Origin of the sequence: Streptomyces pactum, from assembly GCF_002005225.1 — a bacterium.
Taxonomy (GTDB): domain Bacteria; phylum Actinomycetota; class Actinomycetes; order Streptomycetales; family Streptomycetaceae; genus Streptomyces; species Streptomyces pactum_A.
This window is the reverse complement of record NZ_CP019724.1, coordinates 798862-854348: the sequence shown is the minus strand read 5'-3', so window position 1 is coordinate 854348 and position 55487 is coordinate 798862. Positions and strand designations below refer to the sequence as shown.

At 71.7% G+C, this 55487-nt stretch carries 54 protein-coding genes and 3 pseudogenes (2 of these 57 only partly in view); 33 read left to right on the top strand and 24 right to left on the bottom strand.

The window, feature by feature from the left end:
* Positions 1–426, bottom strand: the 5' portion of a protein-coding gene (locus tag B1H29_RS03845; protein ID WP_055421104.1) for a peptide deformylase. It extends 258 nt beyond the left edge of the window; the window shows 426 of its 684 coding nt (coding positions 1–426); its start codon is at positions 424–426; its stop codon lies off the left edge, out of view.
* A gap of 145 nt (positions 427–571) precedes the next feature.
* Here B1H29_RS03845 and B1H29_RS03840 point away from each other — a divergent pair, with 145 nt between their 5' ends.
* Positions 572–1993, top strand: coding sequence for a PepSY-associated TM helix domain-containing protein (locus B1H29_RS03840; RefSeq protein WP_055421105.1), 1422 nt, complete (start codon positions 572–574; stop codon positions 1991–1993).
* A 65-nt stretch (positions 1994–2058) separates the two neighbouring features.
* Here the strand turns inward: B1H29_RS03840 and B1H29_RS03835 are convergent, their stop codons facing one another.
* Positions 2059–2406, bottom strand: a complete 348-nt coding sequence (locus B1H29_RS03835) for a tetratricopeptide repeat protein (protein ID WP_055421106.1) — start codon at positions 2404–2406, stop codon at positions 2059–2061.
* Between the two features lie 153 nt (positions 2407–2559).
* On the opposite strand from B1H29_RS03835, the gene B1H29_RS03830 reads away from it, so the two are divergent.
* Positions 2560–3525 (top strand): pirin family protein, encoded by a 966-nt coding sequence (locus tag B1H29_RS03830; protein ID WP_055421107.1) that lies wholly within the window; start codon positions 2560–2562, stop codon positions 3523–3525.
* An 88-nt stretch (positions 3526–3613) separates the two neighbouring features.
* Complete coding sequence (locus tag B1H29_RS03825; protein ID WP_159027763.1) at positions 3614–3853, top strand: hypothetical protein; 240 nt, start codon at positions 3614–3616, stop codon at positions 3851–3853.
* A gap of 70 nt (positions 3854–3923) precedes the next feature.
* Here the strand turns inward: B1H29_RS03825 and B1H29_RS03820 are convergent, their stop codons facing one another.
* Positions 3924–5372 carry an alanine/glycine:cation symporter family protein gene (locus B1H29_RS03820; RefSeq protein WP_055421109.1) on the bottom strand — a complete coding sequence of 483 codons (1449 nt, stop codon included), beginning with the start codon at positions 5370–5372 and terminating at the stop codon, positions 3924–3926.
* A 177-nt stretch (positions 5373–5549) separates the two neighbouring features.
* The gene (locus B1H29_RS40135; RefSeq protein WP_409350934.1) at positions 5550–6029 is read right to left on the bottom strand and encodes an ROK family protein; all 480 of its coding nucleotides are present in this window, start codon (positions 6027–6029) and stop codon (positions 5550–5552) included.
* Positions 6030–6669: 640 nt separating this feature from the next.
* Between B1H29_RS40135 and B1H29_RS03810 the strand changes: the two genes are divergently transcribed.
* The 7 genes from B1H29_RS03810 to B1H29_RS03780 all read left to right on the top strand — a co-directional run bounded on the left by B1H29_RS03810 (position 6670) and on the right by B1H29_RS03780 (position 15209).
* Entirely contained in the window at positions 6670–7983 is a 1314-nt protein-coding gene (locus B1H29_RS03810; RefSeq protein WP_055421110.1) for an ABC transporter substrate-binding protein, read from the top strand.
* 130 nt (positions 7984–8113) lie between these two features.
* Positions 8114–9079 carry a carbohydrate ABC transporter permease gene (locus tag B1H29_RS03805; protein WP_055421111.1) on the top strand — a complete coding sequence of 322 codons (966 nt, stop codon included), beginning with the start codon at positions 8114–8116 and terminating at the stop codon, positions 9077–9079.
* Positions 9076–9951: a carbohydrate ABC transporter permease gene (locus B1H29_RS03800; RefSeq protein WP_079160001.1), complete on the top strand. Its 876-nt coding sequence runs from the start codon at positions 9076–9078 to the stop codon at positions 9949–9951. Before B1H29_RS03805 ends, B1H29_RS03800 begins: the two co-directional genes overlap by 4 nt.
* A gap of 47 nt (positions 9952–9998) precedes the next feature.
* Entirely contained in the window at positions 9999–12548 is a 2550-nt protein-coding gene (locus tag B1H29_RS03795; RefSeq protein ID WP_055421112.1) for a glycoside hydrolase family 2 protein, read from the top strand.
* A 40-nt stretch (positions 12549–12588) separates the two neighbouring features.
* On the top strand, positions 12589–13599 hold the full coding sequence (locus tag B1H29_RS03790) for a LacI family DNA-binding transcriptional regulator (protein ID WP_267891994.1): 1011 nt from the start codon (positions 12589–12591) through the stop codon (positions 13597–13599).
* 267 nt (positions 13600–13866) lie between these two features.
* Positions 13867–14535 carry a hypothetical protein gene (locus B1H29_RS03785; RefSeq protein WP_055421114.1) on the top strand — a complete coding sequence of 223 codons (669 nt, stop codon included), beginning with the start codon at positions 13867–13869 and terminating at the stop codon, positions 14533–14535.
* The gene (locus tag B1H29_RS03780; RefSeq protein ID WP_079160000.1) at positions 14532–15209 is read left to right on the top strand and encodes an alpha/beta fold hydrolase; all 678 of its coding nucleotides are present in this window, start codon (positions 14532–14534) and stop codon (positions 15207–15209) included. Before B1H29_RS03785 ends, B1H29_RS03780 begins: the two co-directional genes overlap by 4 nt.
* 47 nt (positions 15210–15256) lie before the next feature.
* On the opposite strand, the gene B1H29_RS03775 is transcribed toward B1H29_RS03780, so the two are convergent.
* The 3 genes from B1H29_RS03775 to B1H29_RS03765 form a co-directional block, all read right to left on the bottom strand.
* Entirely contained in the window at positions 15257–16282 is a 1026-nt protein-coding gene (locus tag B1H29_RS03775; protein ID WP_234393163.1) for a glycosyl hydrolase, read from the bottom strand.
* A 320-nt stretch (positions 16283–16602) separates the two neighbouring features.
* Positions 16603–17538, bottom strand: coding sequence for an MBL fold metallo-hydrolase (locus B1H29_RS03770; RefSeq protein ID WP_234393164.1), 936 nt, complete (start codon positions 17536–17538; stop codon positions 16603–16605).
* A gap of 11 nt (positions 17539–17549) precedes the next feature.
* Complete coding sequence (locus B1H29_RS03765) at positions 17550–18875, bottom strand: MFS transporter (protein WP_055421116.1); 1326 nt, start codon at positions 18873–18875, stop codon at positions 17550–17552.
* Positions 18876–19021: 146 nt separating this feature from the next.
* On the opposite strand from B1H29_RS03765, the gene B1H29_RS03760 reads away from it, so the two are divergent.
* The 3 genes from B1H29_RS03760 to B1H29_RS03750 all read left to right on the top strand — a co-directional run bounded on the left by B1H29_RS03760 (position 19022) and on the right by B1H29_RS03750 (position 21330).
* Positions 19022–19216 carry a hypothetical protein gene (locus B1H29_RS03760; protein ID WP_055421117.1) on the top strand — a complete coding sequence of 65 codons (195 nt, stop codon included), beginning with the start codon at positions 19022–19024 and terminating at the stop codon, positions 19214–19216.
* A complete protein-coding gene (locus B1H29_RS03755) occupies positions 19216–20607 on the top strand; it encodes an Asp-tRNA(Asn)/Glu-tRNA(Gln) amidotransferase GatCAB subunit A (protein ID WP_055421118.1) in 1392 nt (463 codons plus the stop codon). The genes B1H29_RS03760 and B1H29_RS03755 overlap by 1 nt, the downstream gene beginning before the upstream one ends.
* A 144-nt stretch (positions 20608–20751) precedes the next feature.
* Complete coding sequence (locus B1H29_RS03750; protein WP_055421119.1) at positions 20752–21330, top strand: TetR/AcrR family transcriptional regulator; 579 nt, start codon at positions 20752–20754, stop codon at positions 21328–21330.
* Positions 21331–21582: 252 nt separating this feature from the next.
* Here the strand turns inward: B1H29_RS03750 and B1H29_RS03745 are convergent, their stop codons facing one another.
* Positions 21583–23013: an endo-1,4-beta-xylanase gene (locus tag B1H29_RS03745; RefSeq protein ID WP_055421120.1), complete on the bottom strand. Its 1431-nt coding sequence runs from the start codon at positions 23011–23013 to the stop codon at positions 21583–21585.
* An 841-nt stretch (positions 23014–23854) separates the two neighbouring features.
* On the opposite strand from B1H29_RS03745, the gene B1H29_RS03740 reads away from it, so the two are divergent.
* A complete protein-coding gene (locus tag B1H29_RS03740) occupies positions 23855–25279 on the top strand; it encodes a non-reducing end alpha-L-arabinofuranosidase family hydrolase (protein ID WP_055421121.1) in 1425 nt (474 codons plus the stop codon).
* A gap of 262 nt (positions 25280–25541) precedes the next feature.
* Here the strand turns inward: B1H29_RS03740 and B1H29_RS03735 are convergent.
* From B1H29_RS03735 to B1H29_RS03710, 6 genes and pseudogenes are all read right to left on the bottom strand, one after another.
* Positions 25542–25790 (bottom strand): annotated as a pseudogene (locus tag B1H29_RS03735) (Atu4866 domain-containing protein); the annotation flags it as partial.
* Between the two features lie 30 nt (positions 25791–25820).
* Positions 25821–26648 (bottom strand): pentapeptide repeat-containing protein, encoded by an 828-nt coding sequence (locus tag B1H29_RS03730; protein WP_055421122.1) that lies wholly within the window; start codon positions 26646–26648, stop codon positions 25821–25823.
* Positions 26649–26882: 234 nt separating this feature from the next.
* A complete protein-coding gene (locus B1H29_RS03725; protein WP_055421123.1) occupies positions 26883–27278 on the bottom strand; it encodes a hypothetical protein in 396 nt (131 codons plus the stop codon).
* Positions 27279–27424: 146 nt separating this feature from the next.
* Positions 27425–28006 carry a class I SAM-dependent methyltransferase gene (locus B1H29_RS03720; RefSeq protein ID WP_055421124.1) on the bottom strand — a complete coding sequence of 194 codons (582 nt, stop codon included), beginning with the start codon at positions 28004–28006 and terminating at the stop codon, positions 27425–27427.
* A gap of 229 nt (positions 28007–28235) precedes the next feature.
* The gene (locus B1H29_RS03715) at positions 28236–28901 is read right to left on the bottom strand and encodes a fascin domain-containing protein (protein WP_055421125.1); all 666 of its coding nucleotides are present in this window, start codon (positions 28899–28901) and stop codon (positions 28236–28238) included.
* A 373-nt stretch (positions 28902–29274) separates the two neighbouring features.
* The gene (locus B1H29_RS03710) at positions 29275–29700 is read right to left on the bottom strand and encodes a hypothetical protein (protein ID WP_055421126.1); all 426 of its coding nucleotides are present in this window, start codon (positions 29698–29700) and stop codon (positions 29275–29277) included.
* A gap of 190 nt (positions 29701–29890) precedes the next feature.
* On the opposite strand from B1H29_RS03710, the gene B1H29_RS03705 reads away from it, so the two are divergent.
* Together B1H29_RS03705 and B1H29_RS03695 are read left to right on the top strand one after the other, a co-directional pair.
* Entirely contained in the window at positions 29891–30445 is a 555-nt protein-coding gene (locus B1H29_RS03705; RefSeq protein WP_079159999.1) for a DUF2269 domain-containing protein, read from the top strand.
* 328 nt (positions 30446–30773) lie between these two features.
* Positions 30774–31226 carry a VOC family protein gene (locus tag B1H29_RS03695; RefSeq protein ID WP_055421128.1) on the top strand — a complete coding sequence of 151 codons (453 nt, stop codon included), beginning with the start codon at positions 30774–30776 and terminating at the stop codon, positions 31224–31226.
* Between the two features lie 40 nt (positions 31227–31266).
* Here B1H29_RS03695 and B1H29_RS39075 read toward each other — a convergent pair.
* A pseudogene (locus tag B1H29_RS39075) lies at positions 31267–31392 on the bottom strand (thioesterase family protein); the annotation flags it as partial.
* A gap of 88 nt (positions 31393–31480) precedes the next feature.
* On the opposite strand from B1H29_RS39075, the gene B1H29_RS03685 reads away from it, so the two are divergent.
* The 4 genes from B1H29_RS03685 to B1H29_RS03670 all read left to right on the top strand — a co-directional run bounded on the left by B1H29_RS03685 (position 31481) and on the right by B1H29_RS03670 (position 33924).
* Positions 31481–32785, top strand: a complete 1305-nt coding sequence (locus B1H29_RS03685; protein ID WP_055421129.1) for an NAD(P)/FAD-dependent oxidoreductase — start codon at positions 31481–31483, stop codon at positions 32783–32785.
* Positions 32786–32833: 48 nt separating this feature from the next.
* Entirely contained in the window at positions 32834–33067 is a 234-nt protein-coding gene (locus B1H29_RS03680) for a DUF2945 domain-containing protein (RefSeq protein WP_055421130.1), read from the top strand.
* 6 nt (positions 33068–33073) lie between these two features.
* Entirely contained in the window at positions 33074–33406 is a 333-nt protein-coding gene (locus tag B1H29_RS03675; RefSeq protein WP_055421131.1) for a DUF3140 domain-containing protein, read from the top strand.
* Between the two features lie 62 nt (positions 33407–33468).
* Positions 33469–33924 carry a hypothetical protein gene (locus B1H29_RS03670; protein ID WP_055421132.1) on the top strand — a complete coding sequence of 152 codons (456 nt, stop codon included), beginning with the start codon at positions 33469–33471 and terminating at the stop codon, positions 33922–33924.
* 72 nt (positions 33925–33996) lie between these two features.
* Here the strand turns inward: B1H29_RS03670 and B1H29_RS03665 are convergent, their stop codons facing one another.
* Together B1H29_RS03665 and B1H29_RS03660 are read right to left on the bottom strand one after the other, a co-directional pair.
* Positions 33997–35373 (bottom strand): cryptochrome/photolyase family protein, encoded by a 1377-nt coding sequence (locus B1H29_RS03665; protein WP_055421133.1) that lies wholly within the window; start codon positions 35371–35373, stop codon positions 33997–33999.
* 362 nt (positions 35374–35735) lie between these two features.
* Positions 35736–37313 (bottom strand): SDR family oxidoreductase, encoded by a 1578-nt coding sequence (locus tag B1H29_RS03660; protein WP_055421134.1) that lies wholly within the window; start codon positions 37311–37313, stop codon positions 35736–35738.
* Between the two features lie 107 nt (positions 37314–37420).
* Here B1H29_RS03660 and B1H29_RS03655 point away from each other — a divergent pair, with 107 nt between their 5' ends.
* Positions 37421–37927, top strand: coding sequence for a MarR family winged helix-turn-helix transcriptional regulator (locus B1H29_RS03655; RefSeq protein ID WP_055421135.1), 507 nt, complete (start codon positions 37421–37423; stop codon positions 37925–37927).
* A gap of 147 nt (positions 37928–38074) precedes the next feature.
* On the top strand, positions 38075–40201 hold the full coding sequence (locus tag B1H29_RS03650; RefSeq protein ID WP_055421136.1) for an MMPL family transporter: 2127 nt from the start codon (positions 38075–38077) through the stop codon (positions 40199–40201).
* Between the two features lie 41 nt (positions 40202–40242).
* Here B1H29_RS03650 and B1H29_RS03645 read toward each other — a convergent pair whose 3' ends face one another.
* Positions 40243–40680 carry a PPOX class F420-dependent oxidoreductase gene (locus B1H29_RS03645; RefSeq protein ID WP_055421137.1) on the bottom strand — a complete coding sequence of 146 codons (438 nt, stop codon included), beginning with the start codon at positions 40678–40680 and terminating at the stop codon, positions 40243–40245.
* A pseudogene (locus B1H29_RS03640) lies at positions 40667–41479 on the bottom strand (MerR family transcriptional regulator). Before B1H29_RS03640 ends, B1H29_RS03645 begins: the two are co-directional and overlap by 14 nt.
* Before the next feature lie 136 nt (positions 41480–41615).
* Between B1H29_RS03640 and B1H29_RS03635 the strand changes: the two are divergent.
* From B1H29_RS03635 to B1H29_RS03625, 3 genes are all read left to right on the top strand, one after another.
* Complete coding sequence (locus tag B1H29_RS03635) at positions 41616–42308, top strand: RNA polymerase sigma factor (RefSeq protein WP_348273491.1); 693 nt, start codon at positions 41616–41618, stop codon at positions 42306–42308.
* Positions 42309–42378: 70 nt separating this feature from the next.
* On the top strand, positions 42379–42945 hold the full coding sequence (locus B1H29_RS03630) for a DUF2243 domain-containing protein (RefSeq protein ID WP_055421139.1): 567 nt from the start codon (positions 42379–42381) through the stop codon (positions 42943–42945).
* Positions 42945–43826: a cytochrome c oxidase assembly protein gene (locus tag B1H29_RS03625; RefSeq protein WP_079159997.1), complete on the top strand. Its 882-nt coding sequence runs from the start codon at positions 42945–42947 to the stop codon at positions 43824–43826. The genes B1H29_RS03630 and B1H29_RS03625 overlap by 1 nt, the downstream gene beginning before the upstream one ends.
* On the opposite strand, the gene B1H29_RS03620 is transcribed toward B1H29_RS03625, so the two are convergent.
* On the bottom strand, positions 43803–44039 hold the full coding sequence (locus B1H29_RS03620) for a hypothetical protein (protein WP_079159996.1): 237 nt from the start codon (positions 44037–44039) through the stop codon (positions 43803–43805). The genes B1H29_RS03625 and B1H29_RS03620 overlap by 24 nt on opposite strands.
* Before the next feature lie 215 nt (positions 44040–44254).
* Between B1H29_RS03620 and B1H29_RS03615 the strand changes: the two genes are divergently transcribed.
* The 7 genes from B1H29_RS03615 (at position 44255) to B1H29_RS03585 (ending at position 50254) form a co-directional block, all read left to right on the top strand.
* Entirely contained in the window at positions 44255–45256 is a 1002-nt protein-coding gene (locus tag B1H29_RS03615; RefSeq protein ID WP_055421141.1) for a mechanosensitive ion channel family protein, read from the top strand.
* Between the two features lie 169 nt (positions 45257–45425).
* The gene (locus B1H29_RS03610; protein ID WP_055421142.1) at positions 45426–46061 is read left to right on the top strand and encodes a class I SAM-dependent methyltransferase; all 636 of its coding nucleotides are present in this window, start codon (positions 45426–45428) and stop codon (positions 46059–46061) included.
* Between the two features lie 299 nt (positions 46062–46360).
* Positions 46361–46546 (top strand): hypothetical protein, encoded by a 186-nt coding sequence (locus tag B1H29_RS03605; RefSeq protein WP_055421143.1) that lies wholly within the window; start codon positions 46361–46363, stop codon positions 46544–46546.
* 21 nt (positions 46547–46567) lie between these two features.
* Positions 46568–47275, top strand: coding sequence for a hypothetical protein (locus B1H29_RS03600; protein ID WP_055421144.1), 708 nt, complete (start codon positions 46568–46570; stop codon positions 47273–47275).
* Positions 47272–48246 carry a DUF6895 family protein gene (locus B1H29_RS03595; RefSeq protein WP_055421145.1) on the top strand — a complete coding sequence of 325 codons (975 nt, stop codon included), beginning with the start codon at positions 47272–47274 and terminating at the stop codon, positions 48244–48246. The genes B1H29_RS03600 and B1H29_RS03595 overlap by 4 nt, the downstream gene beginning before the upstream one ends.
* Positions 48243–49163 (top strand): DUF6895 family protein, encoded by a 921-nt coding sequence (locus B1H29_RS03590; protein WP_055421146.1) that lies wholly within the window; start codon positions 48243–48245, stop codon positions 49161–49163. Before B1H29_RS03595 ends, B1H29_RS03590 begins: the two co-directional genes overlap by 4 nt.
* On the top strand, positions 49160–50254 hold the full coding sequence (locus tag B1H29_RS03585) for a serine hydrolase domain-containing protein (protein ID WP_055421147.1): 1095 nt from the start codon (positions 49160–49162) through the stop codon (positions 50252–50254). The genes B1H29_RS03590 and B1H29_RS03585 overlap by 4 nt, the downstream gene beginning before the upstream one ends.
* A gap of 67 nt (positions 50255–50321) precedes the next feature.
* Here B1H29_RS03585 and B1H29_RS03580 read toward each other — a convergent pair whose 3' ends face one another.
* Together B1H29_RS03580 and B1H29_RS03575 are read right to left on the bottom strand one after the other, a co-directional pair.
* Positions 50322–51698, bottom strand: coding sequence for an alpha-lytic protease prodomain-containing protein (locus tag B1H29_RS03580; RefSeq protein WP_055421148.1), 1377 nt, complete (start codon positions 51696–51698; stop codon positions 50322–50324).
* Positions 51699–51889: 191 nt separating this feature from the next.
* Positions 51890–53551, bottom strand: coding sequence for an alkaline phosphatase D family protein (locus tag B1H29_RS03575; protein WP_055421149.1), 1662 nt, complete (start codon positions 53549–53551; stop codon positions 51890–51892).
* Between the two features lie 433 nt (positions 53552–53984).
* Between B1H29_RS03575 and B1H29_RS03570 the strand changes: the two genes are divergently transcribed.
* Positions 53985–54290 carry a hypothetical protein gene (locus B1H29_RS03570; RefSeq protein WP_055421151.1) on the top strand — a complete coding sequence of 102 codons (306 nt, stop codon included), beginning with the start codon at positions 53985–53987 and terminating at the stop codon, positions 54288–54290.
* Positions 54291–54334: 44 nt separating this feature from the next.
* Here B1H29_RS03570 and B1H29_RS03565 read toward each other — a convergent pair whose 3' ends face one another.
* Both B1H29_RS03565 and B1H29_RS03560 read right to left on the bottom strand, forming a co-directional pair.
* Complete coding sequence (locus B1H29_RS03565; protein WP_055421152.1) at positions 54335–55135, bottom strand: class I SAM-dependent DNA methyltransferase; 801 nt, start codon at positions 55133–55135, stop codon at positions 54335–54337.
* 55 nt (positions 55136–55190) lie between these two features.
* On the bottom strand, positions 55191–55487 hold the final stretch of the coding sequence (locus B1H29_RS03560; RefSeq protein WP_055421153.1) for a transporter. Its footprint extends 660 nt past the window's final position; 297 of the gene's 957 nt are visible here — the last part of the coding sequence; its start codon lies beyond the right edge, outside the window; it ends in the stop codon at positions 55191–55193.

Genomic DNA, 55487 nt, shown 5'->3' with positions numbered 1-55487 from the left:
CACCTCGGTGTGCCGGGCCACCACCGCCTGCCACCCCGGCACACTCAGACAGCCCTCGAAAAACGCGGCGCGCCCGGCGCCCACGGCCTCGTACGACGGGTTGACCAGCACCCGGAACGGCTGCGGCACCCGCCCGCGCGCCACCCGCACCTCGTCCGGCACCGGCGCCGGGTCCTCTATCACCGCGATCCGGAGTCCCACCCCCACCTGCGGCGCGGCCAGGCCGACACCCGGCGCCGCCTGCATGGTGACGCGCAGCGCCTCGACGAACCGCCCCAGCAGCGATGGCTCCAACTGCCCGTCGAACGGCTCGGCGACGCGCCGCAGCACCGGATCGCCGGCCTCGACGATCGGCAACGGTCCGTCGGCGGCGAGGAGTTCCTCGACCCGCTCGGCAAGGGGGGCGCGATCGATCGGAGTTCCCATCGCACCAGGATGTCACGGCGTACGGCATCCACCGGGCGGCCCCGACGGTGTGAGGCAGACCACGTTCAGGGCCGGGAACCCGGCTCGCTCGCGCCCCGACCACTGGGACCACCCCGTCCCCACGACGTTCCCGGAGCGCCCGCAGATGACCACCACGTCCCCGACCTCCACGGACGACGCCCCGAAACCGCCGACCCCGCCGCCTTCGCCCGGCAGATGGTCCACACTGCGCCCGCCGGTCCTGCGCCTGCACTTCTACGCCGGGCTGTTCGTGGCGCCCTTCCTGCTGATCGCGGCGGCCACCGGCTTCCTCTACGCCGCCTCGTTCCAGGCCGAGAAGCTGCTCTACGCACAGGAACTGACCGTTCCCGACGTGGGTGACCGCAAGCTGCCGGTCTCCGAGCAGGTCGCCGCCGCCCGGCAGGCCCATCCCCAGGGCACGCTGTCGGCCGTACGTCCCTCACCCGAGGCCGACGCCACCACCAGGGTGCTGCTGTCCGGCGTCGAGGGCGTCGACCCGGACCACACGCTCGCGGTCTTCGTCGACCCGTACACCGCGAAGGTGCGCGGCGCCCTCGAACAGTACGGCTCGACCGGCGCGTTGCCGCTGCGCACCTGGATCGACGAGTTCCACCGTGACCTGCACCTGGGCGAACCCGGCCGCCTGTACAGCGAGTTCGCCGCCAGTTGGCTGTGGGTGGTCGCGGGCGGCGGCCTGGTGCTCTGGTTCTCCCGCCGTCGGGCCCGCCGCACGGTGCGCGGCACCGGCGGCCGGCGCCGCACCCTGGGCCTGCACGGCACGGTCGGCGCATGGGCCGCGGCCGGATTCGTCTTCCTCTCGGCGACCGGCCTCACCTGGTCGACGTACGCCGGGGCGAACATCGAGGACCTGCGGGTCGCGCTCGGCCAGACGACACCGTCCGTGTCGGCGTCGGCGGCCGGGGGCGGCGAGCACGCCGGCCACGGCGCGGCGTCGGGCGCCGGCGCGGACGCCGCGCACGGGGTCGGTCTGGACGGGGTTCTGGCCGCCGCGCGCACCGAGGGCCTGGGCGACCCCGTGGAGATCGTCCCGCCCCCGGACGCGTCCTCGGCCTATGTCGTCAAGCAGGTGCAGCGAAGCTGGCCCGAGAAGCAGGACTCGGTCGCCGTGGACCCGGCGACGGGCGAGGTGACCGACGTACTCCGCTTCGCCGACTACCCGGTGCTCGCCAAGCTCAGCCGCTGGGGCATCGACCTGCACACCGGCAGCCTGTTCGGCCTGCCCAACCAGATCGCCCTGATGGTGCTGGCCGCCTCCCTGATCCTGCTCATCGTCCTGGGCTACCGCATGTGGTGGCAGCGTGGCCGGGGCTCCGCGTTCGGCCGTCCGGTCCCGCGTGGAGCGTGGCAGCGGGTGCCGCCGTCGCTCCTCGTCCCGCTGCTCGCGGCGGTCGCCGTCCTCGGCTACTTCGTGCCGCTGCTCGGCATCCCGCTGGTCGCGTTCTTCGCGGCCGACGTCGTACTCGGCGAGATCGCCTACCGGCGGGGGCGGCGGACGTACGCGGACGGCGCTACGGCGAAGCGGTGAAGCGCCGCGGCCGGGCGGGGCGGTGAGTACGGTGCCGTACTCACCGCCCCGCGTGACGTCGCCGCTCAGCGGCCGGCGAAGTCGCCCGCCAGTGCGGCGGCGATCCGCAACTGCGCGTCGGCCTCCGCCTGCCGCCCCTGCCGTTCGAGGGTGCGTCCGAGCATCAGCCGGGCGTACTGCTCGGCGGGATCGTGCTCGACGACGATCCGCAGCTCGGCCTCCGCGCGCCGCAGTTGGGCCGAGTGGTAGTAGGCGCGCGCGAGCAGCAGCCGCGGCCCGGTCTGGTCGGGCACCTCCCCGACCAGACCGCCCAGGACGCGTGCCGCGGCGGCGTAGTCCTTGGCCTCGAAGAACATCCGCGCGCGCTCCCAGCGCTCCGCCGGCGTTCCGTGGTCGTAGTACGTCGTGTCCACTCGTGACCTCCTTCGAGTGCTGCAACCACGCAACATGGTTGAACATTCCACCATCGGTGGGGGCGGGCGCCGGGAGGGCCGTGTCCGCCCAGCCACGGTGACGGCCGGCGGACGGTCTGACGCAAGAGCCCGTGCGGGGCTAGGTTGGGCGGCATGAGCAATCTTGATCGTGAGGCGGTTCCCAGCCTGTGCGGCGGCCGCGGCTTCGTGGTGGCGGAGCCCGTGCGGGAACTCCTCAGCCCTCGCCACGTCAGGCTCGGCGAGTCCACCGAGGTCCGCCGCCTGCTGCCCAACCTGGGCAGGCGCATGGTCGGCGCCTGGTGCTTCGTCGACCACTACGGCCCCGACGACATCGCCGACGAGCCCGGCATGCAGGTGCCGCCGCACCCGCACATGGGCCTGCAGACGGTGAGCTGGCTGCACGAGGGCGAGGTGCTGCACCGCGACTCCACCGGCAGCCTGCAGACCATCCGCCCGCGTCAACTGGGCCTGATGACCTCCGGCCGCGCGATCAGCCACTCCGAGGAGAGCCCGCGGTCGCACGCCCGGTACCTGCACGGCGCGCAACTGTGGGTCGCTCTGCCGGACGTCCACCGCCACACCGAGCCGCACTTCGAGTTCCACGCCGACCTGCCGCTCGTCACGGCCCCCGGCTTGAGCGCCACCCTGCTCCTCGGCACCCTCGACGGCACCACCTCACCGGGAACGACGTACACCCCTCTCGTCGGCGCCGACCTGACCCTCACCGGCGGCACGGACGTACGCCTCCCACTGGAGCGGGACTTCGAGTACGCCGTCCTGTCCATGGCCGGCGAGGCGCACGTCGACGGCGTGCCGCTGGTCCCGGGCTCGATGCTCTACCTCGGCTGCGGCCGCGACGAACTGCCGCTGCGCGCCGACTCGGACGCGGGGCTGATGCTGCTGGGCGGCGAGCCGTTCGAGGAGGAGCTGATCATGTTCTGGAACTGGATCGGGCGCTCCCAGGAGGAGATCGAGCAGGCGCGTCGGGACTGGATGGAAGGCTCCCGGTTCGGGGAGGTGAAGGGCTACGACGGTGCTCCGCTGTCCGCACCGGAACTGCCGCCGGTGCCGTTGAAGCCGCGAGGGAGGCTCCGCTGACCTGCGGAAACGCGTCAGTGTGCTCGTTGAGCTGAGCGGCCTGCGCATCGTTGGTCTCCTACAGGTGGGCAGGTGTCCGCCGCATCTGGTGGCCACGGCGGGAACTCATGTTCACCGGCCCCCACCGCGAGAGGCCACTGAGGGACGTCACTGCCTTCTCCTGCTCCGAACAGCCGCTGAGTCCGGCCACCCCGCCGACGAGGCGGACGTCGCGGTCGCCGTCTATGGCTTCGGCACCGACACGACGCCCGTCCGCGGCACCTACCTGATGTGCGCGCACCGCATGATGGCCGACGGGGTGGCCGAACTCGGCCGCCCGGCCCTGTGACGCCCGAGGGCGGCGCCCCTTGCAGGATGCCGCCCTGTGACGTGTACGGTCGCGCCGGGGCGCGTTCGTGTCAGGGGGAGCCGACCGGCGTCCGCTCCTTCGGAGTGAACTCCTCGTCCGACGCGCCCCAGCATTCCACCTCGCCGCGCAGGCCCGGCACCTGGTCCTTTCGGAAGACCGGGTCGAGGCCCTGGCTGCGCTGGGCCATGTAGTCGTCGAGGAGGCGGAAGGCGACCGCGCCGAGGGGGACGATCGCGATCAGGTTGACCAGGACCATCGCGCCCATCGTCACGTCCGCGAGGCTCCAGACCAGCGGGACGGAGCCGATCGCCCCGAGGACGGCGCAGGCGATGACCACGGCGCGGTACGAGTTCATCACGCTCTTGCTGCGGGTGATGAACTGGATGTTGGACTCGCCGTAGTAGTAGTTACCGATCATGGAGCTGAAGGCGACCATGAAGATCACCAGGGTCAGCAGGTGACCGGCCCAGTCGCCGAGTGTGCTGGTGAAGGCGGACTGCGTGACGTCCGCGCCGCCGCGCTCACCGAGGGTCGGGTTCGCGGAAAGGATCACGAAGGCGGTCATGGTGCAGATGACCAGGGTGTCGAAGTAGACGCCCAGGGTCTGGACCAGGCCCTGCTTGACCGGGTGGGTGGTCTCCGCGGACGCGGCGGCGTTCGGGGCGGAACCCATGCCCGCCTCGTTGGAGAACATGCCGCGCCGCACGCCCTGCAGGATCGCCGTACCCACGGCGCCACCCGCGACCTCGCGGAAGCCGAGGGCCCCGCCGATGATGTCGCCGAGCATGCCCGGCACGCTGCCGAGGTTGAGGAGCACGATGACGAGGCCGACCAGCAGATAGAGCCCGGCCATCACCGGGATGATGACCTTGGTGACGGCCGTCAGGCGCTTCACCCCGAAGAACACCGCCAGTGCGAGCAGCACGGCGAGCGCAACGCCCAGGACGGGGTTGAACCAGGAGGCGTCCGAGCCGAAGGAGCCCTTCGTCGCCACCGTGATGGTGTTGGACTGCACCGCGGTCAGCACGAACCCGAACGTCAGCGTGATCAGCACGGCGAAGACCACGCCGAGCCAGCGCATTCCGAGCGCCTTCTGCATGTAGTAGGCCGGGCCGCCTCGGTACGTACCGGGCTCGGTGTCGCGCACCTTGTAAAGCTGGGCCAGGACCGACTCGACGAACGCCGAGGCACCGCCGATCAGGGCCATCATCCACATCCAGAAGACGGCTCCGGGGCCGCCCATGGTGATCGCGGTGGCCACACCGGCGATGTTGCCGGTGCCGATGCGCGCGGCGGCGGAGATGGTGAAGGCGCCGAAGGGGCTGACGCCGGACTGCGGCTTGTCCTTGAAGACCCGGAACATCTCCGGGATCAGGCGGATCTGCACGCCCTTGGAGCGCAATGTGAACCAGACGCCGACGACGGCGACCAGCGGAATCAGCAGATATGTCCAGAAGACGTCGTTGAGATCGACGACCCAGGCTTCCAACGTGCTCATGCGAGTGCTTCCCGGTTCCTCGTAAGTCGGGGAGTCGGCCCGGTTTCCGCATGCGCGTACAGGTCGTGTACGGAACGGACGGTCGGGCCGGGGGACGCGGAGGCAAAGGCTCCGCAAACCCCAGGACTCTAGGCTGACGTCGCCGCCCCTGCCTATGGCTCCTGGAAGTGCTCTACCTCACATGACTCCGACACTGGCGAGAAACCACCGGCCGAAGCCGTCGTCAGAGCTGGTCGCCGATACCCGCTCCGCAGCCGGCCCCCGACGCGGCACCCCCCCGTACTTCCGGTGCCCGGCGGCGAGGGAAGCCTCGGACCGAGGCCCGCACCGTCTGGCGCCGTGGGCAGGGGAGGGCCACGACACGGCAGCGTGCCGGGTGATGGCCATACCGCTGGCGACCCCTTCCGGGCAACCACTCGCACCGCACGGGCAGGGTTCGCCGTCGAAGTCGACGCTGATGTGCCCGAGGTGACCGGCGTTGCCGGTGAGGCCGTGGCGCACCTGGTTGTCGAGGATCAGAACCGGAGCCCACGCCCGTGGACACGACCAGGCACAGTGCGTCCCCGTGGCCCCGTGGCCCCGTGGCCCCGTGGCCCCGTGGCCCCGTGGCCCCGTGCGGCGCCGTGCGGCGCCGTGGCGGTGCTCGGCTGCGGCCATCGCCACCGCGTTGCCCGCCGGCCCGGCGGGCCTGTGCGCCGGCGCCGGATGCGCACGGACGGATTCGACGAGCGGGAAGTCGCGCCGGGCGGGGATGTCGACGGGGCTGACAGATCCGGGACGGGGTGGCAGCCAGGGCGTTCACCACCGATACACGGCGTGGAGGAGTGTGTCCGCGGATTCCCGCGCCGGGTGGTGCGGCGCAGGTGGTGGACGAGAGCGCCGGCCGAAGTGACGAGCGCACCCGCGATCTTGGTTCCCCCGATGTAGAGGGCTGCTATCAGGACATCTTCCGAGGCCGGGACGGCGAGTTGCTGACTACTCATGGTGATGGCCTCCCGAAGGGTGATGTGTACAGCCGGGGCAGGACACCGTCACATCGGAGCACGCTCATGACAACGATGTCCACAGGGATGCGCAACTCCTCCGGATGAGATCTCCAGGGTGGCTCAGATTTAGTCATGGTTTAGTAAATGCGCAGCTCAGTGGCCTGTAAATCAGCAAAATCGATCTAGACCGGTCTATGGACATGGTCGCGAAGTTACGTCTACGTTGAGCGCTCATCAGGCCGGGGTCCTGGTGTTCGATGCGGCGTCCCCCGGAGCCTGAACTCGACAGTTCGCGACGAGAGGCGGCGGGGATGCGGAGAAGTTGGGTGACTCTTGTGGCTGCGATCATGGTGGCGGCCACAGCCTGTAGCGGTCAGGGGGGCGACGAGCGTGGCGGAATCGCCGCTCCGCCGAGTGATCCGGCCAAGGTGTCGGGCGAGATCACGGTGCTGACCAACAGGACGGACCAGATATCCGACGGCACGCTGGAGAAGTACGCCGCGGAGTTCCGCAAGGTGTACCCGGGTGTGAAGGTCAAGTTCGAGGGCCTGACCGACTACGAGGGCGAGACCAAGATCCGGATGAACACCGACAAGTACGGTGACGTCCTGCTGATCCCCAACTCCCTGTCCGTCGAGCAGTACCCCACCTTCTTCGCCCCACTGGGCAAGGCCGACGAACTGTCGGCGAAGTTCGACTACACCGACCACGCCACCGTGGACGGCCAGGTATACGGGCTGGCCAACATCGGTGTGGCCAACGGATTCGTCTACAACAAGGCGGTCTGGACGAAGGCCGGCATCACCGACTGGCCCGCCACGCCGGAGGAGTTCGTCGCGGACCTGGAGACGATCAAGGCGAAGACCGGCGCCGTCCCGTACTACACGAACTACAAGGACGGCTGGCCACTGACCAACTGGACGAACGCCATCGGTTCTCCCGAGTGCGACCCCGGTGCCTACGATGCGCTCGCGACGACCGGCAAGCCCTGGACCGAGGGGTCGGACCTGTACACGATCGACAAGCTGCTCTACACGATCGTCGAGAAGGAACTGATCGAACCCGACCCCACCACGACCAACTGGGAAGACTCCAAGGCGCAGATCGGGACCGGCAAGGTCGCCTCGATGTGGCTCGGTTCCTGGGCGATCTCCCAGATGCGCGCCGCGGCGGAGGCGGCAGGCGAGAACCCCGACGACATCGGGTTCATGCCGTTCCCCGCGCAGAAGGACGGGAAGTTCTGCTCCGTCCTGCGTCCCGACTACCAGTACGCGGTCAACGTCCACTCCGACAAGAAGACCGCCGCCCGCGCGTGGATCGACTGGTACATCACCAAGTCCGGCCAGGCCGCGGCCGAAGGATCCATCTCCTCCGTGAAGGGCGCCCCGCTGCCCGACACGCTGAAGGCGTTCACCGACAACGATGTCACCACGATTCCGCAGCACCAGAAGAACCGTGCCGAGGTCAACGAGATCGATAAGGCGTCGGAGATCGGCATCACCGTGCAGGACTACCGGCAGAAGCTCGTCGACGTCGCTCGCGGCGCGGCCGACGGGGACATGGACAGCTACTTCGACGAGTTGAACGGCAAGTGGTCCGAGGCGCAGCAGACCCTCGGCGGCTGATCGCACCACGGCACGGCGACGACGCTGGAGAACTCGCCCGGGGCATACCGGGACTCCACGTGCCCCCTCGCGCGCCGTGCCGTCGCCGCTCAGTACGCCTGACCGGGAACCGACCACGAGGAACCACGAGATGACCGCTGTCCACAAGACCCGCGCCGCGGCGCACGCCGTCGGCCGGCGAAGTGCTCCGCCTCCCGAGTCCGACGTCGGCCGGCCACGCACCGGCAGGCGCCGCCGTACCGCCGTGCTGACCCCCTGGCTCTTCCTGGCCGCGCCCCTGACGCTGCTGGTGATGTTCACCTACCTCCCGGTGGCCGACATGATCGGTTACAGCTTCACCGACTGGGACGGCGTCAGCCCCACACGCTCCTACGTGGGCGCGGAGAACTACACCGACCTGGTCACGCGGTCCGCCCGGTTCGAGGTCTTCCTCGTGAGCGGCTTCTACCTGGCGGCCTCCGTCGCGCAGATCGCTCTCGCCCTGTACTTCGCGACGGTCCTCAGCTTCGACACCCGGTTCCGCAACCTGTTCAAGGGCCTGCTGTTCTTCCCCTACCTGATCAACGGGGTGGCCGTCGGATTCGTGTTCCTGTACTTCTTCCAGCCCGACGGCACCCTCGACACACTGCTGCGCCTGATCGGCGTGGACGGCAAGCACCTGTGGCTGGGTGACCCGGACCTGGCCAACCCCTCACTCGCCGGAGTGTCGGTGTGGCGCTTCATGGGGCTGAACATGGTCCTGTTCCTCGGCGCCATCCAGTCGATCCCGCCGCACCTGTACGAGGCGGCGCAGTTGGACGGAGCGAACCGCTGGCAGCAGTTCCGGCACGTCATCGCGCCCAGCATCAAGCCCGTCATCAGCCTGAGCTTCATTCTCGCCGTGTCCGGCTCCCTGGCCGTGTTCGAGATCCCCTACATCATGACCGGCGGCGCCAACGGCACAGAGACGTTCGTCATCCAGACGGTCAAGCTCGCCTTCCAGTTCGACAAAGTCGGCCTGGCCTCGGCCTCGGCCGTCGTCCTGCTGGTCCTCATCCTGCTGATCACCTGGGTCCAGCGCCGGCTGATCCCCGAGGAGAGGGTGGAACTCTCGTGACCACCGGCACCACCATCCCCGCCCGGCGTCCGCGCCGCGACCGCGGCGCCTCGTCCCGCACCGCCGCCACCGCGAAGTACCTGTCCCTGCTGCTGGCGTCGGCCGTGGTCCTCGTGCCCCTCGGCGTCGTTGTGCTGACCTCGCTGAAAACGCGGTCGGAGATCGTGAACGACGGCCCGCTGTCGCTGCCCGGCGACTGGTTCAACTTCGCCAACTACGCCACCGCCTTCGAACAGGGCGCGATGCTACAGGCGTTCGGCAACACGGCGCTGATCCTCGTGGTCTCCACCGCCGGGACCGTACTGATCGGCTCGATGACCGCCTACGCCATCGACCGTTTCCGGTTCCGCCTGAAGAAGCTGGTGACGGGCCTCTTCCTGCTGGCTTCGCTGGTCCCCAGCGTGACCACGCAGGTCGCCACCTTCCAGGTGATCGACGACCTGGGCGCCTTCAACACCCGCTGGGCACCCATCTTGCTCTACAGCGGTACCGACATCGTCTCGATCTACATCTTCCTCCAGTTCATCCGATCGATTCCCCTCTCCGTGGACGAGGCCGCGCGCATCGACGGCGCCAACTCCTGGACGATCTACCGGAAGATCATTTTTCCGATGCTGCGGCCGGCCGTCGCCACCGTCGTCATCGTCAAGGGCATCGCCGTCTACAACGACTTCTACGTGCCCTTCCTCTACATGCCCGATCCCGAACTCGGCACCATCTCCACCGCCCTGTTCCGCTTCAAGGGCCCCTTCGGCGCCCAGTGGGAGACCATCTCCGCCGGCGCGATCCTGGTGATCGTCCCCACCTTGATCATCTTCCTGGCGCTGCAGCGCTTCATCTACAGCGGCTTCGCGGCCGGTTCCAGCAAGTGACCCGCCCGCCCACCGCGCCCCGCACCACGTCTCACAAGGAGTCCCGCATGAAGGTCCGCACCCCGATGTCCCAGGGTTGGACGCTGCGTCTGAACACCGACCGTCACACGCCCGAGCAGGCACCCCCGGGGCTGGCCGGGACCGCCGTGCCGGCGCGGGTGCCCGGCTGCGTCCACACCGACCTGATGGCGGCGGGCCTGCTGGCCGACCCGTACCTCGACCGCAACGAGGATGAGGCGTCGTGGGTGGGCCGTGCCGATTGGACCTACGTGACCGAACTGCCCCGGCGGAACGGCGCCTTCGAACGCGCCGACCTGGTCTTCGACGGTCTGGACACGGTCGCGGCCGTCCACGTCGGCGGCCGGCTGCTGGGCCGTACCCGCAACATGCACCGCTCCTACCGGTTCGACGTCACCGAACTGCTGACGGACGGACCCGCGCCGCTCGAGGTCGCCTTCACCTCCGCCTACGTCGAAGCGGAGGAGGTGCGGACAGCGCTGGGGGAGCGGCCCAACTCCTACCCCGAGCCGTTCAACTACGTCCGCAAGATGGCCTGCTCCTTCGGCTGGGACTGGGGCCCCACACTGGTGACGGCCGGCGTGTGGCGCGAAGCTCGGATCGAGCAGTGGTCCACGGCCCGGCTGGCCGCGGTCCGCCCGCACGTCACCGTCGCAGAGGACGGCACCGGCGTCGCCGAGATCGTCGTCGACCTGGACCGCACCGCGACCGGACGTGACCGTGCCCTGCGGCTGGTGGCCGCGGTCGGTGACGCGTCCACGGAGATCGCCGTCGCCCCGGGGGAGCACACCGTCACGATGACGGTACGGGTCCCGGACGCGGCACTGTGGTGGCCGCGCGGCTACGGTGACCAGCCGCTGTACGGCTGCACAGTCGTTCTCGGCGATTGCGACGGCGGCGAAGCTCTGGACACGTGGGAGCGTCGCATCGGCTTCCGCACGATCGAGCTCGACACGTCCGCGGACGAGCACGGAAGCGCCTTCACCCTGCGTGTCAACGGCACTGCCGTCTTCGCCCGGGGCGTGAACTGGATCCCCGACGACGTCTTCCCCACCCGCGTCACCCCCGACCGCTACCGCGCCAGGCTCACCCAGGCCGCCGAGGCGGGCGTGGACCTGGTGCGGGTGTGGGGTGGCGGGATCTACGAGGACCGGGCCTTCTACGACGTGTGCGACGAGATGGGCCTGATGGTCTGGCAGGACTTCCTGTTCGCCTGCGCCGCCTATCCGGAGGAGCAGCCGCTGCGCTCCGAGATCGAGGCCGAGGCCCGGGAGAACGTGGTCCGGCTGATGCCCCACCCGTCGCTGGTCCTGTGGAACGGGAACAACGAGAACCTGTGGGGCTTCGCCGACTGGGAGTGGGAGCAGACCCTGGCCGGCGACTCCTGGGGGGAGGGCTACTACCTCGGCCTGCTGCCGCGCGTCGTGGCGCAGACGGACCCGACTCGCCCGTATTGGGCGGGCAGCCCCTGGTCGGGATCGTGGGACCGCACACCCAACGACCCCGACCACGGAACCGCGCACTCCTGGGAGGTGTGGAACCGGCGCGACTACAGCGACTACCTCGCCACCGTGCCGCGTTTCGTCGCCGAGTTCGGCTGGCAGGCGCCGCCGGCGCTCGCCACACTGGAACGAGCCCTGTCCGAACGGCCGTTGACCGCCGACTCACCCGGCATGCTGCACCACCAGAAGGCGGAGGACGGCAACGGCAAGCTGAACCGGGGACTCGCCCCGCACTTCAGGGAGCCGACCGACTTCGGCACCTGGCACTACCTGACCCAGCTCAACCAGGCGCGGGCCGTCGCCGCGGGCGTCGAGCACTGGCGCTCCCACTGGCCCCGCTGCGCGGGCACGGTCCTGTGGCAGCTCAACGACTGCTGGCCGGTCACCTCCTGGGCGGCGATCGACGGCGACGCCCGGCTCAAGCCCCTCTACTACGAGATGCGCCGGCTCTACGCCGACCGGCTGCTGACGATCCAGGACCGCGACGGCGAACTGGTGCTGGTGGGCTGCAACCAGGGCGCGGCGGTCTGGGACACCACCGCGACGGTCCGCCGGATCGGTGCGGACGGAACGGTGCTGGCGCACGCCGAGGTCGCGCTGAAGGCCGCGGGACGGGAGGTGGCGTCGGCCGGGCTACCGGAGTCGGTCACACAGTTCGGTGACGTGCGCGAGGAGTTCCTCGTCGCCGACACGTGGGGGTCCCCCCGCTCATGGGGGTCCCCCCGCTCGAGCGAAGCCGAGAGTGGGGGAGAAGCCGAGAGTGGGGGAGGCCTTCGCGCCGTGCACTTTCCCTGTGCGGACCGGGAGTTCGCCTACCCCACCGCTTCCTACGAGGTCCGAGTGAGCCCGGACGGCGAGAACGACGCGCTGGTCACGGTCACGGCCGACACGCTCGTACGGGACCTGCTGCTCCAGGCCGACCGTCTGGACGCGCACGCCCGCACCGACCACGGGCGGGTGACGCTCCTGCCCGGCGAGAGCGTGACGTGGCGGGTCAGCGGCTGGCCGCAGCCCGATGCGGAGGCCGCCCGCGCGGCGCTGTTCAGCGTCAACGGAGTCGGAGAAGTCCGTGAATGAGGGAAGGGCACGTCGGCCCGGGCGCGTCACGATCACTGACGTGGCCGCCCGGGCCGGTGTGTCCCGCGGCGCGGTGTCCCTGGCCTTCAACAACCGGCCAGGCGTATCGGAGGCCACGCGTGAACGCATCATGGCGGCCGTGGCCGAGCTGGGCTGGGTGCCGAACCAGGCCGCGATCAAGCTGTCGGGTTCGGCGACCGGCGCGGGGGACACGGTCGGCCTGGTCATCGCCCGCCCCGCGCGGCAGCTCGGGCTCGAACCCTTCTACATGGAGTTCATCTCCGGAGTCGAGTCGGTCCTGGAGGAGCAGGGGTGTTCGCTGCTGCTGCACCTCGTACGGGACACCGACCAGGAGATAGCGGTCCACCGCCAGTGGTGGCAGTCCCGCCGGATCGCCGGCTCCATCCTGGTCGACATCCGGCAGAACGACCCCCGGATCACCGAACTGGCGACGGTCGGGCTGCCGGCCGTCGCGGTCGGCCACCCGTCCCTGACCGGCGACTTCACCTCGGTGTGGACCGATGACGAGGCCGCCGTGCACGAGGCGGTGCGCTACCTCGCCGCCCTCGGACACCGGCGGATCGCACGGGTGGGCGGTCACCCGACGCTTGGCCACACCATGATCCGTACCGCCGCGCTGAACGCGATCGTGGCGGAGCTGGGCCTGGAGCCGGCCCGCAGCGTCACCACCGACTACTCCGGTGAGCAGGGCGCACGAGCCACCCGGTCACTGCTCGCCTCCCGGGAGCGGCCCACGGCGATCGTCTACGACAACGACATCATGGCCGTCGCGGGTCTGTCCGTGGCAGCCGAGATGGGCCTGAGCGTGCCGAAGGACGTCAGCCTGATCGCCTGGGACGACTCCCAGTTGTGCCGGCTCACGCATCCGAACCTGTCCGCGATGAGCCACGACGTCTTCGGCTTCGGTGCCGAGGTCACCCGTCGGCTGTTCGACGTCGTGCACCGCCGCAATCCCCCGTCGGCACCCGCCGCGACCCCCGTCCTGCTGCCCCGAGGCAGCAGCGCGCCCCCGCAGGACACCACCGGCTGACGCAAAGCCACCGGGCCGGTGGCCCGGGCCCGGGCTGCACCCGTGCCCGTGCCCCCCGCCCTGCTCACTTCCGTCACACAGATGTCCTTCTACTCCAACGGCAAGGCCGGCACCGCCTGGATCGACTCGATCACCGCTACGGACTGATCTCACCCCGTCCTGCCGGGCACGGCTCCCCCGAGCCCCCGAGCCCCCGAGGCCTGCCCGGCACGAGCCCGCCGCCCGCGATCGCCGAGGGCGGCCCTTTCCACGTCTCCCGGAGAGACCATGACCGCAATCGCCTCGCCGGCCCCCGTCGTACGCGCCTACTCCTGGGGGTCACGCACCGCGATCCCCGCCCTGCTCGGACAGCGGCCCGACGGGGAACCCCGGGCCGAGCTGCGGTTCGGCGCGCACCACGCCGCTCCGTCACCGCTCACCGGCCGGCCCGGCACCCCGGATCCGGCGGCCGCGATCGCAGTCGTCCCCGTCGGCGATCCGGGAGAGGCGAGCCTCGGGTCGGCTTCGCTGCGTTCCCGCCCGCGGCGCGACTCCCTCGGGGGCATACTCCAGGTGGCCCTGACCGCGCCACGACGCCTGGTGCGCGCCGTCGCCGACGCCCTGCCCGCGCTCGCCGGGTCGCCCGGCTCGTGGAGCTCGACCGCCGCCGCGTACGCCACCGTGGCCGCCGACTTCCCCGACGAACCCGGCCTGCCCGCGGCACTACTGCTCAACCATGTCAGTCGCGGCACAGGGGAAGCCCCGCACGTGGCGGCGGGAGTGCCGCACACCTGTCTGTGGGGGACAGGTGTGGGGTTCCCGGCCAACTCCGACAACGTGCTGCGCTGCGGCCTGACCGATAAACACGTCGTCGTCCCGGCCGGCTCGCCCTGTGCGGTGTCCGGTGCGGGAGCGCTGCTCTACCGGGCCCGGGACACCCCGGACGGCGTCTCGTGAGGCTCACATCCCGGGTCTGGGGCGAAGGCCCCCGCACAGCCGTACTGGTGCACGGCATCATGTCCGACTCACGCGGCTGGAGTCGCGTCGCCCCGGCGATCGCCGAGCACGGTTACCGGGTCGTCGCCGTGGATCTGCCGGGCCACGGAGCCAGCGGGCCCGCCCCGGTCTACACACCCACCGCACTCGCCGCCGACCTGCTCGACACCTTGCTCGTGACGCCCGACCTCGCCATCGGTCACTCACTGGGCTCGGCCGCGCTGCTGCTCGCCGTACCGCGACTGCGCTGCGCCCGCGCCGTCCACTGCGACCCCGCCTGGGTGCCCCGAAAACGGGACCTGGACGCCTTGCGCGCCGGCAAACACGCCACCTGGCGGGAGCTGCGTACGGCCCACCCCCGCTGGCACGACGACGACATCACCGACGAGCAGCGGGCGCTCGCCACCTGGGACCCCGCGTCCGTCACCGCGCTCCAGCACCTGCCCGGCCTGCCGGACGCCCCCGTTGTCCCCTCGCTCGTCCTGCTCGCCGGTCCCAGTGACCGGATCTCGCCGGCCCAGGCCTCGGCACTGAGCCGCCGCGGCTGGCACGTACGCACGGTGGACGGTGCTGGGCACACCGTCCACCGTGATGATCCAGCCGGGTTCCTCCGGGCGCTTCACGGCTGGCTGTGACCGGCGCACCCCCGGCAGGCTCAGCCGCGCAGCGCTCGCGCCGGGCGTCAGGGCAGCACGACCTCACCCTGGTTCAGCACACGGGGGTGGAAGTACGCCGCCTGGATCTCGGCGTTGGTGTTGTTCCCGCGCAGATGCTCGGACCACATCATGAACCACGCCCACCGGGTCTGGCTGTCCAGCAGGGCAGCGGTCGGCATCTTGCCGATCTCCGCGATGGCCATCGGCTTCGTGCCCGCGATGGTGCGCATCTGCTGGTAGTCGGCGGAACTGGGGTGGCTCTTGTACCAGACGTCCAGCGATACGACATCCACGTACTGATTCCCCGGGTAGTAGTCGCCCCACCCGCCCGCCGGATTGTCCTGCACGTTCCAGACCCAGATCAGATTGTCCAGACCCTTCGTCCCGGCGAGGTAGTCGCGAGTGATCTGGTAGAGGCGCGCACTGCCGTTCGACCCGGGGCGGTTTCCCCACCAGTTCCACGATTCGTTCATTTCGTGCAGCGGCCGGAAGAGGACCGGAACACCTGCGTTCCTCAACTGCTGGAGATAGGGGACGACCTCGTCGAGGCGACGCTTCCAGGCGTTGTTCAGAACGCTTCCCTCGGCGAGGATCTGCGAGAACTCCGCATTCGTTATGTTCGACTTCACACCGCCCTCGAAGGCGCAGGTGCTGCCGCCGGTAGGCGGACAGACGTGCCAGGTGAGACTGACCAGGGAGCCGTTCGCCCACTCCGTCTTCGCCTGGTCGATCACGCGCTGGCGGTTGGCCACGTCCGTGGCGCCGAACATCAGGTCGCCGCCCCACAGGCCGGGATACTGGCCTGTCACGTCCTTGACCTGTTGCGTGTACTGCCCGGGTGCGGAAGCCGGCTCCTTGTTGTGCTGACCGGAAACGATGTGGTTGCCGGAAATGGAGCGAAGATAGTTCAACACCGTCTGCTTGGGGGTGGGGGGAAAGGCCTGTGCGGATTCCGTCGCAGGCCAGAAGAGGATTGCTGCGGCGACTGCCGCGACGACCGCAATGAAGGCGACACGGTGTCGTATTCTTCTCATCGGCATTCCAGCTTTCATCGTCGAACGGAATTCGCTTCGCCATCAAGGTGGCCGCTGCGGAGGCAGTCGTCAATGGGCTGGATCGCCTTCGACAACCAGCTTGCCAGATCTTTTACTTAACGTTTCCTGAACGCCGCCGAGAAGGTGGCTGCTTATACCCCTTGTGCGTTTCTGGTGTTCACGCCGTGCATCCATCATTCTTGTCGCTCGCATGACGCTCGGTTCGTGAGACTGAAGCGGGGCCGCGGCGGCGGCTCCCGGGCCGCCCGGCCGCGGACGCCCAGGACGTCACCCGCACGGACTCGGTGCGCGGCACGTCCCGGGTGCTTCGATCCGCTTCAGCCGCCGATGGGCGTGGCCCCTGAGGGAGCCGGGACCAGTCGGTACCCGCCGTCCTCGCGTCGCACGTGTCCGGCGGTCGGCTGCGGGAAATGGCTTCCGAGCAGGAGAGCCGACGTACCGGCCAGTGAGTCGAGCACCTGGTTCCGGGTCCTGGCCGCGAGTTCGGGAGCGATGTCCACACAGCTACTGAGCTCCGGATGCGCCATCTGGACCGGGTGGTGGATGCTGTCGCCGGTGACCAGTGCGGTCTCGCCACGGCTGCTCAGTTCCACCGCTACCTGCCCCGGCGTGTGGCCGGGGGTGGGAAGCAGACGGATGCCCGGCGCGACGTCCGTGCCCTCGTCCGCGACATCGATGAGGTCGAACAGACCTGCTTCCCGGACGGGATGGACCGAGTCCCGGAACATCTGCCGACGTGCCTCCTCCATGTCGACACCCGCCCAGTAGTCCCACTCGGTACGCGAGGCGAGATAGCGCGCGTTCGGGAAGGTGGGCACCCAGGCGTCGCCCTCGGCACGCGTGTTCCATCCCACGTGGTCGGCGTGGAGGTGGGTCAGGACCACGACGTCAACGCTCTCCGGCGCGAAGCCCGCCGCCCGTAGCCGTGCTTCGTAGTCGCTGTTCAGGTTGTGCCAGGCGGGGTTGGCGCGCCGCTTCCCGTTTCCGATGCCGGTGTCCACCAGCACCCGCATCCCGTCCACCTCGACGGCGAAGCTGTGACTCGCCAGGCGCAGGACGCCTTGTCCGTCGGCGAATTCGGGGCTCAGCCAGGGAGTCCGGCTCACGAGGTCGGTGGTCGCCCCGGGCAGCAGCCACGGGCCGGTCCCGGCAGGCAGAACCACTTCGTCGATGCGTCGTACGGTGTGGTCGCCCACCGTCCACGAGGGGGCGGGGGAAGTGGTGGACTCGGTCGTCTTCGATGAGGTGAACACGGCGGCTTTCCTTACCTGTTATGGGTCGCGAGGAGGGAGATGTCTGGTGCGGGTGTGCCGGGCGAGGCGGATGTGTAGTTGCGCGTTGCCGGGCCGGAGTGGGTGTCCGGGGACGGTGACCGTCGCCGGCCACGCAGCGTCGCGCTCTGCGTCGCGACTGCGACGGTCGCCAGTACGGCCACGCAGCAGGCGTAGGCCAGTGCCGCCGCACGCAGTCCGAAGCCGGCGGCGAGGGCGCCGGCGCCGATGGCGGGCAGACTCATCGCCAGGTAGCTGAGTACGTAATAGGAGGCGAGCGTGCCGCCCTTCTCCCAGGCCGGAACCGAGTCGACGACCGCGCGCAGCGCACCCTGGGATACGGCTCCGAAACCGAACCCGGCCAGCGCCGCCCCGGCGAAGAGAAGTACGGGGCCGGCGAGATGGAGGGCGCCCAGGGTCAGGACGGCCGCCGGAATCACCGCGCAGCTCCCCACAAGAGCGGAGACGTCGGCACGCATCCTGCGCGTGAAGTACACCGTCGGGGCGGCGACGGCCGTCATCGTGAAGAAGACCATGCCGCCCGCGTGATCGGGTCCGTCGGGGGAGATGAGCCGTGTGAAGCCCGGCCCCAGGGACGAGTAGAAGCCGCCGAGTGCCCAGACGGCGACGACGCCGGCGCCGTTGAGCAGGAGAGCGTGGGCGGCCGCCGGCGGCAGCGCCAGGTGGGGCCGCGTCGAGCGCAGTGCTCCGGGACGGCGGCGGACGGTCTCGGGCGTCAAGACGAGGGCGATGGCCTGCGCGGCGAACACGGCGATCAGGACCGCGTACACCGTGATCGTCGGAACGGGGGCGAAGCGCACCAGGAGGGTGGCCGCCAGGACGCCGGCCGCCATGCCCGTCACCGGCGCGATGCTGTTGGCCAGAGCGGGGAGACCCGGCCGGGCGGGGTCGCCCAGGTCGACGAGGGCCGCGCCCGCCGCGCCGGTCGCCGCGCCGGTCGCGATGCCCTGCAGCACGCGGGCGCCGATCAGGGCGGTCAGGCCGCCGGCCGTCGCGAACAGTGCCATGGAGGCGACCTGGACCGCGAGCGCGCCCAGGAGCACGGGGCGGCGTCCGACGTGGTCGGAAAGGGTTCCGGTGGTCAGGAGTGCGATCAGGAGCGCCAGGGCGTAGGCGCTGAAGACCACGGTGATGTCGAGGGCCGACAACTGCCACTGAGCCTGGTAGCGGGGGTACAGCGGCGTCGGCGCGCTGGACGCGGCGAGCAGCGCGATCAGGATCGAGACGTGCAAGGCGAACGGCAGGCGTCCGGATGTGGAGGTGCGGGGAGACACGAGGCCCGCGGAGACACTCTGCATGAGGGCCCTTCCCGGGTAAAAGCAATTGGTTTGCTTTAAGTCACCGTAGGCCCTACGGTCGACTAAAGCAAACGATTCGCGTTTGCGGCGATCGAGGGGCCGGGCCAATCCCGGCCCGTCGCGCCGCACAGATCCGGAAGGACACCATGACCAGCGAACTCAGCCCCCAAGAGGCAGCCCGAGGGGCGCTGCGGGCGGGACTCCCCCTCCGGGAAGGCCGACACGAAGAAGTGGCCGTGACGGCCAACTACATCCACTCCGTGATCAGCACGTTGCGCGAGCTCGACTTCGGCGACACCCCTCCCGCCTCCTCCTACCGCGCCGGACAGGGGAATGCCTGATGCAACCGTTTGAGCTGTCGTTGACCGAAGCCTCCCGTGCGGTGCGCGCACAGGAGCTGTCCCCCGTCGAACTCACCGAATCGGTGCTCGCCCGTATCGCCGCCGTCGAAGGACGGCTGGGCGCCTACGTCACCGTCGCCGCCGACGCGGCCCTGGCCGCAGCGACCCGCGCCGAACGGGAGATCTCCGGCAGTGGACCGCGCGGGCCGCTGCACGGGATCCCCATGGCGCTCAAGGATCTGATCGACGCGGAGGGGATGCCGACCACGGCGAGCTCGCACGTCCGGGCAGGCCACGTGGCGGAACACGACAGCCGGGTGGCCGAACGGCTCGGCGCCGCCGGGGCCGTCCTCCTGGGCAAGACGCACACGCATGAGTTCGCCTACGGCCTCACCACTCCGCAGACGAACAACGCCTGGGACCACAGCCGGGTCGCGGGCGGGTCGAGCGGCGGTTCGGCGGTGGCTGTCGCCGCCGGCGGGGCGACGTTCGCCATGGGCACGGACACGGGCGGTTCCATCCGCGTCCCCGCGGCCCTGAACGGCGTGGTGGGCCTCAAGCCGACCTACGGCCTGGTCCCCCGCACAGGCGTGACCTCGCTGTCCTGGTCCCTGGACCACGTGGGCCCTGTCACCCGCACCGTCCAGGACGCGGCGCTGGTGCTGTCGGCGACCGCCTGCCACGACCCGCGCGACCCGGCGAGCGTGGCCGGCCCCGTGCCGGACCGCTTCCCGGGAGGCGATCTGCGAGGACTGAAGGTCGGCGTACCGCGGAACCACTACTTCGACCGGGTCACGCCCGAGGTCGAGGAGTCCGTACGCGGCGCGATCGAGCGGCTGGCGGAGCTCGGGGCGGAGCTCGTCGACGTCGAGATCCCGATGGCGCGTTACATCCAGGCCGTCCAGTGGGGGCTGATGGTCCCCGAGGCCACCGCGTACCACGAGCGGTCGCTGCGGGCCGTCCCCGACCTGTACGCGGCGGACGTCCGCATCCTGCTGGAGGCCGGTGAACTCACCTCTGCGGGCGATTACCTCCGCGCCCAGCGGGCCCGCACCATGATGAGGGACGCCTGGGCCCGCATGTTCGACGGAGTCGACGTCCTCGCCGCGCCGACGGTGCCGATGACCGCCGCCGAGGCGGGGAGGGAAGCCGTCGAGTGGGCCGATGGCACGACCGAGGCCGTGTCGGACAGCTACGTCCGCCTCTGTGCACCCGCCAACATCACCGGCGTCCCGGCCCTCACCCTGCCGGTCGGTCACGACCGCGCCGGACTGCCGATCGGTATGCAGCTGATGGCGCGCCCCTTCCGCGACGCGACGGTGCTCCGTGTCGGCCGGGTCTACGAGGAGTCGGTGGCCGGCGCGGGGCGGCTCGCTCCCGTCGCTGCCTGAGGGAAGGCGGACGTTCGCGTGGTCATGCGGTCGCGTCTCGTCGCAGGGGCGTGAGTCGTGCCCGGGCGCCCGGACATGGCGCCCTGCGGGTCGCCGGCACCGGCCACCGCCTAGAAGCAACGGATTCGCGTTAAGGTGGATCGCATGAGTCCCAAGCCCATGGCCCGTCCCGGCGGGCGCAGCGCACGCGTACAGGAGTCCGTTCATGCGGCGGTACGTGAACTCGTGGAGGAGGCGGGCCGCGACGCGCTCACGGTCCCGATGGTGGCCACTCGGGCGGGCGTGACCCCCTCCACGATCTACCGTCGCTGGGGCGACCTGCAAGAACTCCTGTCCGACGTGGCCGTCGAACGACTGCGCCCGGAAACGGGCCCGGCCGATCTCGGAAACCTGCGAGCCGATCTCGACGCGTGGGCGGAACAGTTCCTCGACGAGATGGCCTCGCCGTCCGGCCGCGCCTACATCCGGGACGCCCTGCTCGGCGACCCCGACGGCACCAACGCCGGTCGGTGTTCGGCGTATGCCGCCGAGCAGATCGACGCCGTGTTGGCCCGTGCGGTGCGGCGGGGGGAGCCGGTGCCCGAGACGGAACTGCTGATCGACCGTGTCGTGGCGCCGATCATGTACCGCATCCTCTTCCGCCCTGGCCGACTGGACGCCGCATACGCGCGCGAGCTCGTGACGAACGCCCTGTGCGCCCCGCGGACCGCGGCCGGCGCCTGACCCGCCCGGGCCGCCGCCCCGAATCGGGTGCGTACCGCTCGCCGGAGGCGAGGTGCCTCCGTATCCGCCGCCGGACGACAGCCTGATCAACTGGCACTGTGGGGCGGCGCCGACCCGGTCGGTGCACCGATCGCGAGGGTCGCCGCCACCACGGCGGCGACCCGGGACCATCAACGATGTCGTCCTGGAGGGGCCGGAGCAGCCGCACCGTAGGCCGTCATCGATTCGCCCCTTCGTTTGTGGCGGGTCCGGTCAGGTGCGGGTCCAGCGTTGGTTGCTGCCGTTCGAGCAGGAGTAGAGCTGGATCAGGGTTCCGTTGGCGGTGCCGCCTGCGACGGCGTCGAGGCAGAGGCCGGACTGGACTCCGACGATGGACCCGTCGGAGTTGAGGCGCCATTTCTGGTTGTCGCCACCCCAGCAGCCGTAGATCTGGACTTTGGATCCGTTGCCGGTGCCGGCGGCGTCCAGGCACTTGTTGCCGTAGACCCTGAGCTCGCCGGCGTCGGTGTACGTCCACTGCTGGTTGGTGCCGCTGTGGCAGTCCCACAGGTGGAGCTGGGTGCCGTCGGTGGTGCTGGTGCCGGGTACGTCCAGGCAGCGTCCCGAACCGACGCCCTTGATCTGCCCGGAGTCCGCAGGGGGCGTGGTGGAGCCGCCGTTGAGTGCGTTGAGGACGGAGGTGTAGGCGGACTTCTTGCTGCCGTCGTTGTTGAACAGCAGCGGCGTCTGCTCGGATCGCCAGGAGTCGCTGTCGCGCACACCCCAGACGGTGACGCCGAGGCAGCGCGAGACGGCCAGGCAGTCGTTGACCACGTTGGCGTAGGTCGTGGGCGAGGCGCCCTGGATGTCGAGTTCGGTGATGGCCACGTCGACGCCGAGGGCGGCGAAGTTCTCCAGGGTGGTGCGGAAGTTGCTGTTGTAGGGACTGCCGCTGTTGAAGTGCGACTGGAAGCCGACACAGTCGATCGGCACGCCGCGCTGCTTGAAGTCCCGCACCATGTTGTACATGGCCTGGGTCTTGGCCCAGGTCCAGTTCTCGACGTTGTAGTCGTTGTAGCAGAGCTTGGCGGACGGGTCGGCGGCGCGCGCGGTGCGGAAGGCGACCTCGATCCAGTCGTTGCCGGTGCGCTGCAGGTTGGAGTCCCGCCGGGCTCCCGAACCGCCGTCGGCGAAGGCCTCGTTCACGACGTCCCACTGCGTGATCTTGCCCTTGTAGTGGGCCATCACGCCGTTGATGTGGTCGATCATCGCCTGGCGCAGTGCGCTGCCGCTGAGGCTCTGCATCCAGCCGGGCTGCTGGGAGTGCCAGGCCAGGGTGTGACCGCGCACCTCCTTGCCGTTCTGCACCGCCCAGTTGTAGACGCGGTCGGCGGCGCTGAAGTCGAACCGGCCCCGCTGCGGTTCGGTGGCGTCGATCTTCATCTCGTTCTCGGCCGTCACCGAGTTGAACTCACGGTTGGCGATCGACGTGTACGTCGAGTCGCCCAGCCTGCCCGAGGCGATGGCGACGCCGAAGTAGCGGCCGCTCTGCGCCGCCGCTGCGCCGAGCGTGCTCTCGGCGGCGTGTGCGGTCGGTGGCGTGGCCAGTGCGGTGACCGTACCGAGGGCGCCGACGACCAGCGCCAACAGCAGGCCGCGGATCTTCCGGCGGACGACGGGTCTGGGAAGGGCATACGAGCCCATGACTGTGCCTCCAAGGTGGAAATCACGGAAGGATCGAAGCGCGGGGGATCGCGTCGTCCGCTCCCATTCGGCAGACGAACGGATGGACGGACGAACGGATGGACGGACGGACCGATGGACGGACGGGGCGGGCCGGAGCCCGGGCACCACGGAATCACCGGACACCGCGGTCATGGGACGGGACGATCTTTTGGACTGCCCGAGGCCGTGCGGTTCGACATATCGAGCTGTGGCCGGTTTCTCAGACAGGAATGATTGAGGTAATAACGATGATCGTCAATACTCCCCGCGAGAAAAGTTTCTGTCATGTGCTCGAAATTTTCGACGCTCTGGTGAATCGGCCAATCCCGGCGTCGCCATCGGTGGGGGTCGTAGGGTTGCCCCGCGCATCGGTGCCCTGAGTGCGAAGGGTGGTGGATTCCGCCGCCTCTGCGCGACGCGGCCGGTGTGACGTGCGACGTTTCGCGCATGTGTTCTCGCGAATGTTTCGGTGTCGATAGCGATGCATGCGAGAGGTATTGACGCCGTTCACTGACTCCCTATCATTCAGGTTGCTCGACGCTTCGACTCTCGTTCGATATCACGAACGCGTCGAAGTCGCTCCGTCGCACAGCAGGGCAACTCCGGGTCGCACCGCTCGAAAGTGGATCGCAGGGAGTCGTGTCGCATGCGTATGTCATGGCTTCGCCAATCTTTGTCCTCGCCCTCTTCGGCCGTGCCACCCGGTCGCCAGGCACTCGGCGGGACCGGCCGGCGCCGCAGCCGCCGCACCACACCGACAGTCCGGGCAAGCCCTGACAAGGCCGACCGGAACCGCCCACTCAAGGTTGAGGAAGTCCCCATGCACAGAGGAAGTTTCAGCCGCAGGCATCCGTCCGCGGTGCTCGCCGCCGTGGTCGCGGCCCTGGCCGCGCTGGCGGCGATGCTCGTCACCACTCCGGCCCAGGCGGCCACCAGTGGCGCCTTGCGCGGTGCCGGTTCGGGGCGGTGTCTCGATGTGCCGGGCGCCAGTCAGACCAACGGCACTTACCTGCAGATCTACGACTGCTGGAACGGAACCAACCAGCAGTGGACGTTGACGGACGCCGACCAGCTAACCGTGTACGGCAACAAGTGCCTGGATGTTCCGGGCCACGCCACCACGGCCGGTACCCGGGTACAGATCTGGAGTTGCAGCGGTGCGGCGAACCAGCAGTGGCGGGTGAACGCGGACGGCACGGTCGTCGGTGTGGAGTCCGGGCTGTGCCTCGACGTGAAGGACAACGGTACGGCCAACGGCACGGCGGTGCAGCTCTGGACGTGCAACGGCGGCAGCAACCAGAAGTGGACCGGTCTGACCGGGACGCCGCCGACGGACGGCCCGTGTTCCCTTCCGTCGACGTACCGCTGGACGTCGACGGGCGTGCTGGCACAGCCGGCGAACGGGTGGGCCGCGGTGAAGGACTTCACCACCGTGACGCACAACGGCAAGCATCTGGTCTACGCGTCCAACTTCTCGGGATCGTCGTACGGCTCGATGGTGTTCAGTCCCTTCACGAACTGGTCGGACATGGCGGCGGCCGACCAGACCGGTATGAGTCAGGCCGCGGTGGCGCCCACGCTGTTCTACTTCGCGCCCAGGAACATCTGGGTGCTGGCCTACCAGTGGGGTCCGGCGGCCTTCATGTACCGCACGTCGAGCGACCCCACCAACCCCAACGGCTGGTCCTCCGCGCAGCCGCTGTTCACCGGGAGCATCTCCGGCTCCGACACCGGTCCGATCGACCAGACCCTGATCGCCGACGGCCAGAACATGTACCTGTTCTTCGCCGGTGACAACGGCAAGATCTACCGGGCGAGCATGCCGATCGGGAACTTCCCGGGCAACTTCGGCTCGTCGTACACGACGATCATGAGCGACACGAAGGCCAACCTCTTCGAGGGCGTACAGGTATACAAGGTCCAGGGCCAGGACCAGTACCTCATGATCGTCGAGGCGATGGGTGCGAACGGGCGCTACTTCCGCTCCTTCACGGCCTCCAGCCTGAGCGGCTCGTGGACCCCGCAGGCCGCCAGCGAGAGCAACCCCTTCGCGGGCAAGGCCAACAGCGGCGCCACCTGGACCAACGACATCAGCCACGGTGACCTGGTCCGCGACAACCCTGACCAGACCATGACCATCGACCCCTGCAACCTGCAGTTCCTCTACCAGGGCAAGGACCCCAACGCGGGCGGCGAATACAACCGGCTGCCGTGGCGGCCGGGCGTCCTCACCCTGCAACGCTGACCTTCCCGGTTCACGGTGACCGTGGTGTGGTGCGGTCCGCAGGCGTGCGGGTGAGCGGCTCACGGCGGATCGGTTCCACCTGCTGACCGACACCACCGCTTCGAGGAACCCCAGCCGTGCGGCGGCCGGGGTTCCTCTCGCCATCCCACTCGAGGAGGGCGTGCCGGCCACCGTGCGCCGCCACGACGCCGGCACCCTCACCTCCACCCGCTCTCCGGAGGCCGGCTCTCCGGTCGCTGCCGCGAGAACGCCACCGGGGCGTGCGGTAGAGAACGAGGTGTTCGTGGTGGAGCACGCCGTCCCGGATGTCGCCCGTGGCCGTGAAACCGGTGTCGTCGACGTAATCGAGGTGGTCGCCGGTCACCGTGTACCGGCCGGCGTACGCACTGTGCCGGTCTCCCCGGGCCTCGTCGTAGCGTCCGTCCGGCGGCAGCTCCTGACGGATGTGACCGTCCGCGGTGACCCACCTGCCGACCACGTCGGCGTTCTCGCGGATCCGGTCGCTACGCAGCAACGACCGCGGTCGACGTGGTCCGGGGGTTCACGCCGCCCAGTGCCCGGGCCGCTGGAGGGCCGCCGGGATTCTGGTCGCCGAGTCACCCCGGGCGGCGTTGAGCTGCGGCTGCGTGAGGAAGAGGGCTCCCGTCAGGTCCGCCCCGCACAGGTTCGTGTCCCGCAGGTCCGCTCCGATGAGATCCGCTCCCCGAAGGTCCGCGCCGGACAGGTCGGCGGCGATCAGGCAGGCGCCGCGCATGCCGGCGCCGCGCAGCTTGGCGTTCCGCATCCGCTTGCCCATGAGGTCGGCGCCACGGTGGTCCTTCTTGCGGCCGGGCACTTCGGCGCGGGCAAGCTCGCTGGCCCGCAGCAGCAGGACGTTCACTTCCCCGCGCAACGCCGTCGTGTCGACCGCGAGCAGCGACTCGGCCGTGTCCCGGGTCATCGCGTCGATCCGGTCGTGGGCGCGACGCAGAGCGCGGCGTACGGGCCGGGCGGCCGGGAGGTCCATGGCCTCGGCGGTGTACCGCAGCAGCTCGTGCAGGTGCCGCATGACCGGGAAGACCTCGTACATCGTGCGGGCCGACGCCGGTTCCTCACGCCAGCTACGGCCTGCGAAAGTCACCTGGGAGACCTTCTGCCCGGCCCCGAAGCAGTCGAAGACCGTGCAACCGTTGTAACCGCTGTCTCGCAGCCGCTCGTGGATACCGCAGCCAAAGTCCTGCCGGAGGTTGCCGCACGGGGTGCCGGCGGCCTTGTTCGCGGCGAAGTCCGTCGAGCGGGCGAAGGGCAGAGCCACGCAGCACAGTCCGAAGCAGTTCCCGCAGTCGGCCTGCAGGTCGGGGTCGGCGGCGTTCGGGGCGTGCTGGGACAAGGCGGTTGCTCTCCTGGTGAGACGGGGCCCGGTGGACCGCTGCGGAACCCCCTGCGATGTCCGGCCCTGCGCGGGGGAAGGCAGCCTCCCATACTATCCGGCCGCACCCTGCGTCTCGAGCCTCGGCTCGTACGGTGGGCCCGCGGCGCCGGCGGGTGCGGACCGGACCGGAGGGCCGGGCGCCGCGCTGGGAGCAGCGCGTTCCGCCGCGACGGGGCGTGCCTGACGACCCGGTCAGCGGCCGTGGAGCCGGAGCCACTGTGGCCGGTGGGAGGCCGCCGGGCGGTGTCCTGCCGTCTCGCCCGTCGTGCTGCTGCCGCCCTCGTCCTCCATCCGGCCGGCCAGTTCGTCGCGCTCGGCGGCGGCTCGCCTGGCGGTGTCCCGGTCCCTGCGGCGCCTCTTGCCGCGGTGGCGCGCCAGCACCGTTCCGGCCAGGAGCATCCACATTCCCAGGCCGAAGATCAAGGTCAGCGCGATACCGCCGAGGAACGCCCCGAGTGTGCTGATCGTGAATGGCTCGCTCCCCAGCAGCGACACCGTGTAGTCCGGACCGCCGGACAGGTTGTCCGCGATCAGCAGCCCCGCGAAGGCGGCGGCGCCCGCCATGAGCAGGAGACCCAGCACCAGCATGGTTCTCACCTCGTTGCACGTGGAGATACTCCGCACGGGTTGCCAGGGAGAACGGGATAAAACGCGCCTGCCGGGCCCTGCCGTACCGTGCCGGCGTCGAGGAGCTCCGCAGCCGGGAATCCCCGGAGCCGGTCGTGCGGACCGGGTCAGGGGCGCAGGCCGTAGCAGTGGAAGGACGGATCGAGCTCGTGGACATCGACCCTCGACCAGCCGGTGGTGAGGAGTTCCACGTCGGGGGCGTCGCAGTCCCAGGACCTGGGGGCTCCCCGGGCGGGGTCGTGCACGGAGGTGACCACCCAGAAGACGCCGCCGGGTGCCAGGAGAGCGCGCACGCGGGAGAGGAAGCCGGGTTTGTCGGCGGCCCAGCGGTAGACGAGCCGGCAGGTGATGACGGCGAACGCGGGGTGGGGGAGTCCAGCGGCGTCGTCGGCGTCGAAGTCGAAGACCCGGATGTCCGCGGCCGGATGCCGAGTGCGGGCCAAGGCCACGGCGGTGGGGGAGCAGTCGACGCCGACCGACCGGTAGCCGAGTGCGGCGAGGTGCGCGGTGAGCGCTCCCTCGCCGCAGCCGATGTCCAGTGCGGGCCGGCCGCGGCCGGTGCCCAGGTGCCGGCCCAGAGCTTCGGTCTCCGTGCGGTCGATGGCCCGGAAGCGCCTGCCCCGCTGCCACACCGGCTCCCAGTACGAAGCGGCGCCCCGGGCCGGATACGGCGGTGTGGCGGGGCTCATTCCGAGGGAGCCATTTCGTCTTTTCCGGGCACCGGCGCCGGCTCCTCTGCTCCGGGCGATTCCCGGCGGGTTCGAAGTGGTGACAGGAACATACGGAGAATGTTCAGTGTCGTGCCGGCATCACCGCCCCGCAAGGCGATTTCGCGCCACCGGGAATTCCGGGTCCGGTTCGAAAGGGCTCACCGGTGCCGAGTTCTGCGCGGGCACCGGTAAGCCTTTTCGGCGGGCGTCAGGCGCCGAGGTCGTACAGGACGAACTCCTCCCAGGAACCGGTGATCTCGGTGGAACGGGCGCGCAGCGCGTACTGGAGCGATCCGGTGTAGCCGTTCTCCATGGTCACGAAGAGCCCGTTCAGCGTGGACTGGAGTGCCCAGCGGTCCAGGTCCTCGTTGTAGTACATGATGAACCGCTCCCAGCCGCCCACGCTCGTGGAGCGGGCGCGCAACACGTTCTGCGCGCTGCCGGTGAAGTTCTTCTCCACCGCCACGTAGCGGTTGTTGGCCAGGGACTTCAGGGTGTACGTCTGGCTGGCCTCGTCCCACTCGAAGGCGAAGCTCTCCCAGGATCCGCCGAATTCCTCCGAACGGGCCCTCAGGGCACCGGTGTTGGGGGCGGCGTAATTGACCTCGGTGGCCACGAAGCGGCCGTTGCGGACCGACTGCATGGCCAGCAGTTCGGGCTCCGCCTCCGCGGCGAGGGCGGCGTCCGGGGCGGCGAGCGGGGCCCGCCGGGCGTCGCTCTCCTCGGTGATCCGCGCCAGGTCGCCCGCGTCCACCGCCTCCCATCCGGCGGGCACGGCGGCCGGCCGGTCGGCACCCGGGGCGGCTCCGGCCGCGGGGGCGACCAGGGCGGAGGTCGCCAGCAGGGCGCTCAGGGACAGAAGTACGGAGGTCACACGTCTCACGAGAATTCCTCAGCTTTCGTCGAACGAATGCCGGGGATGGCGAGACACATGGGCTCGCCACGGGGTCTGATCGACCTCTCGAGATACTCGAATACTCGAGGCAGGAACAGCACCTGCCGTTCCCCCGATTTTCTCCGCACCCCCGACGACTGCGGTCGGTGCCCCTCCCCGGGCACGTCGGCAGCCGCTGCGCCAACTCGGCGAAGCGGTTTCAGCATAGTGATGTGACGTGTGTTTCGGCAGTGATTCGGCGTTGATTCGGCGAAAGTTGAACGGAATTACGCTGCATGACGGATTCCGTGGTTTCCCGTTAATGCCGGTGATGCTCGCCGTTACCGTCGCGGTCATGTGGCGCGCTGTGGCCTCACCGGCTCCGGCGCGTGATCCCGTCGACGACGAATCCGATCCCGATGCCGAGCATCCAGGTGTCCTTCGCCAGGGCCGTGCCCTCCTGTGTGGGGCGCAGGCTGCCCTCCTCGCGCATGCCGGGTGTGCGCAGGTACAGACCCACCAGCCCGGCCGAGAAGGCGGTCAGGCCGATGCCCGCCACGGCCGTCGGCACGACCGGCAGGAGCAGTGCGGCGCCGAGCGCCGTCTCACCGGCGGAGAGCAGCCTGGCGAAGGTCTGGGGCTGCATCCTGTCGAGGAACGGATAGGCGTTCTTCGCCATTCCGTGCAGCATGGCGGCCGTCTGCTCATCGGCCCCGCGCTTGGACAGCCCGGAGTTGAGGATGAAGGCCCCGGTGGCCAGTCGTGGGGCGACATGCCTGAGTTCGACGGGCAGGCGCATGAGAACTCCTAGTGGCGTTTCCTGGAGACGCTCGCCAGCCTAGGGCGCGCCAGGGCGCCCCGCAGGGCGGGAGAGGAGGGACTGCGCCGTTCGGGGCACGGCGCTCCTCGCCGCGTACGCCCGGGTCAGTACGCGCGGTTACTCCCGTCGCCGGACGTCTTCACGGCCGTCGCCCGGCAGCGTGGGTGGGGTGAAACTCAGCCGTCCCGCACGCCGGGCCTCCCTCGTCGTCCATGTCGTCGCCTCCGCCGGCTGGCTCGGTCTCTCGCTCGGCCTGCTGGCGCTCGGTGTCACCGCCGCCACCACCGCCTCCCCGGTGACCGTGGAGGCCAGTGTCCGTGGCATGAAGCTCTTCGCCGACTGGCTCCTGCTGCCCCTCGCCTTCCTCACCCTGTCGAGCGGTGTGGTGCTGGCCCTGGGCACCCCGTGGGGGCTGGCCCGGCACCGGTGGGTGTACACGAAGTTCTGGCTGACGCTGGCCACGACGACCGCCACGGTCTTCGCGCTGCGCCCGGGCGTGAACTCGGCCGTCGCCGCGGTCGCCGCGGGCGGGGCGCTGCCCGACGCGGGGGAGGTGCTGTTCGGGCCGGTCGTCTCGCTGTCCGCGTATGTCTTCATGACGGTGATCTCGCTCCTCAAGCCCTGGGGGCAGACGCGGCGTGGCCGCAGGCCGCGAGGAACAGCACGCCGATCAGCGTCTCGGCCGTCGCTCGGCGAGCGGGAGCCGAGCGCGGCTTCCTCGTGACCGCGACCGTCCGGGCACGATGCGGGCGGCGTACCTCGACGCCGTCGGCCCGGTCGACCGCATCCGTCACGGCCGCAGCCCGTCCCGCGGACCGGGCCCACCGGCACGCCGTGGCGCCCGCCTACCGCCGACCGCCTACCGCCGTCCGCCTACCGTCCGCCGTTGCCGTTGCCGTTGCCGTTGCCGATGAGGGCGGAGGCGCACCGCAGACCGGAAGCGGGCGAGATGCGGGGCGGCTGGTTCTCGCACCTTCTTGATCGTCTTTCCGTCCGGGCGACCGCGGTCCATGATGGAGGAAACCCGTCACACAAGCGTGGGGGACCGAAGCATGCTCCGCGAAGACCTGCCCGCACCGGAGTCCGGACTGCTGCTCACCCACTTCCTCACCGTGGCCGACGTGCCGCGCTCTCGTGCCTTCTACCGTGACGTGCTCGGCGGCGAGGTGGTGCTCGCGGAGAACCCGTGCATCGTCAAGCTCGCGAACGGCTGGCTCATCATGAACCCCGGCGGCGGGCCGACCCCGGACAAACCCGATGTCACGCTGCGTCCGCCGGCCGATCCCGGGACGGCCACGAGCTTCCTCAACATCCGGGTGGCCGACATCGAACGCTGCTACCGCGAATGGAGTGCGCTGGGCGCCGAGTTCCTCACTCCGCCGATCGACCGCAAGGCCGAACTGCGGTGCTACCTGCGTGACCCGGACGGCTACCTGATCGAAGTCGGCCAGGCCACCGGCCTGCTCAACGGCGTTCTCGCCGACCCGCCCGCCGGCCGGGGCTGACGCCTCGGGCGCGGGCCCCGCCCTCGGCGCCCTCGGCCGGTCACGGCTGCGGACGGACGGTGAGCATCTGCTGCGCGTGTCCGACGGGACCGTCCACGTCGTGCAGCACGGTGCTGGTGACGCCCTGGCCGGTGGGACCGAGGACGACGGTGGTGTCGGTGGGCCAGGCCCGCCCGACCGGCCGGTGGGGTCCCGCCCGAGTGGTGCGACCCCCGTACGAGGGTCAGGCTGTTGAGGAGCCGGAAGGAGCGCGCATGGTGAACGACGGGCACGGCCGGGAACCGGACGTCCTCGTGGTCGGGGGCGGCCTCGCCGGGCTGGCCTGCGCTTTCGACCTCACCCGCGCCGGCCTGCGCGTCACGGTCCACGAGGCCTCCGACGACGTCGGCGGGCGCATGCGCACGGACCGCCGGGACGGCTTCCTCCTGGACCGCGGCTTCCAGGTCTTCAACACCGCCTACCCCCAGGTCCGGCGGCTGCTGCCGCTGCGAAGGCTGCGTCTGCGGCCGTTCACCCCCGGGGTACTGGCCCACACGCCGTCCGGCGTCGTGCGCCTGACCGACCCGACGCGGCGCCCGCGAGAGGCCGGCGGCCTGCTGCCCGGCCGGGCCCTGGGAGCCCGGGACCTCGTCGCGCTGGCCGGCCTCACCGCGAAGGACGTACTGGCCCCCACCGCCCTGCTCGAACGCGGCCGTGACCGGAGCACCGCCCAGGCCCTGGCGCGCGGCGGACTGTCCCGCGACGCGGTGGACAACCTGCTGCGTCCCTTCCTGGCCGGCGTGTTCCTGGAGCCGGAACTGGAGACGTCGGCCCGCTTCTTCCACCTCGTGTGGCGCAGCATGGCCCGCGGCACCCTCTGTCTCCCGGCCCGGGGAATCGGCGGTGTGCCGCGCCTCCTGGCCGCCCGGCTCCCCGAGGGCACCGTACGGCTGGAATCACCCGTCCGCGGCCTCACCGACGCGGGTGTGCTGCTGCAGGACGGCACCGAGCGACCGGCCGGCGCCGTGGTCGTGGCCACCGACGCGGCCACCGCGGCACGCCTCCTGCCAGGGCTCGACGTGCCGCCGGGCCGGACCGTCACCACCTACTACCACGCCACCGACCGCTCACCGCTGCCCGAGCCGACCCTCGTCGTCGACAGCACACTCGCCGTCCTCAACACCTGCGTGCTCACCGAGGTCAGCCCCGCCTACGGGCCGCCGGGCACCGCGCTGGTCGCCACGTCGGTCCTGGGCACGGACGCGCCGGACGGTGAGGGCGCCGTCCGGCGGCGGGCGGCGCGGCTGTACGGCACCGACACGGCCGACTGGCACCCGGTCGCCACGTACACCGTGGAGGGCGCCCTTCCGGCGATGCGTCCCCCGTGGCCGCTGAACCGCGACACCCGCTGGGCCGAGGGCCGCTACGTGTGCGGGGACCACCGCGCCACCGGATCGGTCCAGGGGGCCCTGGCCTCCGGCAGCCGGGCGGCCCGGGACGTCCTGGCGGATCTGCGGGCCGGAACGCGTCCGAAGGACGGGCTTACCACGAACCACCGGAGTAACGGCTTTCCCATGTGACCCGTTCTCCGGTCTCCGCGAACGACCGGCAGACGAAGGAGTACCGAGATGGCGAGGAACCGCGAGAAGCGCGAGGGCCCGGAGAAGGGCGACAAGGTCGCCTGGAACACCCACGGCAACCGGACCGAGGGCGAGGTGGAGAAGAAGATCACCGAGCGGACCGAGGCCGCGGGCCGCACGGTGGACGCGTCCCCCGACGACCCGCAGTACCAGGTCCGCAGTGACAAGTCGGGCAAGTCCGCGGTGCACAAGCCGTCCGCGCTGAAGAAGAAGAGGAAGTGAGCCGGCGTGGACGGCGAGGAACGGAAGAAGATCCGGGCCGGCTTCCACGAGCTGGTCAACATGACGCCGGCCGAGCTGGAGAAGTGGCTGGCCTCCGACCGCTCCCGGGACGCCGGACAGCACAAGGACGGGGGAGAGTCCACCGGGCACGCGTCCGGACGCAGGATCGTCGGCATCCTGCGGACGAAGACCGGCGACCTCTCGGACGACGACTACCGCCACATGCGCGAGGTCGTCGGCTACATCCACCGGCACCTGGCACAGCGTCCCTCGGGCGACGTCCAGGACACCCGCTGGCGGTATTCGCTCATGAACTGGGGTCACGACCCGTCGGTGTGACCCCGCCCGCAGTCACCGCACACCGCGCACCGACCCCGGGTACGGAGAGGAACCGCCACGGCATGGAAGATCCGCACCGGCGCCCCGAGGGCGTGAGCGACGAGACGGTGGAAGCACTCGGCTCCCTGTCGAAGGCGCTGGAGACGACCGAGCGAGCCCGTGGGCACCTGTTCTCCTTCCACCAGCTCACCGGCACGGCGGACCTGGAACTGGACCGCGCGGTGACGCTGCTGCGCGAGGCGGGGCACACGGAGTGGGCGCAGCGGGTCGAGAGGGAGATCCTCGGGCGCAACGTCATTCCGGGCCACTGGACGTTCCAGATCGTCGAGGCCTACGACCGTACGTACTACCAGGAGTTCAGGGACCTGGAGCGTGAGGCGGTGGACCGGCTGGCCGAGGGCCGCGACCACCTGTACGAGGCGGAGATGAAGGAAGCCCGCCGGACCCGCGGCCACCCGGACCACACGGCCCGCCCCGACAGCCCCGGCACCCGTACGCCGAACAGCCCCTTCGACTGACGGCCGCGCGCGAGGCGTACGCGCCCGGGGACCCGTACGCGGCGTCCCGAGCACGCGTGTCCCGACCGTCGGTCAGTCGAGTCCACGGGCGCGGCGGAAGCGGTCCAGGCCCTCGGCGAGGTCCACGACCGGGTCGGGATAGGCGCCGTACGCGGCCCGCTCCGGGCCCGGCAGCCGCCACGGCTCGTGCACGGCCCGTCCCTCCAGGCCCGCCAGTTCGGGCACCCAGCGCCGCACGTACACCCCGTCGGGGTCGAAGCGGCGTGCCTGAGTGGTGGGGTTGAGGACGCGGTGCGGGCGGGTGTCCGCGCCGGTGCCCGCCGCCCACTGCCAGTTGAGCTGGTTGTTGGCGATGTCGCCGTCCACGAGCAGCTCCAGGAAGTGCCGGGCGCCGACGCGCCAGTCCACGTAGAGCGTCTTGGTGAGGAAGGAGGCGGTCAGCAGGCGGCCGCGGTTGTGCATCCAGCCCTCGTGCCGCAACTGGCGCATCGCGGCGTCGACGATCGGGTAGCCGGTGCGCCCGTTCTTCCAGGCGGCGACGTCCTCCTCGGCCCCGGCCCCGGTGCGCCAGCGGTCGTGCCGGGTGCGGTAGTCGAGCGTGGAGGCGTGCGGACGTGCGGACAGTACCTGGTGGTGGAAGTCCCGCCAGGCCAGTTGCCGTACGAACGCCTCGGCGCCGGGTCCGCCCCTGCGGCGGGCGCGGTGGACCAGCTCGACGGCGGAGAGGGCGCCGAAGTGCAGGTAGGGGGAGAGCCGCGAGGTGGCGTCGCCGGCCAGGTCGTCGTGGTGGTCCGCGTAGCCGGTGATGCCGCCTCGCAGCCAGGCCGTCAGCCGTTTCCTGGCCTCACTCTCACCGCCGGCGGGCAGTCCCGGGGACAGTCCCGGCAGGTCGCGGCGGGAGGGCAGCGGCCGTGAGCCGACGCCGTCCGGGACGGGGACCCTTCGGGGAGCGGCCAGGACGGCCCGTACCGGCCGCTCGCCCCAACGGCGGAAGTACGGTGTGAAGACGGCGAAGTGGTCGGACGAGGCGGGGGTGACGGCCCCCGGCGCCAGCACGGTGGTCACGGCGTCGTGGACGTGCAGCCGGCAGCCGCGCGCATTCAGAGCGGCCCGCAGGAGATCCTCGCGCCGGTGGGCGTACGCGCTGACGTCGGCCGCCATGTGCACCTCGTCGGCGTCCGCCTCGCCGACCACGGCGCAGACCTCCTCGACCAGGTCGCCGGAGCGGACGACCAGCCGTCCGTCCCGCTCCCGGAGCCCCGCGTCCAGGTCCCGCAGGCAGTCGGCGAGGAACGCGAGCCGGTTGGGCGCGGCGTGACCGGCGGCGTCGACGGCCCGGTCCCGGACGAACAGCGGTACGACGGCCCGGGAACCGTCGAGAGCGGCGCGCAGCGGCGGGTGGTCGTGCAGCCGCAGGTCGCGGGTGAACAGGACGACTGACGTGGTCATGGTGCTCCTGGGGTACGGGACGCGGAGTGGGTGGGAGGAGGTGTCTCTGACGAAGTGCGCCGCGTGCGCCTCGTGCGCCGTGTGTCCGGCTTCGCGGACCGCGGCACCGCGTCCGGCCCGTGCCCGCGTCCGGTCCGCGTCCGGTCCGCGTCCGGCCCGTGCCCGATGCGTGCTCGCGTCCGGTCTGTGCCCGCGTCCGGCCCGTGCCCGTGCCCGTGCCCGCGTCCGGTCCGTGCCGCGTCCGGCCCGTGCTCGCGTCCGGGCCGCGCCCGCGCCCGTGTCCGTGCCCCGTTTCGGGCCGCGCCCGCGCCCGTGCCCGCGTTCTCCGCCGCGGCGGGCCGGGGTGACGCGGAGCGCCCGTCTCAGGAGCCGGGGTCATCGTGCACCGGTCCGGACGGCCCGGGGTCCCGTGCGGCGGCGCGGGCGATGTTGCGGGCCATGCCGCCGAACACCACGGAGTGGAAGGGCCACACGCTCCACCAGTAGGCGTGGCCCGCCAGCCCGTGCGGATGGAACAGGGCCCGCTGGCGGTACCGCGTCCGGCCCGCGTCGTCCGTCTCGGCGTACATCTCCAGCCAGGCCAGTCCCGGCAGCCGCATCTCCGCGCGCAGCCGGAGCAGACGGCCGGGGACGATCTCCTCCACCCGCCAGAAGTCGAGCGAGTCGCCGACCCGCAGCCGGGCGGCGTCCCGGCGGCCGCGACGCAGGCCGACCCCTCCGACCAACCGGTCCAGCCGGCCCCGTGCCGCCCAGGCGAGCGGGAAGGAGTACCAGCCGTTGTCGCCGCCGATGCCCTCGACGACCCGCCACAGCGCGTCCGGCGGGGCGTCGACGGTCAGGGCGCGGTGGTCGGTGTAGAGGCTGCCGCCGGCCCAGCCGGGGTCGGTGGGCAGCGGGTCGCTGGGCGCGCCGGGCACGGAGGCGGACGACCAGCGGGTGGCGACCCGGGCGTCCCGCACGCGCCGCAGCGCCAGCCGGACCGCGTCGTCGAAGCCGAGCGGACAGCCCGGCGGGGCGGGCACGTACCGGACGATGTCGTTCTCCCGGCACACCACCTCGTGCCGCAGCGACTCGGTGAGCGGGCGCGCGATCGAGGCGGGCACCGGGGTGACCAGGCCGACCCAGTGGCTGGACAGTCCGGGGGTGAGCATCGGCACCGGCAGGATCAGCCGCCGCGGCAGCTCGGCGATCGCGGCGTACCGGACCATCATGTCCCGGTAGGTGAGGACGTCGGGTCCGCCGATGTCGAAGGCGCGGGAGACGTCGTCCGGCATGCGCGCGCTGCCGGCGAGGACGCGCAGCACGTCCCGGACGGCGACCGGCTGGATGCGGGTGTGGACCCAGCTCGGCGTGACCATCACCGGCAGCCGCTCGGTGAGGTAGCGCAGCATCTCGAAGGAGGCCGAGCCGGAGCCGATGACGACCGCGGCGCGCAGCACGGTGGTGGGCACACCGGAGGCCAGCAGGACCCGCCCGACCTCCGCGCGGGAGCGCAGGTGCGGCGACAGGTCCCGCTCCGGCACGTTCGGCGGTGTCAGCCCGCCGAGGTAGACGATGCGCCGCACCCCCGCCGCCGCGGCCTGTTCGGCGAAATTGCGCGCCGCCCGCCGGTCGGCCTCCTCGAAGTCCCCGCCGCCGCCCAGCGCGTGCACCAGGTAGTAGGCGACGTCGATGCCCTCCATGGCCCCGGCCAGCGAGCCGGCGTCCGTGACGTCCCCGCGTACCACCTCGGCCCGCCCGGCCCAGGGGTGGTCGCGCAACTTGTGCGGGGAGCGGGCCAGGCACCGCACCCGGTGCCCGGCGGCGAGGAGCTCCGGCACGAGCCGGCCGCCGATGTACCCCGTGGCACCGGTGACCAGACAGCGCAGTCCCGCCCCGTCGTGTCCGTCCGCACGGTCGCCGTCGCCGTCACCGCTCACGCGGCCGGGTACTTCGCTCATGGGGCAGGCTCCGTCTCGCACGGGAAGTCGTCGCGGTGATCACTTCCCCCGCGCGGGCCGAGGTGGATGCGTGACAGCCGAGGTTGACCCTTCTATACGCTGATCACGTGGCGACAGCGAACGAGCGTGGACAGCACGCGCACGAGCGGGACACCGCAGCCGGGGACGAGGCGGGCGACCTGCACTCCCTCGCCGCGCAGCTCCGGAGGATGAACGGCGAGATCAACCGCCTCGTGCAGGACTTCGCCGGCACCCACGGACTGCACGCCACCGACGTCCAGGCACTCGCCGCGATCCTGGACGCGCAAGAGCCCATGACACCGGGGCGGCTGCGCGAGCACCTGGGGCTCACCTCGGGTGCGGTGACGGCGTGCGTGGACCGGCTGGAGCGTGCCGGGCACGTGCGCCGGGTCCGGGAGAGCGCCGATCGCCGGGTCGTCCATCTGCACTACGTGCCCGATGCCCGGGCGGCGGCCCGGACGTACTTCCGCCCCCTCGCCGAAGCGGCCGCGGCGACCTGCTCCCGCTTCGACGAGAGCGAACTGACGGTCGTGGTCCGCTTCCTGACGGCGATGAACGGGGAACTGCGGCTCGTGCGGCCGGACGACCGCTGATTCCCGGTGCCCGGCGCATCCGGGGGACACGTCAGGGCAGAAGCCGGTGTGTCACGACGAACGAAGTAACTCAATCATTGAGATTATTTATAATCGAGTGATCGAGTGACTTTCCGTGCCGCTGGAGACCAGGAGACCCCGAGACCGATGTCCATCCCCTCCCGACGAGCCCGCTGGCTCGTCCCCGTCGTTCTGCTCCTGGTCTGGCTCGGCATCGGCGGGACGCTCGGCCCGTACGCCGGAAAGCTCGGCGAGGTCGCCACCAACGACCAGGCCGCCTTCCTGCCCCGCAGCGCCGAGTCCACCCGGGTCGTCGACGCGCAGAAGGCCTTCCAGCAGGACGAGACCCTCCCCGTGATCGTCGTGTGGACCGCCGACGACGGCGGCACCGCCACCGGACACCGGACGGCGGCCACCCGGTCGGTCGCGGGTCTCGAAGGGGAGCCCGGGATCGTCGGCCCCCCGACGCCCGCCCTGCCCTCGGACGACGGCGAGGCCCTCCAGGCCGTCGTCCAGGTCGAACCCGGCCTCGGCGACCGCCTGCCCGACGTCCTGGAGCGCATCGGCGAAGCCGCCGGGCAGGTCCCCGGCACCCGGGCGCGACTCGCCGGACCGGCGGCCTCCCAGGCCGATCTCTCCGACGCCTTCTCGGGCATCGACGGGCTGCTGCTCGGCGTCGCGCTGGTCACGGTTCTGGTGATCCTGCTGCTCGTCTACCGCAGCGTCCTGCTGCCCCTGGTCATCATCCTCGGCGCCGTCTTCGCGCTCGGCCTGGCCTGCGCGATCGTCTACGCGCTCGCCGACCGCGACGTCGTACGCGTCGACGGGCAGGTCCAGGGCATCCTCTCCATCCTGGTCATCGGCGCCGCCACCGACTACGCGCTGCTGCTCACCGCCCGCTACCGCGAGGAACTGGCCCGGCACCCGGACCGCTTCGGGGCCATGCGCGCCGCCCTGCGCGCCTCCTGGGGAGCCGTCGTCGCCAGCGCCGCGACCGTCGCCCTGGGCCTGCTGGCGCTGCTGCTCAGCGACCTGACCAACAACCGCGCGCTCGGACCCGTCGGTGCCATCGGCATCGTCTGCGCCGTACTGAGCACGCTCACCTTCCTGCCCGCCGTCCTGGTCCTGCTCGGCCGGGCCGCCTACTGGCCGGCCAAGCCCGTCCGGTCCGGCGATCCGGAGGCCGGGCACCGCCTGTGGCACCGCATCGCCGAACTCGTGGACCGGGCCCCGCGGCGCATCTGGGCGATCTCCCTCGCCGCGCTGCTCGCCTGCGCCGCCTTCTCGCCGACCCTGACCTCCAAGGGCGTGCCGCTGGACGAGATCTTCGTGAACGACGCTCCGTCCGTCGCCGCCCAGCAGACCCTGGCGCGGCACTTCCCGGGCGGCTCCGGCAACCCCGCGGTGATCATCGCGGACGCCGACCGGCTGGATCCCGTCCTCGCGGCGGCCCGCGACACCCGCGGCGTCGCCTCCGCCGCCGCGGTGACCGTGCCCGGGCGCCCCGGCGGCGGTGAGCCGAAGGTGGTCGACGGGCGCGTACGGATCGACGCGACGCTCCAGGCGCCGGCGGACAGCGACGCCGCCAAGAGTACGGTGGCCCGGCTCAGGTCGGCCGTCCACGACGTACCCGGCGCGGACGCCCTCGTCGGCGGCTACACCGCCCAGCAGTACGACACCCAGCGCACCGCCGCACACGACCGCACGCTCATCGTGCCCGTGGTCCTCGCCATCATCCTGGTCATCCTGATCGTCCTGCTGCGCTCCCTGCTGATGCCGCTGCTGCTGGTGGCGACGGTGGCGCTCAACTTCCTGGCCACCCTGGGCGTCGCGGCCCTCGTCTTCACCCACGTGTTCGGCTTCAGCGGCACCGACGCGTCCGTCCCGCTGTACGGGTTCGTGTTCCTGGTCGCCCTGGGCGTGGACTACAACATCTTCCTCATGTCCCGGGTCCGGCAGGAGTCGCTGGACCACGGTGTACGGGAGGGCATCCTGCGGGGTCTGACCGCCACCGGTGGCGTGATCACCTCGGCCGGCGTGGTCCTCGCCGCCACCTTCGCCGCCCTGGGGGTCATCCCGCTGGCCTTCCTGGTGCAGATCGCCTTCATCGTGGCCTTCGGCGTCCTCCTGGACACGCTCGTCGTGCGCTCACTGCTGGTTCCGGCGCTCGCCCGCGACATCGGAGCCGTGGCGTGGTGGCCCGGACGCCTCGGCCGCCGGTCCTCGGACGGGGCGGCGGTGTCCGCCGCCTCCCGCCCGGGAAGCGGCGACTGACCCTGCCAGTTCACCCGCGGGCGCGGTCGACCCTGCGGGGTTCACCCGCGAGCGCTGTTGTCCTCGGCCGGCGCGAGGGGGCGTACCGTGCCGAGGAAGCGCCGGACGGCGATCTCGATGACGACCCGCTCGGGGTTGGCCCGGGGCTGCCGGTAGCGGGCCGCGTACCGGGCCTCCGCGTCGCGGACCGCCTCGGCGTCGTCCCGCACGGTCGCCACGCCCTCCAGGGTGGACCAGCGTCTGCCGTCCACCTGGCTCACGGCGACGACGGGGCGCCCGGCCCGCCGGACGTTGCGCACCTTCGAGGTGCCGCCGCTCGTGATGACGCGCGCCGTACGGGTGGCGTGGTCGTACGTCACCCCGACCGGGACCAGGTGCGGGGTCCCGTCGGCACGCTGGGTCGACAGGAAGCAGACCCGGCGCTCCTGCCAGAAACGCGTGAACTCCGCGTCCGTGTCGGGTCGTTCATCGGTGTTCAACGGATCTCCTCGTGAGAGCTGTGCGGGTGCCCGTCCGGGACGGCATCGCCAGGGCCCCGCCCAGTCCGTGCGGCCGCGGCAGCCCCGGCAGCGCCCGGTGTCCCCGCCCCGGCCCGGCGACCGGGACGGCGGGGCCGCGCCGGGCGCCCCTGACGCCCCAGCGCGTGTCGGCGAGGTGTCGGGCGAGGGGAGGACCGGCCGTGGAGCGGGTCTGGGACCACAGTACGACGGCACGGCGGTCCCGTACGGCGCACGGCGGTGGTCAGCGCTTCCGCCGGGACGGCGGCGGCCGGCATGCGCGTCGTCGCGCCCCGCTCGCGCGGCGCCGCGTCGAGCGCCTCGAGCGGCAGCGTGTGCTGCTCGTCGAGCAGACAGGCGAGCAGGACGGGTGCCGCGTCCGGCGGCGGCTGGGGCAGGGCCGGAGTAACGGCGTGTCGCGCAGCGCGGTGGAGACGTGCCAGGACAGCAGGTGCTCCACCCCCACGTAACGGTCGCCGCTGAGCGACCCGGGCGGGGGAGTGCTCCGGCCGGGCCGTGCCCTGCCCCGGTCTGCGCGGCGCGCGGCCTCGGCCGGCGGGACCCCGGTGGCGGTGAGCCGGCACATCTCCTCCAGCACCGCTGTGTCCGCCGCCCGCCGGCGCCGGTGCCGTCCGCTTTCCCGGCCGGCCGGGTCCAGCCCGTAGCGGTGGCCCCACGATCTGAGCGTCGTGGGCGATACGCCGAGCCGTCGCGCCGGGGCGCCGGTCGTGACACCGACGTCGCCCGCCGGGCCCGGCTCCGTACCGTCGCCGCCACTCACGCCCTCCGTCCCGGACACCTCCACACCATACGGCGCACATTCGCTGCGAGTTGCCCACCCTCCGCCGCTCCTTCCAGGCCGGAGCAGCCGGAGCCCGGCCGACGCGTGAAGGAGCAGCAGCCATCATGAGCGCCCAGTGGACCGGGCGGCCCGCCTCGGCTCCGCCCCGCTCGCCGGCGACGGCCGGGTACCCGAGCGCCGACGAGGAGCTCGCCGAAGGGTTCGCGCGCGGCGAGGAGGCGTGTCTGGCGGCCGCTCACCACCGGTGGAGCGGGCCTCGTGTTCACACCGGCGCAGCGGGCGCGCGGCGACGCGCGGGAGGCGGAGGACGTCACCCGGCTCGTGTTCGTGGCCGCGTGACGGGGCCAGCCGTCACACCTTCGGGCCCGCGCGGGGCGTACCGGCCGGCCGGCTGGTCGGCATCGCGCGGCGCAAGATCGCGGACGCGCTGGCGGCCCGCACCCGGCGCGCCGACCTCGTCGCGGCGGCGGGCACCCGGCGCGCGCCGGCCCCGCACGACGTGGCCGGCCGGCCGGACGCCGTACACGACCGTGTGCTCGTCCGCCGGGAGCCGACCGAGCTCTCCGCACCGCAGCGCCGTGTGCTCGGCCCGGCCTTCTACGGCGATCTGACGCACACACAGGTCGCCCGGCTGACCGGATGGCCCCTCGGCACGGTGAAGAGCCACGCCCGCCGAGGCCTGCGCAGGCTCAGCCGTCGGCTCCGGGAGGCCGGCGTCCCGAAAGCCCCGCGTAGCTACGCCGCAAGAACGATGCGAGCCATCGGGGAGGCTGACGCAAAACGGCGGAAGGATCTGGCCAGTGGGTGACACCGGCCCGCCGAACGGGAAACCGTGTCCCGTAGGTCCGCGCGCGTCGCCGAGGGACGGAGTACAGGCCATGGCCACCACGACGGGTGAGACCCGAGCGGCCACGACGGCACCGAACAGCATCCGGCTGCCCGGCATCGTCCTCGGGGTCGGGCTGGGCGGCTTCGTCGACGGCATCCTGCTCCACCAGCTCCTCCAGTGGCACCACATGCTGACCAGCACCAACCACGACCGCATCGGCGTGAAGTACTACGACCCGAACACCGTCTCCGGGCTGGAGATGAACACCGTGTGGGACGGCATCTTCCACGCCGTGTGCTGGATCGCCGTCCTGCTCGGCCTGGCCCTGCTGTACTCCCGGGTCACCCACAACCGGCGGGCGGTGTGGGCGTCGCGGGTGCTGTGGGGCTGGGTCCTGGCCGGGTGGGGCCTGTTCAACCTGGTCGAAGGCGTTCTCGACCACCACGTCCTGGGCATCCACCACGTCTACGCCGGCCCGCACCAGGCATGGTGGGACGCCGGTTTCCTCGTTCTCGGAGCCCTGTTCCTGACCGGCGGTTACCTGCTCCAGCGAGGCGGACGGCCGTTCGGTCCCGACGACCCCCGGGGCGCCGCACGGGCCGAAGGCCGCGCCTGATGGACGGCGCACAAGGCGGCGCCCGTCCCGCGCACCCGCACAGTCCCGGCAGCGGAGACGGCCTGCTGGAGGCGGCGCCCACCGTGCTGGTCCTGACGGCCGTCCTCGCCGCGGCCGCGGGCTACCTGCTCGCCGTACGCCGGGCCCGTCGCCGCAACCCCGTCCAGGGCTGGAGCGGTTGGCGCTCGGCGTCGTTCCTCGGCGGGCTGGCGCTCCTGGCCGTCGCACTGCTGCCCCCGCTGGGCCCGGCCGCCCACACCGACTTCCGCGGACACATGGCCCAGCACATGCTGATCGGCATGTACGCCCCACTGGCACTCGTGCTGGCGGCGCCGGTCACCCTGGCGCTGCGCATCCTGCCACCGGCCGGCGCCCGCCGGGTGACCACCGCGCTGCACAGCCGTCCCGCACGGCTGATGACCCACCCCGCCGTGGCACTCGTGCTGAGCACCGGCACCCTGGGACTGCTGTACTTCACCCCGCTGTACGACACGGCGATGAGCCACCCGGCGGGGCACTGGCTGATGAACGCCCACTTCCTGGCCTCCGGGTGCCTCTTCGCCCACGCCGTGGCCGGCCCCGATCCGGCGCCCGCGCGGCCCGGCGTTCCGGCCCGGCTGGTGTACCTCGGTGTCGCGATCGCGGCCCACGCCCTGATCGCCCAGGCGATGTACGGCGGGTTCTTCGTCCACATCCACGCGCCCGTCGGTCAGGTCCGGCAGGGTGCGGAGATCATGTACTACGCCGGGGACGTCGCCGAACTCCTGCTCGCCGCGGCACTGGTGGCCACCTGGCGGCCCGAGCGTCGGAGCCGGCCCCCGCGCACCGGCCCGTCAGCCACGCCGGCGAGCCCCGTCTCAGGCGGCGTCCCGGCCGGATGACCCGGATCGTTCGGCCGGTTCCGGGTGTTCGGCCGGTTCCCGGTCCCGGGGCGGCGAGGCCTCCCCGGCCCCGCCGCCCGGAATGAGGCGCAGGTGCCGGCGCCGGGCGTGCCGGGCCGGGGCCGGATCGCCGAAGAGCCGGTCCTCGAGGTACGTCATGGTGAACAACAGCAGCCCCATTCCGGGCAGCAGTAGGACGGCAACGGTAACCACGCCGCAGGTCCCCCTCCGCTGTGGATGACTCTCTTCCGGGTGCCCGGGCCGGCGCCGGTGATGGGCCGGTACCGGGTGAAGATGAGGAAACCGTCGGACATAAGGAGCAAATGGCCGAACGTGGCTGCGTGTGCCGGGCGTCATGTTCGAGCCGTCCGTGGGTAGGGGGCCCCGACGGCAGGCACCTGCCCCCGAGGAACGGAGCACTTGAGCCGATGTCGCACACCTCCCCACCCGCCGGCCACGACCCGGACGCGAAGCTGGCGGCCTCGTGGTCGGACTGGATCGGCGACCACACCACGGCCTTGATCGGGATACCGCTGCGCATCGCGCTCATCGTCGTCATCCTGCTGGTGCTGCGTGCGGTGGCCAAGCGGGCCGTCACCCGGGTCGTCCAGCGAGTACTGGAACCGTCGGCGGGCGAGTTCGAGCACAACCGGCCCCGACGGCCGGGGCGGGGCGCCGCCGTACTGCACCGCGACCGGTCCCGGGCGCGGCAACGCCGCGAACAGCGGGCCCGCACGATCGGCTCGGTGCTGAGCAGTGCCGTGACCGTCGTGCTGTTCATGGTCGGCGTGGCCATGGTGCTCGACCAGGTCGGCATCGCGCTCGGACCGCTGCTGGCCAGCGCCGGAGTGGTCGGCCTGGCCATCGGTTTCGGCGCACAGAGCCTGGTCGCGGACTATCTGTCGGGCCTGCTCATCATGGTCGAGGACCAGTACGGCGTCGGCGACTCGGTCGACCTCGGGGAGGCCGTCGGTGAAGTGGAGCACGTCGGCCTGCGGCTGACGCACGTGCGCGACCTCAACGGCGGCCTGTGGCACATCCGCAACGGCGAGATCCTGCGGGTCCGCAACGACAGCCAGCAATGGGCGCGCGCCGTCCTGGACATCGCCGTGGCCTACGACGCGAACCTCGACACCGTCCACCGCGTCCTGGAGGACACCGGCCGCGCCCTGCGCCAGGACCCGGCGTTCGAGGACCTTCTGCTCGAGGACCCCGCGGTGTGGGGCGTGCAGTCCCTGGACGCCGACGGCGTGCTCGTGCGCCTCGCGGTCAAGACCGTGCCGCTCCAGCAGTGGGGCGTCACCCGCGAGCTGCGCCGCCGGGTCAAGGAGGCCTTGGACGAGGCGGGCATCGACATCCCCTTCCCGCAGCGGACGGTATGGGTGCGCACCGATGCCCCGGACTCCGATCCCGGCGCCCTCGCGCGCTGACTGCGGGGGCCGCGGAGGGCGCTGACGGGGCGGGGAACACGGCCGCCGTTGCCGGATCGGCAAAGAACTTTGTCGCCCCGCCGCGGCCGGTGCAGCCTGCACATGGGCGGGCGCGCGAGCGCCGCGCGCCCGGCCCGGCAGACGACCCCGACCGTCACCAGGAGACACCATGAACGACACGCCCGCCCCGGCCCCCGCAGCCGAGTTCTGGGAGGCCCGTTACCGCGACACCGACCGCGTCTGGAGCGGTCGCCCCAACGACCTGCTGGTCCGTGAGGCGGGCGACCTCGGGCCCGGCACCGCGCTGGACCTCGGCTGCGGCGAGGGGGCGGACGCCGTGTGGCTGGCCACACGCGGCTGGCGGGTCACCGGCGTGGACATCTCCGAAACGGCTCTCGAACGCGCCGCCGGGCACGCGGCCGACGCCGGGGTGGGCGACCGCGTCGCCTGGGAACGCCACGAGCTGGGCCGGTCGTTTCCCGAGGGCTCGTTCGACCTGGTGAGCGCCCACTACCTCCAGTCCCCCGTCGCGCTCGACCAGCAGGCGGTCCTGCGCGACGCCGCGCGGGCCGTGGCGGACGGCGGCACCCTGCTGCTCGTCCTGCACGCCGGCTGGCCCTCCTGGCAGACCGAACCGCCCTTCGACGCCGCCTTTCCCACCCTGGACGGGGTCCTCGCCGAACTCGCCCTCCCGGACGGCGAATGGACCGTCGAGACCAAGGAGACCGTCCGCCGGCCGAGCGCCTCGCCCGAGGGCGTCGAAGGCTTCCGCGAGGACCACGTCTGGCGCCTGCGGCGGCTGTGAGGGCACCGGTCTCCTCCGGAGCCTGCGGTACCGGTCCCGTCCGGTGTCTCCGGTGCCGGGACGCCACGGGCCGCCCCGGTCCCGGCTTCCGACGGGCACGGCCGCCAGGAACATCCCGGAGCCCCGCCCATCGGTCGGTCCGGACGCTGCGCGAGGTGCGCACCGCGCACTGGGCGCCCGATTCGGCCGGAAATGTTGAAGAAGTTATCTCCTGGGAATTTTGAGAAGAGAGGAATGCTTTGTGGCTTCCCGGACACCTGTGGTGTGAAGGCCTTTGGCTACCAGAGGGAGATGGTGAAATGCCTTCCAAGGACAAGGTGCTCGAGGAAGTCCGCACCGAGAACATCGACATCGAAGCGGCTCTCGACCCCGCCGAGCCCGACGGAGTCTTCCGCGACAGCCGCGAGTGCGCCGCGCTCGCCCTCCACTCCGGAGGTGGCACCCTGCTGCTCTCGCCGCCGACCCCGCGCCCGAAGAAGGGCTGACGGACCGACGGGAGCAGTGAGATGGAGCAGTCGAGCACGTCAGCCCTTCTTCAGGGAACGGTGCTGGACCTCGCTTCCGACGTGGTCTCCGCTCTTCGGAGCGGAGACCACGTGCGAGCGGGGGGCACCCTGGCGGGAGGTGACGCCGGCGAAGGTGTCGTACGTGCGGCGGTACGGGTTCTGGGCGCGGACGCGCTGTTGCCCACCGTCCTCCTGCGCGTTCCGCCCGACCCCGGACAACTCGCCGTGTTCAAGGACGCCGTGGTGGCCCACCCGCCGCGCGCCGACGCGGCCCCCGCCGTCGTATGGAGCCATTGGGCCATGGCCCGTGCCCTGCGCCGGCTCGACCAACCCCTGACCGACCCGCTCGCCGAAGACCCGGGCGCCGAACCCGACGCCGCGTGGCTCGACGACGCGGGCTGGCAGACCCTGACCCACCAGCTCGCCGTACTCGCCCCGCTGGCGCTGCCCGGAGAGGAGTGCGCGGTGACCCGTGCGGCCCGGCGCCGCCCGGTGGACGTCGCCCGCGGCTTCGTACGGGCGGTACGCCGACGTGACTGGCAGCAGGCGGCCGGAGCCGGTCGCTGGCTCACCCTCCTGGACGGGGTGCCGGACACTCTGGGCCTCGAGACCGGACTCGACTTCGTACGGCTCATGGGCGGCAGCGACCCGCGGGTGGCCCTGCAACTGGAGGCGGCGCGGCTGATGCCTGCCGGAGTGCTGCTGTGATCGTCCGGGAGGTCGAGGAGGCCGCGCTGGACTGGGTGTGGGCCCACCGCGACCGGTTCGCTCTCGGCGAGGACGCGCTGGCGGCCGAGGGCCAGGTGAACCGCACCTGGAAGCCACTGGGCGAACTGGCCCGGGTCTGCGCCTCCGTCGCCACGTGCACCCCGCCGACGGACCCGCTGCACATCCGCGTCCGCGACTTGCTGGACTTCGCCTGGCAACAGACCCGCCGGGGCGAACTCTTCCTGCTGATGCAGTCGCTCGAGCCCTTCGCCACGTACCCGCTGGAGGTGTACGCGGCCTTCGCCTCGGCCGGTCACCGGCACACCGGGTACGAGGCGTCCGCGGCCGTGGTGGCCCGGACCCGCGGCTGGCGGCTGACCGAGCAGTGCCCCACCCGGCGGCTCGGCGTCATCGAGGCCGAGCGGCGCAGCGGCCTGAACCCGCACGGCCGGGTGCCGCAGGCGCTGGACCGCACCTGGCTGGGCGGGCTGCCGGAACCCTGGACCTTCGAACGCGCGGCCGGCTACGCGCTCACCCACGTCGTCTTCCACCTCACCGACTGGGGACGGACCCCCCGGGGGGTGCCACCGGACCTGGCGGACTACCTGCTGCACTGGCTGCCGCCCTGGCTCGACACCTGCCTGGAGGCCCGGATGTGGGATCTGAGCTGCGAGTTGCTGGCCGTGGCGGCAGGCTTGCCGCGACCGCCTGAGCCGGCCGTCCTGGAGGACGCCTGGCAGCGGGTCGCGGCGGCACGGCACGCGTCCGGCGCGATCCCCGAGGAGGGCGTCATCCAGGAGGAATCCGCCGGGTCCGCCGGGTCCGCCGGGTCCGCCGGGTCCGCCGACGGCGCGGACCCCTACGCCTTCACCGACTGCTACCACTCCACCCTGATGGCCGCGTTCGCGGCGGCCCTCACCACCGCGCGGCTGAGGGACGTGGACCACGCCGGGCAAGGAGTGCCGGGATGACGGACACCCGCCTGATCCACCGCGTCGGAGTCGGTGCCCTGGAGTGGCTCTGGGCCCACCGCGACGGATTCCGGCTGGAGCCGGACGTGGACCCCGAAATCGGCTTCCTGGAACGCTTCAAGCCCATCGGTGAACTCGCCCTGATCTGCAAGGTGCTCTTCCGCGAGGGCGTCGCCGGGTCCCGGCAGGCGCAACTGGCCCGCCAACTGCTCGACCACACCTGGCGCGAAACCCTCGACGGCGGCCGCATGCTGGTGCGCGGACAGCGCGTCGAGCCGTTCTCACCGGTCCCCTTCGAGGTGTACCTGCCGTTCAAGGAGCTGGGCTACAGCCAGCCCGACGTGGAGCGGGCCACGGTGCTCAACCACCGACTGGAGAGCTGGACGCGGTGCCCGGTGACGCCGACCCGGCGCCTGGGCCTGTCCGCCTTCCAGCGCCGCTTCGGCCTCGCGGCCCGACCGCCCGAGGCCGACCTGGTGGGCACCACCTGGCTGGCCGGTACCCCCGAACCGTGGACGGTCGAGGGCCACACCGCCTACGACGTCACCCACACCGTCTTCCACCTCACCGACTGGGGCGAGAACCCCGACGGCCTGCCGCCCGCCATCGCCGACTACCTCGCCACCTGGCTCCCGGTCTGGATCGACGACTGGCTCGACCTCGAACGCTGGGACCTGCTCGGCGAACTCCTCGTCGTCGACGCCTGCCTGCCCCGGCCCACCCTCGACGAGGCCGCCTGGCGAGGCTTCGCCGCCGCGCAGCAGCCCGACGGCGCCGTGCCCGCCGTACGGACGATGCCCGAGGGCGACGCCGAGGCGGTGTTCGACATCGTCTACCACCCGACGCTGGTCGCCGCCTTCGCCTCCCTGCTGGCCACCTCCCGCGCCCTCACCGAGCTGGCGCACACCGGCTCATGACGGGCCGTCCCACGCCCTGGCCGGGCGAACCCGCCACCGACCACGAGGACACCACCCCGCCGCCGTACCCCCGCTCAGGGCCCGCCGACGAGGTGGCCCTGCGCGAACGGCTCGCCGACGCCGTCGACGCCTCCGACGCGCCCGACGCCGTCTTCGCCGTCTCCCGGCACGGCCGGCGCACCCTGCACACCGGCGGTACCGCCGCACCTCCCACCGTTGCCCGCGAGGACCTGCGCTACGAGATCGGGTCGGCCTCCAAGACGTTCACCGGACTGCTCCTGACCCGGCTGATCCGGCACGGCGTGCTCACCGGAGGCGAACCGGCCGCCGCCTGTCTGGACCCCGCCCGACCGGCCGGCCCCCACCCCGTGACGCTCGCCCACCTCATCACCCACACCTCGGGGCTGCCCGCCCTGCCGGCCGACTTCGTCGCCCGCGCCCTGCCCGCCTGGCGCACCAATCCCTACGCCCGCTACCCGGCCGAGCGGCTGACCGGCACCTTCTTGCGGCACCACCCCAGGCACCGCCCCGGAACCCGCTGGCACTACTCCAACTACGGAGTCTCCGTGCTCGGACACGCCGTCGCCGCGGCCACCGGCACGGCCTGGGAGGACCTGCTCACCGCGTACGTCCTGCGCCCGCTCGGACTGAGCGGCACGGCCCTGCGCGCGGAGGACCCCGAGACCGACGCCACGGGTCACCGCAAGGACGGCCGCACCCCCGTCCCCGCCTTCGACGCGGGCGGCTTCCAGGCGGCCGGGGCCGTCCGGTCCACCCCGCACGACCTGCTCGCCTTCCTCGAGGCCCACCTCGACCCGGCCGGCTCACCGGCCGCGGGCGCGCTGCGAGCGGTACGGGTGCCGGTGCTCCGGCGCGGGCTCGGGAAGCGGCACGTGCACACCGTGGCGTGGTTCCGGCATCCCACCGACGGCGGACCGATGTACTTCCACAGCGGCGCCACCCTCGGCCAGCAGGCGTTCCTGGGCTTCAGGCCCGACACCGGCACGGCCCTGGCCGCGGTGTGCACCCGCCGGTTCCGCGCCCGAGACCCGTTCATCGCCACCGCCTACGCGTTCCTCGCCGGGGAATGACGAAGGCGCGGGGCCGACTCCAGCGACGGCCCCGCACCGACACCGCAATGCGGCGGCTCACCGTCCGTCAGACACGCTGCCACAGAGCCGGCGTGCTCTCCGGCGACCAGACACCCTGCGCCTGGTGGTTCTGCAGGCACCGGTACCGCAGGCCCGCGTGGGACACCGTGGCCCCCACCTCGTAGACCCGGCCCGCCGCCCAGGCGTCCGCCGCCGCGTTGTCCTGCGGCGCCGGCGTCCCCGCCGAGGCGGAGGTGGTCCTCAAAGTGAGGCCGAAGTCGCTGAGCGCCGGATTGATCGGCTGGTAGAAGGTCGTCCCGCCGTTCGTGCAGTCACCGGAGCCACCGGACGTGGTGCCCTGCGCCTGGGTGCCCGCGACGAAGGGGCCGCCGGAGTCCCCGGGTTCGGCGCACACCGTCGTCCGGGTCAGTCCGTCGACGGTGCCCTGCGGGTAGCTGACACTCGTGTCCTGCTGCTGGACCGTGCCGCAGTGCCATCCGGTGGTGGAGCCGGAACGGCACACCGACGCGCCCACGAGAGTCTCCACCGAGCCGGCGACCCGCACCTTCTCGCCGTCCTGCGCCCTGACGTCGGGAGTGGCGGTCCAGTCGGCGTTGACGCCCACCCAGGCCATGTCCTTGCCGGGGAAGGTCGAGGCCTGGAAAGTGCCCTGGTCGGCCTGGTTGAACCCGGTGGTGGTGGCGCCCGGGTCGCCGCAGTGACCGGCCGTGGCGAAACCCTGCTGGTCGTTCTTGGTGACGGAGAACCCGATCGAGCAGCGGGCCTGGCCGTCGATGTAGTAGGCGTCGCCGCCGACGAGGTCCTCCAGCACCCGCGGCCGGTCCGGCGAGACGCGGACGCCCACGTCCTGACCCTCGAGCCCGGCCGCCGCTACGAAGGCAGCCGCCGCCGACTCGCCGGTGGCCTGCACCATGACCCGGTTGGCCTTCACGTCGACGTACCAGACCGGAGTCTCGGGGGTCTGGGTGCGGACGGCGGCGGCGTCCAGCTTCTCCTTGACGGCGCGGAGCTCGGCCAGCCCCTTCTCGACGACCGCGGCCCTGGCGCCCTGGGCCTCGATCGTGGCGGTGTCCGCGGCGTCGGTGGTGGCGACGGTCAGCTCGGCCGAGGTCGCTCCGCTCACCCAGGCCCCGGCGAAGCGGTCGCCCAGCGTGTTGCGCAGCATGCCCGCCCGGGTGCCCGCCTCCGTCTCGTTGACCAGCCGTGCCGACGCCTGCTCCGGCGTCAGCTTCAGGTCGCGCTCCATCGCGCGCAGCACCTGTGCCGGCGGCCGGCCGGCGTCGAGTGTCCGGGCGGCGGCGGACTGCGGCGCCGGGGCGGGCGGCGGCGCGGCCGACGCGGCTGCGGGAAGTGCGGTCAGGGCCAGGGCGCCGAGCGCGGTCAGGGCGGCGCGGCGGCTGCGCGCGGCATGTCTGCCGACCATGCGATGTGCCTCCTTCGAGGGCTGTGCGAGACAGCGGGGATCGGTGAGCGACCGTGGGTTACGGTGCGACTGCGGCGAAGTCACAGTCCTTGCCGGGAAGACCCATGGCGATGCCGGACGCGGACGACTTTCGCGCGATGGGGGACGCGGCGGGTGGCAAGTGCAGTACGCGGACCTACACCCGGGCGGGGTCAGGCGGGGTTCAGACCCGGGGCGCCCGCCTCGGTGACGAAGGACGCGGCCGTGCCGATGGGAGCGCCGGGCGTGCTGATCGCGGAGACCGTCCGGAAGTCGAGGCGGGTGGCCTGGCGGTCGAGTTCGGCCCGGACGTAGCCGCGCCGGCCGTCGTAGAACCTCATGTGCGGGTTGGCCCGCATGTACAGGTCCCAGTTGGCGGGCCGTTCCACGCCGTCCCGGCCGCTGGCCACCGAGGTGCAGGTGACCTCGGTGCCGACGGTGGCGGACGCCGGATCGTCGAAGTTCTCCTTGACGTCGAGGGCGTAGCCCACGTGCACGTCGCCGGTGAGGATCAGCCAGTTCTCGACCCCGGCGGCCCGTGCCCCGGCGACGACCCGGGCGCGCGAGGCGCGGTAGCCGTCCCAGGCGTCCATCGAGAGCGGGGCGTCGGCGGTCACGTCGAACTTGCGCTGGGAGAAGCAGACCTGCTGGGGCATCACGTTCCACAGCGCGGCCGAGCTCTGCCAGCCGTCGAGCAGCCACTGCTCCTGCGCGGCGCCGGTGATGGTGCGCGCCGGATCGTCCGACTCGGGCCCGGGAGCGTGCGGGCGGTCGTCGTAGGCCTGGTCGGAGCGGTACTGCCGGGTGTCGAGGATGTCGAACTGGGCGAGCGTGCCCCAGTGCAGCCGACGGTACAGCCGCGCGTCCGGCCCCTGGGGGAGCTGGGCGGTGCGCAGCGGCTGGTTCTCCCAGAAAGCGCGGTAGGCGGCTGCCCGCCGCAGCAGGAACTCCTCCGGCGGGATGCCGTTCTCCGGGATGCTGCCGGCGTAGTTGTTCTCGGTCTCGTGGTCGTCCCAGGTGACCACGAAGGGGTGCGCGGCGTGGGCCGCCCTGAGGTCCTCGTCGCTCTTGTAGAGCGAGTAGCGCAGGCGGTAGTCCGCGAGGGTCATGGTCTCGCGGTTGAACACGTCGGGCAGCACGACGTCGGTGTAGCGGCGTTCCCCGCCCTCCGAGTTCACCGCGTACTCGTACAGGTAGTCGCCGAGGTGGAAGACCACGTCGACGTCCTCCTGGGCGAGGTGCCGGTGCACCGTGTAGTAGCCGTCCTGGTAGGCCTGGCAGGCCACGGCCGCCAGTCTCAGCGTCGACGTCGCGCTGTCCGCCGGCGGCGCGGTGCGGGTGCGGCCGGTGGGGCTGAGCCAGGCCCCGGTCCGGAAGCGGTAGTAGTACACCGTGCCCGCTGTCAGGCCCTTCACGTCGACGTGCACGCTGTGGTTGTACTCGGCATGGGCGTCGGCGGTGCCCCGGAACAGGACGGCCGCGAAGTACTCGTCGAGCGCCACCTCCCATTCGACCGCGACCCGCTCCGTGCCCATCCCGCCGTCCTCGAGGAACGGCTCCGGCGCCAGCCGGGTCCACAGCAGAACCGAGTCGGGCAGGGGGTCGCCGGAGGCGACGCCGAGGGTGAACGGGTCACTGCTGATCCGGGCGGTCCGCAGGGGCGCGGCGACGGCGCCGCGGGCCGGCAGGTTGGTGGAGAAGGCGAGTGCGGCGGCGGCCGCGGTGACGGTGAGGAAACGCCGGCGGCCCAGGTGCCGGGCGGCTGCGCCCATCACGGCGTCGTGCGGGGAGAAGGCGTGCTCGGCCGGTCGGCTGTGACGGCCCGTGGGCGCCATCTGGTGTCCTCTCGTACGGGGCGGGCGGTCCGTGGGCGAGCGGCACGGGGAACCGGGTGGGCCCCGGGGCGGTCGCCCCACGCACGCCGGCACGGGGTACTCGCGTCGGGGCGAGCCGGTGTGCGCCGTCCGTGCCCGGGCACCGTCGCGCGGTGGCGCCGACCCGCGATGCGCGGACCCCGCATGCTAAGCAGACAAAACGTCCGGAATCGGCAGGACTTGCGGAGTGATCACACAGGAGGAGGTACGGAGGGGCGCGGAGGAGCGGTACGGAGCGGGCGTGGAGGAGCTGCGCGTGTGGGCGCCGACCGTCCGGGGCACCCGGGACGGACGGGCAGCAGCGGGTACGGCGGTGAGGGCAGCGGGTATGCGGGTGACTGGCACCGGGTGCGGGCACCGGGTGCACGGGTGAGGAAGGAGGCGGGCCGAGCCGATGGCCAGGACACGGCGCTACGAAGTGGCGGCCTCCGGTCGCTGGTGGGACCGGGAGGACCACCGACGGCTGCCGGCCGGCGAGGTGCACGCGTGGCGGCAGGGCATGAACCAGACCGTGTGCGGTCTGTCCCTGCACCGCTCGCAACTGTTCCGGTTCCCGGCCGTCACCTGGAGCGACGTGCTGCCCGAGACCGGTGGCGCGGCCGACGCCGTCCGCCGGGTGTGCCCCCGCTGCGCCGCCGCGGCCGGGCGCCCTGGGGCGGACGCCCGGCCCGGCCGGCGGCACATCAACCCGCGGCCGTAGGAGCCGGCCGGACGGTCCGGCCCCCGGGCGTGGCGTTTCGCCGCCTAGGACGGCAGCGGCGAGCGGCTGACGCGGATCTTGGACTGGCCGTGCGGCCGCTTCTCCCAGTCCTCCATGAACCGGGCGTGCAGGTTGTGCTGGGCGGCCAGGGTCAGCAGGGTGTCGGTGCGGTAGTAGAAGTCCTCGCGGAGTACCTGGTGTTCGGTGCCCTCCGTGCGGTCGAAGGTGAAGTCGAAGAACCCGGTGTCGGTCAGGACACGGCCGACGTGCGCGAGGCACTCGTCGATCACGCTCAGCGGCGAGTGCGAGAAGACGCTGTGCGCGTGGATGACGTCGAAGTGGTCGTCGGGCAGGAACTCCAGCCTGAGATCGCCGGTGATGGTCAGGTGCGGCAGCTTGGCCTGGAGCCCGCGCTCGGTCAGGGTGTTCTTCGCGGCGATCAGGATGTCCGGCGAGATGTCGATGCCGTAGTAGTGCCCCGTGTCCAGGTGGTCGATGAAGCGCCAGCCGCCGCGCAGGTTGCCGCAGCCGATGTCGAGCATGTGGTGCTCGGGGCGCAGTCCGTGCTCGACCAGGTACTCGAACTGCATCCGCCCGAGGGCCAGCCATCGGTCGTGGGTCCGGCTGCCGACCGCGGCCTCGGGGTTGCGGCGGGTGTCGGAAGCCATCACGGCCCGGTAGTAGCCGACGTGGTCCGGGTGCTTGACCCGCAGCCAGGCGTCCCGGCCGGCCCGGCGGACGTAGGGGCCGACGCGCTCGGGGTGGCGCAGCGCGTACCCGACCTTGTGCGTGAGCGCGGCGCGATTGCTGCGCAGTTTCTTCGGGGACTTGGCGTCCTTGGGCATGAGTGGATCGACCTTCGTGTGAGGGGGAGCGGTGGGGAGGGTGCCGCAGAGGGTGTCAGACCCGGCGGCGCAACAACAGGACCGCGACGGCGGTGAGTCCGAGGGCCAGGCCGCCGAGGAGCGCCGTGTCGATCCACTGGAACGTCCAGTAGTCGCCGGGCGGGTTCGCCTCGTAGAAGCGGGCGGTGTAGCCGTGCCGGGTCATGCACTCCTTCAGCTCGCGCCCGGACGGGTAGGGGCAGTTCAGGACGTCCTCACGGTGGCCGGACGCCGTGATCAGGCCGTAGTTCCCGGTGGACCACTTGTCGCCCATCGGTGGTTTGGGCTGCCACCCGTCGCTGACGTAGGCGTG

Coding starts and splice junctions, on each gene's coding strand:
- B1H29_RS03840 (WP_055421105.1), top strand. CDS start 572: ATGACCACCACGTCCCCGACCTCCACGGACGACGCCCCGAAACCGCCG.
- B1H29_RS03830 (WP_055421107.1), top strand. CDS start 2,560: ATGAGCAATCTTGATCGTGAGGCGGTTCCCAGCCTGTGCGGCGGCCGC.
- B1H29_RS03820 (WP_055421109.1), bottom strand. CDS start 5,372: ATGAGCACGTTGGAAGCCTGGGTCGTCGATCTCAACGACGTCTTCTGG.
- B1H29_RS40135 (WP_409350934.1), bottom strand. CDS start 6,029: ATGGCCGCAGCCGAGCACCGCCACGGCGCCGCACGGCGCCGCACGGGG.
- B1H29_RS03810 (WP_055421110.1), top strand. CDS start 6,670: ATGCGGAGAAGTTGGGTGACTCTTGTGGCTGCGATCATGGTGGCGGCC.
- B1H29_RS03805 (WP_055421111.1), top strand. CDS start 8,114: ATGACCGCTGTCCACAAGACCCGCGCCGCGGCGCACGCCGTCGGCCGG.
- B1H29_RS03795 (WP_055421112.1), top strand. CDS start 9,999: ATGAAGGTCCGCACCCCGATGTCCCAGGGTTGGACGCTGCGTCTGAAC.
- B1H29_RS03785 (WP_055421114.1), top strand. CDS start 13,867: ATGACCGCAATCGCCTCGCCGGCCCCCGTCGTACGCGCCTACTCCTGG.
- B1H29_RS03775 (WP_234393163.1), bottom strand. CDS start 16,282: ATGAAAGCTGGAATGCCGATGAGAAGAATACGACACCGTGTCGCCTTC.
- B1H29_RS03765 (WP_055421116.1), bottom strand. CDS start 18,875: ATGCAGAGTGTCTCCGCGGGCCTCGTGTCTCCCCGCACCTCCACATCC.
- B1H29_RS03760 (WP_055421117.1), top strand. CDS start 19,022: ATGACCAGCGAACTCAGCCCCCAAGAGGCAGCCCGAGGGGCGCTGCGG.
- B1H29_RS03755 (WP_055421118.1), top strand. CDS start 19,216: ATGCAACCGTTTGAGCTGTCGTTGACCGAAGCCTCCCGTGCGGTGCGC.
- B1H29_RS03750 (WP_055421119.1), top strand. CDS start 20,752: ATGAGTCCCAAGCCCATGGCCCGTCCCGGCGGGCGCAGCGCACGCGTA.
- B1H29_RS03745 (WP_055421120.1), bottom strand. CDS start 23,013: ATGGGCTCGTATGCCCTTCCCAGACCCGTCGTCCGCCGGAAGATCCGC.
- B1H29_RS03740 (WP_055421121.1), top strand. CDS start 23,855: ATGCACAGAGGAAGTTTCAGCCGCAGGCATCCGTCCGCGGTGCTCGCC.
- B1H29_RS03725 (WP_055421123.1), bottom strand. CDS start 27,278: ATGCTGGTGCTGGGTCTCCTGCTCATGGCGGGCGCCGCCGCCTTCGCG.
- B1H29_RS03720 (WP_055421124.1), bottom strand. CDS start 28,006: ATGAGCCCCGCCACACCGCCGTATCCGGCCCGGGGCGCCGCTTCGTAC.
- B1H29_RS03710 (WP_055421126.1), bottom strand. CDS start 29,700: ATGCGCCTGCCCGTCGAACTCAGGCATGTCGCCCCACGACTGGCCACC.
- B1H29_RS03695 (WP_055421128.1), top strand. CDS start 30,774: ATGCTCCGCGAAGACCTGCCCGCACCGGAGTCCGGACTGCTGCTCACC.
- B1H29_RS03685 (WP_055421129.1), top strand. CDS start 31,481: ATGGTGAACGACGGGCACGGCCGGGAACCGGACGTCCTCGTGGTCGGG.
- B1H29_RS03680 (WP_055421130.1), top strand. CDS start 32,834: ATGGCGAGGAACCGCGAGAAGCGCGAGGGCCCGGAGAAGGGCGACAAG.
- B1H29_RS03670 (WP_055421132.1), top strand. CDS start 33,469: ATGGAAGATCCGCACCGGCGCCCCGAGGGCGTGAGCGACGAGACGGTG.
- B1H29_RS03665 (WP_055421133.1), bottom strand. CDS start 35,373: ATGACCACGTCAGTCGTCCTGTTCACCCGCGACCTGCGGCTGCACGAC.
- B1H29_RS03660 (WP_055421134.1), bottom strand. CDS start 37,313: ATGAGCGAAGTACCCGGCCGCGTGAGCGGTGACGGCGACGGCGACCGT.
- B1H29_RS03650 (WP_055421136.1), top strand. CDS start 38,075: ATGTCCATCCCCTCCCGACGAGCCCGCTGGCTCGTCCCCGTCGTTCTG.
- B1H29_RS03630 (WP_055421139.1), top strand. CDS start 42,379: ATGGCCACCACGACGGGTGAGACCCGAGCGGCCACGACGGCACCGAAC.
- B1H29_RS03625 (WP_079159997.1), top strand. CDS start 42,945: ATGGACGGCGCACAAGGCGGCGCCCGTCCCGCGCACCCGCACAGTCCC.
- B1H29_RS03615 (WP_055421141.1), top strand. CDS start 44,255: ATGTCGCACACCTCCCCACCCGCCGGCCACGACCCGGACGCGAAGCTG.
- B1H29_RS03610 (WP_055421142.1), top strand. CDS start 45,426: ATGAACGACACGCCCGCCCCGGCCCCCGCAGCCGAGTTCTGGGAGGCC.
- B1H29_RS03605 (WP_055421143.1), top strand. CDS start 46,361: ATGCCTTCCAAGGACAAGGTGCTCGAGGAAGTCCGCACCGAGAACATC.
- B1H29_RS03600 (WP_055421144.1), top strand. CDS start 46,568: ATGGAGCAGTCGAGCACGTCAGCCCTTCTTCAGGGAACGGTGCTGGAC.
- B1H29_RS03590 (WP_055421146.1), top strand. CDS start 48,243: ATGACGGACACCCGCCTGATCCACCGCGTCGGAGTCGGTGCCCTGGAG.
- B1H29_RS03585 (WP_055421147.1), top strand. CDS start 49,160: ATGACGGGCCGTCCCACGCCCTGGCCGGGCGAACCCGCCACCGACCAC.
- B1H29_RS03580 (WP_055421148.1), bottom strand. CDS start 51,698: ATGGTCGGCAGACATGCCGCGCGCAGCCGCCGCGCCGCCCTGACCGCG.
- B1H29_RS03575 (WP_055421149.1), bottom strand. CDS start 53,551: ATGGCGCCCACGGGCCGTCACAGCCGACCGGCCGAGCACGCCTTCTCC.
- B1H29_RS03570 (WP_055421151.1), top strand. CDS start 53,985: ATGGCCAGGACACGGCGCTACGAAGTGGCGGCCTCCGGTCGCTGGTGG.
- B1H29_RS03565 (WP_055421152.1), bottom strand. CDS start 55,135: ATGCCCAAGGACGCCAAGTCCCCGAAGAAACTGCGCAGCAATCGCGCC.